Origin of the sequence: Bradyrhizobium genosp. SA-3 (assembly GCF_004212635.1) — a bacterium.
In the GTDB taxonomy this organism is placed as follows: domain Bacteria; phylum Pseudomonadota; class Alphaproteobacteria; order Rhizobiales; family Xanthobacteraceae; genus Bradyrhizobium.
On sequence record NZ_PSRT01000065.1, the window covers coordinates 1 to 47,815 of the forward strand.

The following is a 47,815-nucleotide window of genomic DNA, read 5'->3' on the forward strand; positions in this document are numbered from 1 at the left end:
TTGCGGGGGAGGGTTGGGGAGAGGGTGTCTCCACGGAGGGACTCCCCAAGAGGAAAGAGCCTCACCCGCCGCGCTCTTCGAGCGCGCCGACCTCTCCCGCACGCGGGAGAGGTGCAGCGAGTTCGTGGCGGGTTCGGTGCATCCATCACGCGCCTCAATCGAACAAATTGGCGAGGCGCTGCTTCATCTGGTCGGCGATGTAGAGCGCGAGGGCCTGGATGGTGGAGGTCGGGTTGACGCCACCCGAGGTGACGAAGATGCTGCCGTCGACGATGAAGAGGTTCTTGACGTCGTGCGAGCGGCCCCATTCGTTGACGACGGAGCGTTCGGGGTCGGTGCCCATGCGCGCGGTGCCGAGCAGGTGCCAGCCGCCCCACGGAATTGGCGAATTGATGCAGATGTCGGTCGCACCCGCCGTTTCGAGAACCTCGCGGCCGCGGGCGAGCGCATGCTCCATCATCTTCCGGCTGTTCTCGCTGATCGTATAGTCGATCTTCGGCGCGGGAATGCCGTGACTGTCCTTCAGCACAGGATCGAGCGTGACGCGATTGTGCTCTTCGGGCAGGTCCTCGCAGATCGCGGAGAAACCCAGCCGATGGCCGTTGAGCTTGCGGAAGACGCGATGGTGATCGGCGCCCCAGGGCAGAATGCCCTTCTGCTCGCTGACGACAGCCTCGAACACCGGCCCTGCCCCGCGCACGAACTGCACGCCGTAGCCGCGCACGAAGCCGCGCGACAGGTCCGTGTCATACCACTGCTTGCTCCACAAGCAGGTCGGCGGCGCGCGGTTGGAATCAGTCGGCTCCTTCACATAGCCGTAGATCTGCGCATAGGGGTGGAACATCAGGTTCTTGCCGACGAGGCCGGACGAATTGGCAAGTCCGTTCGGGAAGCGTCCCGAGGCCGAGTTCAGCAGCAGTCGCGGCGTGCCGACACCGTTGCAGGCGATGATGACGACGTGCGCGGGCTGAAACTGCTCGACGCCGTCCTTATCGTAATAGACCACGCCCGAGGCCATGCCGTTCTCGTCGGTGGTGATCTCACGCACCCGGCAATGGGTGCGGAGCTCAACGCCGGAGCGGATCGCATGCGGCCAATAGGTGATGTCGGTGGAAGACTTTGCGCCTTGCGCGCAGGCCGGCGTGCAATGGCCGAGATTGATGCAGCGCGCCCGGCCCTCATAGTCCATGGTCGCGACCGTCGTGTCCGACGGCCACCAGTGCCAGCGGCGCTTGTTCATGGCCTTGCCGATAATGGCGCCTGACAATCCGAGCGGCTGCTGCGGCATCGGCGGATGCGTCAGCGGCGAAAGCGGATCGCCTGACAGGCCCGACGTACCCATCATCCGGTCGTTCTCCTCGAAGAACGGGGTCAGTGCGTCGTAGTCGATCGGCCAGTCGTCGGCGACGCCGTCGAGCGTCTTCACCTTGAAATCGGAGGGATGCAGCCGCGGCCAGTGCGCCGTGTACATCACCGTCGAGCCGCCGACCGCGTTGTAGTTGACGACCTTGATCGGCGAATTGTTGTCGTTGATCGGGTAGTCCTCGGGCCGGCCGCGAACGTTGGGGCTCGATGACCATTCGCCGTAGAACTTGGCCTCCCAGTCCCGCCCGGTGCTGGGATATTCCGCCGGGTTCATCCAGCCGCCCTGCTCCAGGCAAAGAATGTGCATCTTGGTCTCGGCCAGCGACCACGCCACCGCCGCGCCCGAAGCGCCGGCACCGATGATCAGGACGTCCACGGGGTCTTTCATTGCAATCTTGTCCTCCCCCCTCGCCGCTTCCGGGCGATTCGGCCTTTCGCTATCCGCAAGGCCCGCGAACGATAGGATCAGAGCAATGGCTGAGTAAAGCCGCGAGGCCGGAATGTCGCACTTCGCAAGGCGCAGACCATTGGTATCGCCACATCCGGATGCTAGGAACAGGCCGCACGAGCCATCGATAGCGAGATCGTATGTCCTTCCGAAATTTCTTTGCCCCCGCCCGCGCTTTTGCGCTCGTTTCATTTTTTGCCCTGTCCGGATTTCTGGCCTCGTCCGGGCCGGTCTCCGCGCTGACCGCCGCCGCGACGGTGCGCGACGGCAACTCCATCCAGCTCGGCGACGTCACCTACCGGCTCGACGGCGTCGACGCACCCGAGCTGGACCAGGTCTGCATTGACGATCATGCCGATTCCTGGACCTGCGGCATCGAGGCTCGTGACCAACTGACGAAGCTGATCGGCAAACGGACGGTGCGCTGCGACGACGTCGGACCGGAAAAGAGTTTTGGCAAGCGGCACCGCGCCATCTGCACGGCCGAGGGCGACAAGGCCAGCTTGAACGAGCAGCTGATCAGGCTCGGCTTTGCCCTCGCGCGCGAGCCGATCAAGGCCAACGTCAAGCCCGCGGCCACGGAAGCCAAGACGGCGGCTGTCGGGATCTGGAAAGGCTGCTTTGTTGCACCGCAAGATTTTCGTAGCGGCAAGAAGGACGGCGCGCTCCTCGGCACCGCGTGCCGCCCAGACCGCGACAAGGAAATCCGCGCCGTGCTGTTCCCGGAAGAGCTGACGATGCCGCCGAGTTGCAGCATCAAGGGCAAGCTCGCGGTGCGCGCACGCGTCACCGGCAATATCGGCATCTATCATTTGCGGGGCTGCCCGAGCTATCCGGCGACCACCAAGCCCGACCGCTGGTTCTGCTCGGAGGACGACGCGCAGGCCGCCGGCTTCCGCAGGGCCTATAATTGCCGTCGGCCGAAGTGAAAAATTCCCTCACACATCCGTGAGTGGTAGTCCGAGACCGTATTGATCCGGAATTGAACTCCATCGGGGGTTGCGTCATTTGTATTGGTACGCAAGCGCCTTGCGCGAGCGTTTCCTTGGCAGCGATCCGGCTTCGGCCCGATTGCCTTGCTCGGGCGTTTCCTCCCTAGACTTGGGCCGCTTGTCATCACAAGCGGCTCTTCTTTTTTGGATGGGGTCCTAACTCCGCATCTGCATGATCTGGTCCATCGGCGGCATGTTGGCGTTCAGATGCGCCATGATCCAGACCGTGCCGCCGACCACGAGGAAGACGATCAGAAGGCCGAAGGCAAGAGCCAGCACGTTGTTGGTGTTGTCGGGGCCGGTGGTGATGTGCAGGAAGAACACGAGATGCACGCCCATCTGCGCGATCGCGAGCACGATCAGCGCCACCGGGATGGACGGCTGCCAGACCAGATCCGTGCCGGCGATGAAGAACGACGTCGCCGTGAGCAGCAGCGCCAGGACAAGACCGACGACGTAACCGAGGATGCGGACGCCGACACTGTGTTGCTCTTCCTCGCCGGGCGCGAGGTCGTGTTTGACCAACTCATGCGTCTGATCGCTCATGGCGCACTCCCAAGCAGGTAGACCACGGAAAACACGGCGACCCAGATGATGTCGAGCGCGTGCCAGAACAGCGCAAAGCACATCATCCGCCGCAAGATGTCGGCACGAAAGCCCTTGGCGAACACCTGGGCTATCATGGTGAGCAGCCACAACACGCCGGCCGAGACGTGGAGGCCATGGCATCCGACCAGCGAGAAGAACGCGGTCAGGAACGCGCTGCGCGAGGGGCCATAGCCACGGGCGACGAGGTTGGCGAATTCGCGGAACTCGATGGTGAGGAATATGAGGCCGAGCACACAGGTCACGGCCATGCCGAGATAGAACCAGAACCGGTTGCGCACGTCGGCGGCAATGCTGGCCATGCCGCAGGTGAAGCTCGACAGCAACAGGCAGACCGTCTCGATCGCGACGTTCTTCTGCTCGAAGATCTCCGAGCCTTTGGGGCCGCCAGCGGTCTGGCCGGCCAGCACGGCATAGGCCGCAAAGAAGCAGGAGAACATCACGATGTCGGAGAGCAGGAAGATCCAGAAGCCGTAGGCGGTCACGATCCGCTTCGGCGCGGGTCCGGTATGCTCGATGACGACACCGATGTGATGGGGATCGGCATGGGCGTGGCCAGCGGTCGCGGTCATCGACATCAGACTGCCCCCGCCATGCTGATGAGCCTGCGCCGTTCCTCCAGATTGACGCGGTCGATGCGGGCAACCTGATCGGCCGGGATGACGTATTCGTCGTGATCGCGCCAGGCGAACACGACGAAGGTCGCAAAGGCACCTAAGCCGCCCAAAATCACCATCCACCAGATGTGCCAGATCAGCGCGAAGCCCATGATGGTGGCGAAGAACGCGCAGACGAAGCCGGTCGGCGAATTCCGGGGCATCTCGATGTCCTGATATTCCGGCTCTTCGTGTTCGAGCAGTTGCTGCTTGGCATGAGCCTTCATCTCCCAATAGGCGTCCTCGCCGCGCACATCGGGATTGAACGCGAAGTTGAACACCGGCGGCGGCGAAGAGGTCGCCCATTCCAGCGAGCGGCCGTCCCAGGGATCGCCGGTGCGGTCACGCAGGGCCTCGCGGTCGCGGATGCTGACGACGAGCTGCATGATCTGGCAGATCACGCCGATCGTCAGCACCGCCATGCCGACCGCAGCTACCAGCATCCAGGGCCGCCACGCCGCGACATCGTAGTGCTGCATGCGGCGCGTCATGCCGAGCATGCCGGCGACATAGAGCGGCATGAAGGTGATGAAGAAGCCGAGAAAGGTGAACCAGAACGCAGCCTTGCCCCAGCGTTCGTCGAGGCGGAAACCGAACGCCTTCGGAAACCAATATTCGAAGCCGGCGAAAGCGCCGAACAGCACGCCGCCGATGATGACGTTGTGGAAGTGCGCTACCAGGAACATGCTGTTGTGAAGCATGAAATCGGCTGGGGGTACCGCGAGCAGGACGCCCGTCAATCCGCCGACGATGAACGTCACCATGAAGCCGACCGCCCACAGCATCGGCGTAGCGAAGCGAATGCGGCCGCCATACATCGTGAACAGCCAGTTGTAGATCTTCACCCCCGTCGGCACCGCGATGATCATGCTGGCGATGCCGAAGATGGCGTTGACGTCGGGCCCTGCTCCCATCGTGAAGAAATGATGCAGCCACACCATGAAGGAGATGACGCAGATCGCCATGGTGGCGAGCACCATCGAGCGATAGCCGAACAGCGCCTTGCCGGAGAATGTCGAGACCACCTCGGAGAAGATGCCGAAGGCCGGCAGCACCAGGATGTAAACCTCGGGATGTCCCCAGGCCCAGATCAAGTTCATGAACATCATGACGTTGCCGCCGGCCTCGTTGGTGAAGAAGTGGAAGCCGAGGTAGCGGTCGAGCAGCAGCATCGCCAGCGTGGCGGTGAGGATCGGGAAGGCCGCGACGATCAGCAGGTTCGAGGCCAGCGTGGTCCAGCAGAACATCGGCATGCGCAGATAGTTCATGCCCCTGGTGCGCAGCTTCAGCACCGTGGTGACGAGATTGATGCCGGCGACCAGCGTGCCGACGCCGGAGATCTCCAGCGACCAGGCGTAGTAGTCGACGCCGACGCCGGGCGAGTAGGACAATTCCGACAGCGGTGGAAAGGCGAGCCAGCCGGTGCGCGCGAATTCCCCGACCACGAGCGAGATATTGACCAGCAGCGCGCCGGTCGCGGTCAGCCAGAAGCCGACGGAATTGAGCGTCGGGAAGGCGACGTCGCGCACGCCGAGCTGGAGCGGCACGATCAGGTTCATCAGCCCGATCACGAACGGCATCGCCACGAAGAAGATCATGATGGTGCCGTGCGCCGAAAAGATCTGGTTGTAGTGCTCGGGCGGCAGATAACCCTGCGACTGGTAGGCGACGGCCTGCTGGATTCGCATCATGATGGCGTCGCTGCCGCCGCGCAGCAGCATCACCGAGGCCAGCAGCACATACATGACGCCGATGCGCTTGTGGTCGACGCTGGTGATCCATTCGCTCCAGAGATAGGGCAGATGCCCCTTGATCACGACCCAGGCCAGCACGCCCAGGATTGCGACCAGCACCACCGCGCCCGCGACGAGCGGAATCGGCTGATCGAACGGAATGGCGGACCAGTCGAGCTTACCGAGCATCGTGGCCTCCACTGTGCGACCGGCCCGCTTCGGATGCGAGCTCCGGTCCAGGACCCGGCGGAATGTGCTGGGTCGCGATCAGGTCGAACAGACGCGGATCTTCGAGCCGATAGGTCGGCCGCCCCGTCTCGATGCCTTGCTGCATCAGCTTTGTATAGCTGTCCGCATTCAGCACGGCATCGGTCTTCGCCGTGGTCGCCACCCACTCCGGAAAGGCGAGCGGCGAGATCACGTTGACGTCGAACATCATGTCGGGGAAGCCGTCGCCGGAGAAATGCGCCGACAGGCCCTGCAGCTTGCCTTCGTTGTCGGCGCGCAGGTTCAGCTTCGTCACCATGCCGTTCATGGTGTAGATCATGCTGCCGAGCTGCGGGATGAAGAACGTGTTCATCACGCTCGACGACGTCAGCTGGAAATTCAGCTCGGCGCCGGCCGGCACCGTCAGCGTGTTGACGGTGGCGATGCGCTGATCCGGATAGATGAACAGCCATTTCCAGTCGAGCGAGACGGCCTGGATCCGCACCGGGCTGCCGGTGCCCGGCACGGGCGTCGCGGGATCGAGCTGGTGCGAGCCGATCCAGGCGACGCCGCCGAGCAGGATGACGGTAAGCGCAGGGATCGCCCACACCACCATCTCGACGCGGCCGGAATAGACGAAATCGGGCTGGAAGCGCGCTTTCGGATTGGACGCGCGAAACCAGAACGCGAAGCCGAGGATCGCGACGATGGTCGGCACCACGATCACGAGCATGATGAAGACGGAATCGACCAGGATGGTGCTGTTGGCCGCAGCCACAGGCCCTTGCGGATCGAACAGATTCATCGGCAAGCCACTGGCGGTTGGGAAGCCCCGGGACAGAGCCTAGCGCGGGAAAGGCTCCGCAACAAACGCGATTGCCTGAAAACGGTTCCTGAACCGCGAGGGGTCAGCCATGCGCGATGGACCGGGCGCAACATGCAATTCCATGTGATCTCAATGACATGAACGCAGAGGCGCGCCCTTCTCTCCGATCGGGGCGATTGCTAATCTGCACGAAAATACTGAATGAACAGACCGAGCCCGGGAGTGAACCGAGATGCGCTTGAAGGACAAGGTTGCGATCGTCGTCGGCGCCGGCCAGAGCCCCGGCGAGGGCATGGGCAATGGCCGCGCCACCGCGCTCACCTTCGCGCGCGAGGGTGCCAAGGTCTTGTGCGTCGATCACCAGCTGGAGTCGGCGCAGGAAACGGTCGCGATGATCACGGCGAAGCAGGGCACGGCGGCAGCGTTCAAGGCCGACGTGACCAAGGCCGCCGACATCAAGGCGATGGTCATGGACGCGCAATCGCGCTGGGGCCGGATCGACGTGCTGCACAACAATGTCGGCGTCAGTCTCTCCGGCGGCGATGCCGAATTGCTGCAGCTGACCGAAGAGGCATTCGACCGCGTCGTCGCCATCAACCTGAAGAGCTGCATTCTCGCCGCGAAAGAGGTGATCCCGATCATGCGCGCGCAGAGAGGCGGCGCCATCATCAACATCTCCTCGATGGCCGCGATCACGACCTATCCTTATGTCGCCTACAAGGCGACGAAGTCGGCGATGATCGCCTTCACCGAACAGCTCGCCTACCAGAACGCCGAATACGGCATCCGCGCCAACGTCATCCTACCCGGCCTGATGAACACGCCGATGGCGGTCGATATCCGCGCCCGCGAATGGCACAAGACCCGCGCCGAAGTCGAAGCCGAACGCGACAGCAAGGTGCCGCTGCGCAGGAAGATGGGGACGGGTTGGGATGTCGCCAATGCCGCGCTGTTCCTGGCATCGGACGAAGCGAACTTCATCACCGGCGTGACGCTGCCCGTGGATGGCGGCGCGAGCGTGCGGCGGGGGTAGGTGCCACAGGGACGCTGCACTTACCCTGCCCCTCCAGGGGAGGGTAAGGTCAGTGCGTCACCCGCCAGATCGTGCCATTGCCGTCCTCCGACACCAGCAGCGATCCATCCTTCGCCACGGCCACTCCCACCGGCCTGCCCCACACCTCGGTGTCGCTCACGACAAACCCCGTGACGAAATCCTCGTACTCCCCGGTCGGCTTTCCGTCCTTCATCTTGATGCGGATCACCTTGTAGCCGGTACGCTTTGATCTGTTCCAGGAGCCATGCTGGGCGGCGAAGGCGTCGCCCTGGTACTCGGGCGGAAACTGCGTGCCCTGGTAGAAGGTCATGCCGAGCGAGGCCGAATGCGGCTGGATCAGCACATCCGGCACCGTCACCTTGTCCTTGAGGTCCGGCCGCGCGCCGGCGTGACGCGGGTCTTCGTTGCCGCCGATATAGAACCAGGGCCAGCCGTAGAAGCCGCCCTCCTTCACGCTGGTCACATAATCCGGCGCGAGATCGTCGCCGAGGCCGTCGCGTTCGTTGGTCGAGCACCAGGGCAGACCGGTCAGCGGCTGGATCGCGAGGCCGACGCAGTTGCGGAGGCCGGTGGCGTAGATCTTCCGGTCCTTGCCGTCAGGATTGAAGGCCAGCACGGCGGCGCGCTCGGTCTCGCTGGCCCAGGCCGCACCAAGCGGTTGCGCTTTTGACCACGCCTCCATCCCGCCCGGCGGCGTGCCCATGCCCTCTGCGACGTTGCTGAGCGAGCCGACCGACACCAGCATGCGCTTGTTGTCAGGCGTGAACACGATGTCGCGGGTGGAATGGCCGCCATCATGCGGCAGGCTCGCCACGATCGTTTCCGCCTTGCCGCGTGCCTTGAGATCGCCGGCCTGGTAGGGAAAGCGAACGACGCTGTCGGTATTGGCGACATAGACCCATTGCGGGTTGTCGCCGTTCGGAAAAAAGGCGATGCCGAACGGCTGCCTCAGTCCGCTGGCAAACACCTCGTTGGTCGCGACCTTGTCGCCATCGCCAGCGCGCAGCACGCGGATGTTGCCGGCCCGCGTCTCCGCGACGAAGACATCGCCATTCGGCGCGACCCGCACGACGCGTGGCGTGCGCAAGCCTTCGGCGAACAGCTCGATCTTGAATCCGGCCGGCACCTGGAGCGCAGCCTCCGGCGGACGCGGCACCACACGCGACGAGCTCGCGACCGACCGCGTCGCGCCGGGCCTGATCAGATCCTGTGGCCGGATCAACCTGACCGTGCCAGGCTTGTCGGCCCGCCAGTCGCCATAGGCGTCCTTACCTTGCAGCACCGGCTCACCTCGTGCGCCGGTCGCAGCCGCGACCAGCAATCCCGTGGACATCGCAACGGACCTTATCCTGTTCTTCACGTCTCCCTCCCGGCCTGCGCGTCTCAAACGTCAATATGCGACAACCCGCAGACGTTCTGCAGCAGGTCATGTGCCTGCCGAATCCCACGTCAGCTCATGCCCGAACGATGGGCATCAGTCGCGGCCCATCGTACTGGAAAATTCGGCTGATCGGTGCGACACATTGGCGGGGTGCGACCGGCGGTTGTTCAAAGCTGCGGCATTGGTGTCGCGACTGATGGGGTGATCATGTGGGGATCCGTCATATCGGAATGGGCGAGCCTGCTGCTGCGCTGGCTGCACGTGGTTGCCGCGATCGCCTGGATCGGCAGTTCCTTCTATTTCATTGCTCTCGATCTCAGCCTCAGGCCCAAGAGCGACCTACCGAGCGACCTACCGGGCGACCTGCCTGATGGCGTGCAGGGCGAGGCCTGGCAGGTCCATGGCGGCGGCTTCTACCGGATCATGAAATATCTGGTCGCGCCCAACCAGATGCCGGACGAGTTGACCTGGTTCAAATGGGAGGCCTACACCACCTGGCTGTCCGGCTTCGCATTGATGGTGGTGGTGTATTATCTCGAGGCCGATTTGTTCCTGGTCGACAAGTCCATCCTCGACCTCACGCCATTCCAGGCCGGCCTGTTCAGCTTCTTTAGCCTCGCTCTGGCATGGCTGCTTTATGAGGCCGCGTGCCGCTCTGGGCTTGCGCAGCGCGAGCTGCCCTTCGCTATCGGCGGCTATCTGTTCCTGGTCGCGCTGACCTACGCCTTCACCCATGTGCTGAGCGGTCGTGGCGCCTTCAATCAGATCGGGGCGATCATCGGCACCATCATGGTCGCCAACGTCTTTGCGCTGATCATCCCGAACCAGAAGAAGATCGTGGCCAGCCTGATCGCGGGACAGGCGCCCGACCCGAAGCTCGGCAAGGCTAGCAAGGAACGCTCGGTCCACAACAACTATCTGACGCTGCCGGTGATCGTTCTGATGATCAGCAACCACTATCCCCTGCTCTATGCCACGCGCTTCAACTGGATCATCGTGGCGATCATCCTGGCCCTCGGTCCCGTGATCCGCCACTTCTTCAACGCGCGGCATGCCGGGCGCAAATCGCCGTGGTGGGTGTGGGGCGTGGCGGCAATCGGCGTGATCGCGATCCTCTTCCTCTCCGCCGCCGGACCGCGCGACGTCAAGACCAGCGCCCTGCCGGCACAGCCGACGCTCGCCAATGTCGAGGAGATCGTGATGTCCCGCTGCAGCATGTGCCACGCGGCCGAGCCGGTCTGGGCCGGCATTGTCACCGCGCCGAAAGGCATATTGCTCGACGCGCCCGAGCACATCCATCGCAACATCCGCCTGATCTGCCGTGTCGCGGCTTGGTCCAATGCGATGCCGCCGGGCAACATCACCGAGATGACCAGCGAGGAGCGCGCCATCCTCGCCACCTATATCGAGCAGGCTCGCTAATGCCGTCGCGCGTCGACAGAGCATTTCGCGGAATGAAATTTCGCATCTCCCACCGAATTGAAAATGACTCGACCGCCTATCCGGCGTAGACAGGAGCCGTGGCCGCTGCCGCGGCCAAAGTCAGTTGCATGCGCGGGAAAGAACAGTGGCTCTCAAGAACGTCATCGGCATCGACCACGCCGTGGTCATGGTGAAGGACCTCGACCAGGCCGCCGAGAACTATCGGCAACTCGGCTTCACCGTCTCTCCGCGCGGCACCCACAGCGTCCATATGGGCACCGGCAACTACACCATCATGTTCGACTCCGACTATATGGAGCTGCTCGGCGTGCTGGCTGCGACCGAGCTCAATGCCCCGGCGCGCGCCTTCCTCGACAAGCACGGCGAAGGCATCGAGCGCATCGCCTTCACCGCAGTCGATTCCGCCGCCGGCGCCGAGGAGATCCGCGCACGCGGCCTGACGCCGATCGGCCCGACCGATTTCGAACGGCCGGTGACGCTGCCTGATGGCACGGTCTCGGCGGCAAAGTTCCGCACCTTCATGTGGCCGACCGCGGAAGCGCCCGGCGGCGTGCGCATCTTCGCTTGCCAGCACAAGACGCGCGAGACCGTGTGGATTCCCGAATTGATGAAACATGCCAATGCGGCCAGGCGGATCAAGCAGACACTGATCGCAACGCCCGAGCCCGCGAAGGAGGCCGCGCATCTCGGCCGGCTGATCGACCGCGAGCCGAAAACGGATACCGACGGCGCGGTCACCGTGCCCTCCGGCGGCGACCGTGCCGACTTCGTCTATCTGACGCTGGACCAGCTCGGCAAACGCTATCCCGGCGTGCCGCTCGCTGGCCTCTCCGAGCGCGGCGGCGCGGCGCTGGTGTTCATCAGTGGCGATCTCGCGGCAACCGAGAAGGCGCTGGGATCAGTCGCTGTGCGCAGCGGCGCTGCGATCTGCGTGCCGCCGGCCAAGGCCAACGGCACCCTGCTCGCCTTCATTGCCGGCTGATTTGAACTAATTCTTTAACAAGCGTTTACCCGGCAGCCCTAGGATTTTCGGGCTGTTCACGCCTTCAGGGTCCAAGCGCATGTTCAAAGAGGGATCGCCGATCGCCTATGACGCGCCGGCCGAGCTTAAGAAGTGGCCGTCGCTGAAGGGACAGAGGCAGAAGCACCGAGGCCCGCCCTATCTCGTCTACAATGGCACGCTCGCCGACTGTGTCCGCGAGCTGATGGGCAAGCCGATCAAAGGTATTTCGCTCTACGACATCATGACGAAGCCGCAACCGGCCTTCGACCAGACCGTGCTGTCGCCCGGCGATGCCGCCGAGATCGCGATGCGCAAGGATTTTCCCAAAGACTAGAGCATGATCCGGAAAAGTGTGTAGCGGTTTTCCGAAAAGATCATGCTCAAATAATAACCTAAAGCGCGATGACGATTCGTCCTGATCTCATCGCGCTTTAGTTCGAGGCGCGGCTGCCGGCCGTCTTGCCCTGCTGCTTCGAGGAGGTATCTGTCGGCGCATCGAGGAAGACGACGGGTGTGCCGCGCTTCACGTTCTCGCCGAGCACACGCGCGTCCCAATTGGTGAGCCTGATGCAGCCGTGAGACGCGGATTTGCTGACCCTGTCGGGCTCCGCCGTTCCATGAATGCCGTAGCCCTGCGCCGACAGTCCGATCCAGTACGAACCCACCGGATTGTTCGGCCCCGGCTTGATGTCGAACGGCCTTTTGGATTTGACACTCTTGAACTTGTACTCGGGATTGTAGTGATAGGTCGGCTGCTCGTGGGTGCCGGTCACCTTCAGCGTCCCCATCGGCGTCGGACGATCCGGACTGCCGATCGTCGCCGGGTAGAACGCGATGAGACGACCGGAGCTGTCGAACGCCTTCAACGTCGCGCGCGTCTTGTCGATCTCGACCCGCGCAATGCGCGGAAGCTCCCGTCGCGGCGGAACGTTGGCCACGACGATCGTCTCGCCGGATTTGTCGAAAGCCTTCCTTGGATTGAGCACCTTCAACAGCTCTTCGCTCATATGGAATTTTTCCGCGAGCCCTTCGAGCGGACTGGTGTAGCTCAGCGCCTGCAGTGACTTCATCTCGTCGAGCTTGGCTGGCAGCCTCTTGAGGAACGGCCCCTTCACGTCTGCGTCGGTGATCTTGTAGTCGACGACGACAGGACCTTCGCTCGCTGCGTTCAGCTTATCCCACAGTTCCGGGGCAATCGTCTTGTCGAAGGCGATCCCGTTCTGCTCGGCGAACGCCCGCAGCGCCTTCTGTGCGTTCTCGCCGAACTTGCCGTCGATCTGGCCGGGCGAGAATTGCGCACGATCGAGCAGGACTTGAAGCTTCATCACCGAAGCGTTGACCTTGTCGGTCGCCGGCTGCCTTTCGGAACGCGCAGCATCATTCACCGCCGTTGCGTCGAGATTGCCCGCGAATGCCGGACAGAAGAACCAGAGCGATATCACCGCGCCAAGCATCCATCGCATCATGATCGCTCGTCCCAGTTCGGCAAAGTGATCCGCAAAACCGCGGAGAGTTTCTCCTTGGGAACACCGTAGTAACACCGAGGAACCCATGAGACCGCAGCTTTGCCGCAATCGCGCGGTTAAGAACTCCTTATCGCCGGCGCATCGCTGGCCGTTCACCCCACAGTTCGAGGTTGCCCCAGCAAATGCGATTTGTCGTCGCGGCTTGCGCCGCGTTCATGATCTTGATGTGCGACCTCGATCTGTCGGCGTCCCGACAAACATCAACATTCGACACCACTACTCTTCACAACAATCATGCCTCGCCACTTGTTCCGGTGGTCGAACTCTTCCTCGCCAGCGTGCAGGCCATCGAGCTCGCCAATGCACGCGCGGCCTTTGAGGAGAAAAGCGAGCCGCCGCGCGCAGCAGAGACCGTCGCCGAGGGGCCGGTTTCACCGACAGACCGGTTCTGCCACGCGCTTCGCGAAGCCGCCGAAGCCAGCGGCATTCCGGTGCCGTTCTTCGCGCGCCTGATCTGGCAGGAGAGCCGCTTCAAGTCCAACGAGGTCAGCCACGCCGGCGCGCAGGGCGTTGCGCAGTTCATGCCGGAAACGGCCGCCGAGGTCGGGCTCGACGATCCCTTCGATCCCATGAAGGCGCTGCCGGCATCGGCAAAATTCCTGCGCAAGCTTCGCGACGATTTCGGCAATCTCGGCCTCGCCGCCGCGGCCTACAACGCCGGTCCCGGCCGCATCCAGAAATGGCTGGCCAAGGAGAGCGAGCTGCCGCGCGAGACGCGCGACTATGTCCGCATCATCACCGGCACTAAGGCCGAGGACTGGACCGAACGCGCGGGAGCGCTTGCGATCCGGATCGACTTGCCGCGCGAAGCCCCATGCGAAGGCATCGGCAGCCTCTCGAAAGCCAAGGATGTTGCCTGGGTTCCGGTCAACCTGACGCCTTCGGTCACGACCATCATCCGCAAGGCAGAACAGCTCGCCGCGCGACTGACGGCGAGCCGCGCCCGCAAGCGGTTCGCAACCTTGCTCCGGAAGAACACTTCGGCTCGCGGCAAAGCGCGCAGCATGATTGCAGCACGCGCGGCCGGAAAGAGCGCGAAGGCCCGGGCCGTTCGCTTTGCATCACGCGAACGGCCTTCCGGCTAGTTTTGGAGCCGCCCGAGCGCTAAAAAGCTCCGTTCCACTTTTCCCGACAGCGGGGATGGACCCTGTGTCAGCACGGATCCTGCGATGCCACTGAAGAGTGCCGGGATCATCGCCTATCGGAAGCGCCGCAGGCTCGAGGTTCTCCTCGTTCATCCCGGAGGGCCGTTCTGGCGCAACAAGGATCTCGGCGCATGGTCGATCCCGAAGGGCGAGTATGCGGACGAAGAAGATGCGGAAATCGCCGCGCGGCGGGAGTTCGCCGAAGAGCTTGGGCTTGAGCTGTCCGTGCCGCTGATCGCGCTTGGAGAGGCCAAGCAGCGCGGGGGCAAGCGCGTCACCGCGTTCGCAGCCGAACTAGATCTCGACGTGCGCAGCATTCGCAGCAACACGTTCGAGATCGAATGGCCGCCCCGCAGCGGCAAACGGCAGTCCTTTCCGGAGGTCGACCGTGCCGAATGGTTCACGCTGGAAGAGGCGCAGGAGAGGATCAATGCAGGGCAACGCCCGCTGCTTGATCGGCTAGAGCGACTGGCCAGCGGCGAATAGGCGCGTCGCGATGACGGCCATTTCGAGCAAAGCAGGCTTTCCTCACTCCGCCTTGATGTTCGCGGCGGCCACGACCTCGGCAAGCTCCTTCGTCTCCTTGGCGATCTTCGCGGCGTACTCAGTCGGGCTGAGCACGCTGACCACGCCCTGCGAGCCGAGCTTCGCCTCAACTGTCGGATCCTTGGCAGCAGTGACGATCTCCCGGTGCAGCGTTTCCAGGATCGGCGCGGGCGTGGTCTTCGGCATGAAGAAGCCGACCCAGAACGACATGTCGAAGCCGGGATAACCGGCTTCCGCGACGGTCGGCACATCGGGCAGCGCCGGCAACCGCTCGGCTGACGACACCGCGAGCGCGCGCAGCTTACCGGCCTTGACCAGCGGCACGGCGGAGAGCGGATCGAACACCGCCAGCACCTCCTGCGCGAGCAGGCCGACCTCGGACGCCGAACCGCCGCGATAGGGCACGTGGATCATCTTGATGCCGGCCCTCTGGCTGAGCAGCTCCATGGCGAGATGGGCGAGGTTGCCGTTGCCGCCCGAGCCGTAGGCGAGCACGCCGGGTGCGGCCTTCGCGGCGGCGACGAGGTCGGCAACAGTCTTGATGCCGGCGGTCTTGGGATTCTCCGGATTGACCACGAGCACCAGCGGCGCCGAGACCACGGTCGTGAGCGGCGCGAAGTCCTTCTCCGGATCGTAGCGGATATCTTTGAACAGCGTCTTGTTGAGCGTGATGGTGGACGAGTTGCAGGCGAGGATGGTGTAGCCGTCCGCGTCCGCACGCGCGACGCCTTCGGCGGCGATCATGCCATTGGCGCCGGCGCGGTTCTCGACCACGAAGGGCTGCCCGAGCTTGTTGCTTAAGCGATCGCCGATGATGCGCGCGACGACGTCGACCGGGCCGCCGGCGCTGAAGCCGACCATGATCTTGGCCGGTCGCGCCGGATATTTCTGCGCGAGCGCCTGTGTCGTGACGCACAATCCGGCGACAATCGCCAACAGCGAAGCGTTCGTTGCATTCGTTCCCTCCCCAGACCTCATCGCGCCGCTGTGCATGCTTGTTGGTGCGGGCGCATTCCAAGGTCATGATGAGCGGCGGCGCTGGAATTCGCAATCGCGTTTGCGCGCCGGCATTCCGCCGCGCGGCACGAGAGCGCAGCTCCGCAACAAAAAAATGCGAAAACAACCCCATGCACAGTAGCCGGCCGTTGTCGAAACAAGGACTTGGGCAGGACAAGCGGATTTCTGGTATTACGAAATAAAATTGACACGTCGGGCAAAACACCGGCATAATGGCATGATCGCAACGGCCGTGAGCGCCAAGGCCATTTCAGCCCTGCGCGGCTCGAGCTAGTTGCACGTAAGCCCTTCATCGACATCTGAAAATCGCAATCACCGCGCGGCACGCGCGCGACCGGCTTCGCGCCGCAAGCGCTCGCGCCAACGCCAGCAAAGGACCTTAGGACATGACGCCATTTCCCCATCGCACCAGCATGTCACCGATCGCGGCAACGGATCGCAGCAGACCCACGCCCCGGATCAAGCTCACCCGACGGCGCCTGGAGATCCAACATCCCGACGCGCAAACTGGCGAACGGCTGCTGGCCGAGGCGCTCGGCGCAGTCGATCGCGACGCGCTGCACGGCATCCTCAAGCAATTGCTCAAGGCGAGCGTGATCGAGCAGAAGCCCAATGAGGCCAACCTCGCCTTCATGATCTCGATGATGAAGAGCATCGCACCCAGGGATTCGGTCGAGGCCATGCTGGTGGCGCAGATGGTGTCCGTCCACGTCGCGGCGATGCGCTCCGCCTGCCGCCTCGCCTTCACCGACCATCTTCAGCAGCAGGAAGGCATCACCCGCGCATTGACCCGGCTCGCCCGCACTTTTGCAGCTCAGATCGAGGCGCTCAGCCGCCACCGCAGCAGCGGCGAGCGCGCCATCACGGTGCAGAATGTGTCGGTGCAGGACGGCGGCAGCGCGATCGTGGGCAACGTCACGCAACACGCGAGCGTGATCGTTGCGGAGGCGAGCGCGACGGATACGGCTGCCAAGGCAGAAACGGTCCCGGCGGAGAACGGCGCCAGCGCATGAGCCGCGATCACGTCCGTAACACAGATGCCATGCAGTCGAGCCCGCGCTGCGGCGCCGGGACGCGCAGCGGTACCGTCTGCCGCGCGCCGGCGATGCACGGCAAGGCCCGCTGCCGCATGCACGGCGGCGCGTGGGGATCGGGCGCGCCGAGGGGAAATCAGAATGCGCGGAAGCATGGCGCGTTCGCGCAAGACGGACTCGCGGAGCAGCGGGCGATCCGGGAGTTGCTGGGCGAGACAAGGAGGCTGCTGGCTGAGCTGAAGTCAGGCTAGCCCGCGGAGGCAGGGCAATCGCATATGGAAGCGGATTCCCTGCGGCCCATCCTTCGAGACGCCCGCTTTGGCGGGCTCCTCAGGATGAGGGCGGAGTATGCGGCAGCAGTGTCAACGGGTCCGATGCCAATTAGCCTCATCCTGAGGAGACCGCTGGAAGCGGTCGTCTCGAAGGACGAGGCGCTTGCTCAGACCGCACCAACAGATCATATGCGATTGCCCCGCCCCACGGAGGTGTAGCGGTTACGGAAATTCGCCAGCTCAATGATCCATTGACGGTCGATATATTCCCATACGGTCCGTTTATGAGCCATTGTATCGCGGCGTCGGAACTTCCCGCGGTGGCATCGCTTTGAATTCGACAAATGGAAGAATTCGCCATGACCTCCGAAACGGAACTGAAATTCCGCATTGCGCCGCGAAAATTGCCGTCGGTGCTGCGGAAGGGCGGTTTGAGCGGGCGGCGCGGCGACCAGTGCGAGCAATCCCTCGTGTCGACCTACTACGATACGACCAAGCATAAGCTCCGGCGCCATGGCGTGACGTTGCGGGTCCGCAAGATCGAGGGCCGCTACGTGCAGACCGTGAAAGCCGGCGGCGCGGGCAGCGTGACGCGGGGCGAATGGGAGGACGAGGTTTCCGGTGCAAATCCCGACCTGAACAAGACGAGGCATACGCCGCTCCAAGACCTTGCGACCCGAAACCTTCCTCGCAAGCTGAGGCCGGTGTTCCAGACCGACATTCATCGCATGGCGCAGGCCCGGCGCGTCCGGAAGAGCCAGATCGAACTTGCGGTCGATCGTGGCAGCATCAGCGCCGGCCGCCGGTCACGGCCCGTTGCCGAGCTGGAGCTGGAACTGAAGTCCGGACATGTCGCGGACCTGTTCCGCCTCGCCCGCGATCTCGAGCGCAGAACCGGTGCAGAGCTCGATCTGCGCTCGAAGGCCGAGCGAGGTTATCTGCTCATCGCGGGCGGTGGCGGCGGCGCGCAACGCGCCGAGCCGATCGCGCTGAAGGCTGGGCTGTCGCCGCGCGAGGCCTTCCGGATCATCGCGCATTCGACGCTGCGTCACGTCACGGCGAATGCCGATCCGGTGCGTGACATGGACGCCGAAGGGATCCATCAGATGCGCGTCGGCCTGCGGCGCCTGCGTGCGGCCATCTCGCTGTTCGCCGATATCTTGCCGCGCGCGAGCACTGCGCGGATCAAGGCCGAGCTGAAATGGCTCACGGGCGAACTGGCGCCTGCGCGTGAAATCGACGTGTTCCTGAACGAGAGCATCCAGCCGATCACCGAGCAGGACGTGCCGCGACGCGGCGCCCGCGCGATCCGCAAAAGGTTCTCCGGGCAACGACAGGCGGCATTCGAGCGCGCACGCGAGGCGGTCATGTCGGCGCGTTACCGCCGCCTGTTGATCGACGCGATCGAGTGGATCGAAGGCGGACGGCCTTACGCCGATGACGACCGCGCGATCGCCGCCTACGCCGCGGAGATGCTCGATCGGCGCATCCGGAAGGCGCGCAAGCAGGGCAATCGCCTGAACGATCTCGATCCGATGCAGCGTCACAAGCTGCGGATCAACATCAAGAAGATTCGCTACGCCGTGGATTTCTTCGAGAACCTCTACAGCGATGGCGACCAGAACGAGCTCGCAGCCCTGTCCGATCGGTTGAAGCAGATTCAATCCGCGCTGGGATCGCTGAACGACTTCATGGCGCATCGCGAGCTGGCGACGGAGGCTGCATTGACGGCGCCGCCTGCGCACCGCCGCGCCCAGGCCTTCGTAGCGGGCATCATCGTCGGTGCGGAACGCAAGGCCGCAGACGGCCTGATGAAGGACGCAGCAAAGGAGCTGCATCGGTTGCGCCGGCTGCGCGCGGCGCCGAATGGACGAGCGTAGGCGAACCGACATGGGATCCGATATGGCTTGGGTCGGCAATTGGCAAAATCAATTCGGCTCCATCTTGCGCATCACTGACGATGCGAACGGCCGCATCGCGGGGAATTTCGAGACCGCGCTCGAAGACAGCGGCTTTTACGGACAAGCGGTGCCGGTCACCGGGTTTCACAAGGGCAATTGCATCGCCTTTGTCGCGGTGGGCTCGTCTGCGACGGGCGACCGGGCCGTCTCCTATACCGGACTGCTGCGTCACGGAAGGATGGAGACCGCCTGGTTCGTGATCGCAGACCAAGCGCTGAGCGCGTCCATGGAGGGCGAGCCGGCGAAGCTGAAACCGGTGAATTGGTGGCGCGCCGTGACAACGAATGTCGATACGTTCGAACGGAGCTAGGGAGCGTACTCATAAATCGTGTCCGCTTCGCTCTGCTTACGACGCAGCGGACCTTTCTGGTGAATTCCAACCGCGTTGCGCGAAAACTCCCGCCTACTGTCCGTCCACGGAGAAGGCGAGCAGCACGTTGCCGGGCGCGGTACCATAATTGGTGTAGCCCGAGTTGACGTAGAGGATGCCCCCGGCGATCACCGGTCCCGGCCCATCGAGCGAGCCGCCATGCGCCGACACGCCGTTTACGGTCGCATAGTCCCGCATGGTGTCGACGTCCCAGATGATCTCGCCGCTCTTGGCGGCATAGGCCCGCAGGTGGCCGTCCAGTCCGCCGGAGAACACCACACCAGGAATGGCGGTTACCGCAGCCGACTGCGCGGGGCTGCATCCCGGCCGATCACCGCAGCCCGGATGTGCCGCGTGCCAGACGATCTCGCCCGTCGCCTGGTTCATCGCATACAGCCCGCCGCCCTGACTTGGATCGAGCTTCATGGGTATCCCGAAGACCGATTTCTGCGCGCCAGCGGCGGTCGGCGGCACGGCCTTCATGCCGACATCCGACACCGCGACATAGACGTTCGCATCATCCGCAGCCGAGCCCCATTGCACGCCGCCGAGCGTGCTGCCGAGTCCCACCCGGCGCTGCCAGATGATGGCACCATCGCGGTCCGGATCGAGCGCGTACACCATGCCGGATTTCTGGCCGGCAATGAGCGCACGACGTCCGTCAGGTAGATCGACCAGCATCGGAGAGGAGCCGAAATCGAAATCGGGACCCTTGGTGCCGGGGCAGTTAGCGCGATACTGGCTGCTGCACGCGATGTTGTAGGCATCACCCTCGGTCAGCTGCCGCGACCAGGCAAGCCGTCCGGTGCCCAGATCGAAGGCCACAAATGCGTCGGAGGTCGTGGAAGCCGGGTCCAGATAACTGTCGCCCGTCGTCGCATAGATCCGACTTGTCTTGAGGTCGATGGTCGGCGACGACCAGATCGCGCCGCCAGAGGGTCCGAAGAGTTGGACACCGATCTCGTTGAGGCGGATTGGCTGGGCCGGCGGGCTGACATAGCCGCGCCACAGCACCTCGCCGGTCCTGGCGTCGAGCGCGGCGATCAGACCGCGGAAGGTGCAGCAAGAATAGCGTGGATCGATCGCCAATACCTCTTCGACGGAGGAGACTGGCACATAAAGGACATTATTGGCCAATGTCGGCGCGCCCGTGATCACGGCCCCCGCATGCGCATCGAAACGTCGCCTCCACAGCAGCTTTCCGCTCTCGGCATCGAGCGCATAAGTCTCACCGCGTTGATCGCCGAAATAGGCGGTCGTGCCCCGCTCATCCTCGCCGATGGTGATCGCGGTGCGTACGCCGAAGCCGGCGTCGAACACCCAGCGCTGGCAGCCAAGTCTGGCATCCAACGCATAGACCTTGCCCCCCGCACTGCCCACGAAGACCCGGCCGCCCCAAACCATCGGCTGCGCGTAGGCTCTGGTATCGCCGGGAAAGCCGAACGCCCATTTGAGCTTCAGGCGCGGAACATCGTCCGGCGAAAGCTGGGCCATGGCAGCGGATTGAAACCGGTGTTGAGCGATGTCGACGCCCCAGCCGTTCCAGCGCGGCAACGAAGCGTCTGCTAGCGCGGGGCCCCGCTCACCGCACGTGGAATCCGGCAGTGGCTGCTGCTGCTCCGGCGCTGTCCCGACGAGATAGCGAACGATGGCCTGAATTTCGCGTTGGCTCAGGTCACGCCCCTGCTGGCTCATCATGCCGAACATCAAGGCAAAGCTCATGCGCTCAGGTCTGAATTGCCGGAGCGCGTTGGCGTCAGGCGCGCGTGCCACGCCACCCTCGTGGCACGATGCGCAGCGCGTGCGGTAGAGCACCTCGCCACGCGAGTTTAGCGCCTCCTCCGCATGATCCGGAGGCACGCCAGTGAGCAATATGCCCACTCCAAGCAGGAGGCGTGCGGAGAGCGTGCATCCAGAGCGGCGCCTGGCCGTACTCGTCATTCTCGCCTCCCTCGCATAACTGAAGCGTGCTTCGGCAACAGAAGATCAGCGCGCGCGGTCGTCAACGCGTACCACGAATAAACAACCAAAGCGAGCTTGAGGGATCCAGGATTACCGGAGGCGGTCATCTCCCGATACGGTCCTGTCACGGGCCGCCCGCGCCGCGGCTTATCCGCTTGCCGCGGCGTCTGCCTCGTAGGCGCTTCGGGAAGTACCCGAAACGGCAGTTCTCGGGCGCAAACGGGACGTTGGCAGGAAGGTGAGGGTCCGCGGAGAGTTAATTTCGGCGGATTGGATTCATTGGGACCTTAGGCGGATTGATGTCCGCGCTAGCGCGGCGTGATCTCATTGACGGCAGCAATCTGCAGCCCAGCCTCGTTCAGCGCTTCAGTGATCTGCTTGGCCAGCAGCTTGGCTTCTTCAGTTCCGATTTGGGCGTCAGGATGTCCCTTGAAGAACGCGCAAACCGTCGTGGCGATGATGGTATTCACCTGGTGCGGATCATCCATTTTCTGCACGCGAAATTGCGAATGACTTCACCGGATCGCCAGTGCGTCAGCCTGCAGGACCGAGATGGTCATCGCAAGCCAAAGAACGAAAGAATGGCCGCGATCACAACGACTAGCCCTATGAGGTAAATCAGGCCGTTCATCGCAATTCTCCTTTTCGACTTGATGACTTGAATTTATTCGAGGGTCGTGGGCGTATCCTTGGCATTACACCGCTGAACGGTCAGCTTCTCGATCTCCACTTCCTTCTCTATGGCCGTTAGAGAGTTGCCGATCTTGTCGACGATCCTGACCAGATCGGTATTGGAGATGCGAAGCCGCCTGCGTACGGACTTGACCTGCACTGCGTTCGCAAGATCGAGCCTTGTGCGGATGGGCCGTGGCGGTCTTGAGGACAGCATGAGTAGATCTCCTGACCGAAGTAAGAGCGACGACGTCTTTTTTGTTCCTATCGTCCGCCGACCGAAGGCCCCGAACGGAGATGGCGAGGCGGCTGGCAGCCGTCGCGGGCACCGCGGAGCCAGCTACGACAGGTTGAGATGGCCGCCCTTATCCGCGCGGCGTAGCGCCATGGCCCGCTACCGCGCCGCGAACGGTTTCGAGGGTGGCGCGTTGCAACGCGGCTCGCCTCTCGGCAATGGCATTGCTCAAGAGGTCGAGCACCAGCCCAAATGCCGCCAGCTCCTCCCCCTCGATAGCGCCGTCATCGTAGCACTCCAGCGTTTCAGCGATGATGGCGTCGGCCTCACGCTGCAGGGCCAGAAGTTCCTGATTGGATTCCACGGTCCGCGCGCTGGACACCATGGCCAGGATTCTCTTGCGATGGCTGGTGTTGTCCTCCCTTTCGTCGCGGTTCAAATAGCGACGCAACCAGGCGCCGGCCGAGCCGATTCCGGAGAGAAGCAGGAGCCCGAACCAGAAGTAATCGCCATAACGGTCGAGGAAGGTGCGTTCATTGCCGTCAATGACGGCCGCCGCTCCCCGATGTACCTGCAGCTCGGTGTCCTTCTCGAGGTCCGGCTTGGTGATGTGTGCAGCGCCGGGGGCCAGCCGCGCAATCGTCTGGCGAACGGCAAAGAGCTGCCGGAAAAAGGCGGCGACCGTCGTTTCGGACAAGGTCTTTCTCGCCACGATGAGATGGCTGACGCTGACCGTCTCAACTTTGTCATCCGGCCAAGCTGGATCCGCATTGAAGACGCTGGGCGGAATCTCCTCGGATTCATAGCGGGGATGCTTCAGGGCGATCGCTTCCGATGTCTCGATGGCGAGAAACTTCGGCGCGCCGCGTGCCCGCGCCGTTGCGACAACGGCCTCCGATGTAATCTTGCTGTCGAGCGGCCCGACCGCCATGAATGCATCGAGGGTGCGATCGCGCGCCAGCTCCTGGATCTGTTCAGTGCCAAAGTGCGTCACCGCGACCTTGTCCGCCTGCACTCCGGCGGCGCTCAGGATGACGCGCAGCAACGCGGCGTTCGCCGGGGTCCGCCCGATCACACCGACACGGCGCCCTGCGAGATCGGCGACCTCCTTGATTTTCGGCGGGTTCTTTCTTTTCGAGCCCTTGCCGGCAAGTCCAGACGGCGCCCACAGCACAACGAAGTTCTTGCGCAAGACAGCGACGGTCTGCGCCGCGGCGGGCATTTCCAGATCGCCGCGGCCGACGGCAAGGTCCGCCTTGCCAGCCCCAAGCAGGGCGAGAGACTCCACCGCCCCTTCGGTTTTGATCGGAGCCAGCCTGATTGTTCGGCTTTCGCTGCCGAAGGCATCGGCCATCGCCTGAATGACTTTGTAGTCGTCGCTGCCCGGCGGTCCAACGGCGATCCGGAGAATGTCCGGCCGCAACGCATAATAGAGTGCACCCGCTGCGGCGCCGAAAACAAGAAATCCAACGGCGAGGACCAACAGTAAGGAATTGCTCCTTCTCCGCTCTCGGCGGGCCGCGTCACTGGTCGTCTGACTTGGGCTCTCGGACGAGGACATTGCCGCTGCCGCCGCAGATCAAGGCGCCTCCCGCTTGGCAGGATACCACGTTTTCCCGGGCATAACGTCCTGGCGGCCGTCCTGGTTCACAAACCGTCCGAGGCCTGAACGCCTGCCAAGCGCATCGTCGTGACGGCCGGCACCCGGCAAGCGCCATGCTGATTGGCGGGTGCCTGCACCCGGTCTTTCGCGCGGTGAGCCAGAGAAGCCACATTCCGGAATGAGGGGGTCGCGCTGTCGCCATTGGCGCCCGCCCCACGATCATGTACGCCGATCCGAAACCTTCTCGGGACGGGACGCTCATGACGACCGCTGCCACGAAAGACGCGGGAGATGGCACCCGCGCGCTGATCTTCGCGCTGCTCGCGCTGGCCTGCGGCCACATGCTCTCGACCCTGCTGCGCACCATCCCGGCCGTCAGCCTCGACCTGATGGCGGCGGATTTCCATATCGAGCCGCAGGCGCTGGCCAGCCTCACCTCGGTCTATCCCTTCGCCTTTGCCGCGGCGCAGATCCCGGTCGGCGCGGCGATGGATCGCTTCGGCGTGCGGCCGGTGGCGCTCAGCCTGCTCGCGGGAACCGTGATCGGCGCCATCGCATCGGGGTTTGCGACCGGCCCTGCGAGCTTTGCGGTCGGGCAGGTGCTGCTCGGCGTTGCCACATCGGGCATGCTGATGTGCCCGATGACTCTGGCGGCCAAGCAATTGTCGCCGGCCGCTTCGGGCTGTGGTCGGGCGCGATCCTCTCGATCGGCAATATCGGCATGCTGCTGTCATCGAGCCCGCTCGCCTTCGTGGTCGACACTTGGGGCTGGCGCGCCGGGTTCTGGATCTCCGCGGCTGGCGGCGTCGCGGTGGCGCTCGCGGTGTTCGCGCTGGTGCCGCACCAGCCGGCCGAGCACAAGGACGATTCCTCGCCGCTGGCGCAGATGATCGAGGTGCTCCGGCTCGGACTGTCGCGGCCTCTGCGCGGCCTGATCGCGCTGGCGCTGGTGTCGCTCGCGAGCTCGCTGGTGCTGCGCGGCCTGTGGGGCGGGCCGTGGCTGATGCAGGTCAAGGACCTGTCGCGGGTCGAGGCCGGCAACCAGCTCGGCGCGTTCACGCTGGCGATGATTGCCGGTCCGCTGTGCATCGGCATGATCGACCGCAGGCTGGGCCGCCGCCGCGCGCTGGTGGCGGCCTCGCATATGGTCGGGGCGCTACTCCTGGCGCTGATGGCGTTGGGGGCGCCGCATTACGCGGTCTCCGTGCTGTTCGGCCTGCCGTCGATGCCGCCACAATACGACCTCGTGCTGTTCGTGCTCATTGGCCTTGCGACCTCCGCGCAGCCGCTGCTGTTCGGCATGTCCCGGCAGCTGGTCGATGCACAAACCGCGGGCAAGGCGCTCGCGGCCGTGAACCTCGCGTTCTTTCTCGGCGCGGCCTTGATGCAGTCGGTCACCGGTGCGGTGGCGGCGCTCGCCGGTCTGCCGGCGGTGCTGCTGTTCATGGCTGCCATGCTGGCATTCGGCGTGCTGATCTTTTTGACTTATACATCGCCGCGTTCGTAGGATGAGTTGAGCTCTTCGCGAAACCCATCATGATCGCGCCTGGCTTGATGGGTTTCGCTTCGCTCTACCCATCCTACGAAATCTACGAAATCGTGCACCGAAGGAATGCTTCATGCCCGTCGACACCAAGGCCGCCACCGACCGCCTCATGCGCTTCCTCGCCGTCGAGGGAGTGACGGGACAGGAGGCTGCGATCGGGCGTGAGCTCACGGCAGCGCTGAAGGAGAGTGGCGTGCCGGCGAAGGCGATCCGGCTCGACGATGCCAACACGCGCATTCCCGTGCCGACCGAGACTGGCAACCTCATCGTCGACCTGCCCGGCCGCGGCGCGCTGCACAACCAGCCGCGCATCATGTTCATGACCCACATGGACACCGTGCCGCTCTGCGCCGGCGCGAAGCCGAAGCTTTCAGGCCGCAAGATCGTCAACGCGGCCAAGACCGCGCTCGGCGGCGACAACCGCTGCGGCTGCGGCGTGCTGGTGACGCTGGCCGCGGAGCTTGCGAAGCAGAAGCTCGATCATCCGCCGATCACGCTGTTGTTCTGCGTGCGCGAGGAGAGCGGGCTCTATGGCGCACGCCACGTCAAGCTCGACGAGCTCGGCGCGCCGGTGATGGCGTTCAACTATGACGGCGGCCCGGCCTCCAACGTCGTCATCGGCGCCGTGGGCGCCGATCGCTGGACCGTCGAGATCTTCGGCCGCGCCTCGCATGCCGGCGTGGCGCCGGAGCGCGGCATCTCCTCGACCATGATCATGGCGCTGGCGCTCGCCGAGGTGAAGGCGGGCGGCTGGTTCGGCAAGGTGGTGAAGGGCAAGCAGCAAGGCACCAGCAATGTCGGCCCCGTCACCGGCGGCGCGGGCCGCCCCGCGGGCGATGCCACCAATGTCGTCACCGACTACGTGCATGTGCGCGGCGAATGCCGCAGCCATGACGGAAAGTTCTTCAAGGAGATCACCAAGGCCTACAAGGCCGCGTTCGAGAACGCCGCCAAGAAGGTGACCAACGCGCAAGGCAAATCCGGCAAGGTCAAGTTCAAGGCGCAGACCGACTATTATCCGTTCCGCATGAAGGAGAGCCTGCCCGTGGTCAAGCGCGCGATCGCGGCGGTGTCCGTGGTCGGCGGAACTCCGAACGTCCGCGCCGCCAATGGCGGCCTCGATGCCAACTGGATGGTCCGCCACGGCATCCCGACCGTGACCTTCGGCGCCGGGCAGAACGAGGCGCACACGATCGACGAGTGGATCAATCTCGACGAATACGATCGCGCCTGCGCGCTGGCGCTGCAGCTCGCGACGATGCGGTGAGATAGCCTGTAGGGTGGGTTAGCGCAGCGTAACCCGCCAACGCCTCTCGCCGCGGATGCAGAAACGGTGGGTTACGCCAGCGGACTGCGCTTCGCGCAGCCGCGTGCTAACCCACCCTACGAAACAAAAAACAGGGAGGCCGCATGCCGCGCATCGCAACGACCGAGACCGGGCTCTACCGGATCCCCCTCCCCATCACGCTCTCCGACTCCACCCATGGCGAGATCGCCGCGTTCGAGCTGATCACCTGCCGCATCCGTGATGCCGACGGCGCCGAGGGCGTCGGCTACACCTACACTGTCGGGCGCAACGGCGGCGCCGTGGCCGACATCCTCACGCGCGAGATCCCCGCACTGATCGAGGGACGCGAGGCCGATGACACCGAAGCGATCTGGCATCACCTCTGGTGGGCGCTGCATTATGGCGGCCGCGGCGGGCCGGTGGTGCTGGCGCTCTCCGCGCTCGACATCGCGCTGTGGGACCTGAAGGCGCGGCGTGCGAAGCTGCCACTGTTCCGCCTGCTCGGCGGTTTCGACGCGGCCGTGCCGTGCTATGCCGGCGGCATCGACCTCGATCTGTCCGTCGATGCGCTGCTCAAGCAGACCGACGGCAATCTCGCCAAGGGATTTCGCGCCATCAAGATGAAGGTCGGCCGGCCCGACCTGAAATCCGACGTCGCGCGTGTCTCCGCGATGCGGCAGCATGTCGGCGACGGTTTTCCGCTGATGGCGGATGCCAACATGAAATGGACCGTCGAGGAGGCCATCCGCGCCGCGCGTGCTTTCGTTCCCTACGATCTCACCTGGCTAGAGGAGCCGATCATCCCCGATGACGTCGCAGGCCACGCGCGGATCATGCAGGCCGGCGGCGTGCCGATCGCGGCCGGCGAGAATCTGCACTCGCTGTGGGAGTTCAAGAACTACATCGCTTCAGGCGCGGTGTCCTATCCCGAGCCCGACGTCACCAATTGCGGCGGCGTGAGTGCGTTCATGAAGATCGCGCGGCTGGCCGAGGCCTTCAACCTGCCCGTCACCAGCCACGGTGCGCACGACATCACCGTGCACCTGCTCGCGGCCTGCCCGAACCGCTCCTATCTGGAGGCGCATGGTTTCGGGCTGGACAAATATATCGAGCATCCGCTGTTGCTGAAGGACGGGCTTGCGCTGGCGCCGGACCGGCCCGGCCACGGCATCGGTTTTGACTGGAAGGGGCTGGCGAAGCTGGCGGGGTAGCCTTGCTGCACGCGAGGCATTCCGAGACGCTGGATGCGGCGGGCGCATATTCGGCTATGGTTTCGGCAACCGACACCCTGCGAAAGACACCCATCTTGACACCCGAGCTGCACCAGAAACTGACCGCGTGGCGCCAGCACCTGCATGCGCATCCCGAATTGTCCCTCCAGGAGAAGGCCACCTCCGCCTTCGTGCAGGACAGGCTCACCGAGCTCGGCATTCCCTTCGTGGCAGGCATCGGCGGGCACGGCATCGTCGCGACCTTGATGCGCGGGCATGCGCAGAGGCGCGTCGGCCTGCGCGCCGACATGGATGCGCTGCCGATCACCGAGGACACCGGCCTGCCCTACGCCTCGACGACGCCTGGCGTGATGCATGCCTGCGGCCATGACGGGCACACCGCCTCGCTGCTCGGCGCAGCAGCACTGCTCGCCGCCGACACCGATTGGAGCGGCACGGTCGATTTCATCTTCCAGCCGGCCGAGGAAGGCTTTGGCGGCTCGCGCGCGATGGTCGCGGCCGGGCTGTTCGACCGCTTTCCGATGGAACGGGTGTTCGGCTTTCACAACTGGCCGGGCCTTGCCGCCGGCACCATCGCGGTCCATGACGGCGTCGTCATGGCCTCCGGCGGGCGCATCACCATCACCATCGAGGGCCATGCCGGGCATGCCGGCATGCCGCATCTGACGCGCGATCCGGTGATGGCGGCCGGCCATTTGATCGTGGCGCTGCAATCGATCGTCTCGCGCGGCGTCGATCCGCTCGACACCGCCGTGCTCTCGCTGTGCACGATCGAAGGCGGCACCGCGCCGAACCAGATCGCCGGACGCGTCGTGATCCGCGGCACGCTGCGGTACCACCGCGACGCGATCAAGGACACCATCCTCGACGGGATCGAGCGCACATGCGCCGGGATTGCGACGAGCTTCGGTGTCAAGGTCACGCCCGAGATCGTCTGGGGTGTCGGCGTGGTCATCAACACGCCGGCGGAAGCGGGCCTCGCCCGCATCGCCGCGGAGAAGGTGCAGGCTCCCGTGCGACGCGACCTCGCGCCCAGCATGGCCGGCGAGGATTTTGCGTTCTACCTCCAGCAGCGGCCGGGCGCCTTCGTCTGGATCGGCAATGGGGACTTGCGCGACGGCGCGGAGCTGCACGGCCCGCGCTATGATTTCAACGACGCGATCCTCCCGGTCGCGTCCAGCTGGATGGCCGAGGTCGCCAAGACCGCGCTGGCGTCGAACTAGGCCTGCTCAGGATATCTCGCGCGGCAGCTTCCAATCCGGCCGCGGCTCGCAAACCTCGTCCACCCGCTTGACGTGATAGCCGGCAGGCAGAATCCGGCCGCCCTCCTCGTCCGCGACGGGAACGTCGGTCACCAGTCCCTCGATCAAGGCGGCTTCCCACACCTCTTTCTCGGTCGGAAAGGGACTGCCGATCTGCTTGTTGCCTTCGAACAGCGCGTACATCGGTTCCGGTCCTGCGTTGGCTAGAGCATTATCGAAAACGCTCTAAGTTCACGAGCAACGTATCGGCCGCACGGACGTTCCCTTCCGGCAAATGGCAACGGATGGCACGTAAAAGATGGCGCGCGTTCTGGTCGGCACCTCCGGCTGGCATTACGCCTCCTGGCGAGGCCCGTTCTTTCCCGAGGGTGTGACGCTGAAAGAGCAGCTGCGCTACTACGCCGGACAGTTCGACACCACCGAGCTGAATGGCGTGTTCTACCGCACGCCGACGCCGGAAGCGGTGAAAGGGTGGCGGGAGCAGACCGGCCGCGATTTCGTCTTCGCCTGGAAGGCGTCGAAATTCATCACGCACTGGAAGCGCCTTTCGGGCCGCTCCGTCAACAGCCTCGAGCTGCTGGAGGATCGCATCTCACGGCTGGGCGGCAAGGCCGGCCCGATCCTGTTCCAGCTCCCGCCGCAATTCGAGGCGGACGCCGACCGCCTCGCCACCTTCTTCAAGCTGTTGTCCAGGAAGCGGCGTTACAGCTTCGAATTCCGTCATCCAAGCTGGTATCAGCCGCGCATTCTGCGAATGCTGGCCGACGAGAACATCTCGCTGTGCCTGTCCGATCATCACGATGCGCCGGCACCATGGAAGCGCACCGCGGATTTCGTCTATGTACGCGGACACGGGCCGAGTGGGCGCTATCACGGGCACTATACCAAAGCCACGCTCGCGCAATGGGCGCGGCGTATCATGTCGTGGAAGCGGCAGGGCTGCGACGTCTATGTCTATTTCGACAACGACCAGAAGAGCGCGGCGCCGGCCGATGCGCGGGCGTTGAAACAGCTGCTGTAACGCGCGGTTCCCCGCCCTACGTGCCTCGCCCGTTCATCCCACGGTTGACGAAGATTGCTGGCGCTGCCGACGCTTGACGCAGGGCGCGCGCAAAGGTCTAACAACAATTGTTCGCATTCCGAACAATAGGGCGGGCTTACAACACCGCGTCCGCATCACCAGAGGAAACGTCAACGATGCAAGCCATCCTCAACGGCGAGAGCACGCTCATCATCACGATGATCGTCGCCTATATCGCCTTCACGTCCTGGCTCACGCTGAAACTGCGCAGCCGAACCAGCGACCAGTTCATGACCGGCGCGCGCGCAATGCCGGCCGTCGTCGTCGGCGTGCTGATGATGTCCGAATTCGTTGGGGCCAAGTCGACCGTCGGCACGGCGCAGGAGGCGTTCCAATCGGGCATCGCGGCAGGCTGGGCCGTGCTCGGCGCCTCGATCGGCTTCTTGCTGTTCGGGCTGTTGATGGTGAAGAAGCTCTACAATTCCGGCGAATACACCATCTCGGCCGCGATCGCGCAGAAATACGGCAAGTCGACCATGCTCACGGTATCGGTGATCATGATCTACGCCCTGCTGCTGGTGAATGTCGGCAATTACGTCAGCGGGGCAGCCGCGATCGCCACGGCGCTACATGTCAGCCTGCCCGTTGCGATGTGCGTCATCGCCGTCGTCAGCACCTTCTATTACGTGTTCGGCGGGCTGAAGGGTGTCGCCTGGGTGACGATCCTGCACAGCGCCTTCAAGGTCGTCGGCATCCTCATCATCTTCGCGGTGGCGATGTCGCTGACCGGCGGGATTGCGCCGATGCAGGCCAAACTGCCCGCCCACTATTTCAGCTGGGACGGCAAGATCGGCTTTGCGACCATCTTCGCTTGGACCTTCGGCACGGTCGGCGCGATCTTTTCGACGCAGTTCATTGTCCAGGCGATCTCCTCGACGCCAAGCGCCGACGACGCCCGCAAGGCGACCTTCTATGCCGCCGCGTTCTGCCTGCCGCTCGGCATCCTCCTCGCACTGATCGGTGTCGCCGCGAAATTCCTCTACCCTGATATGAACAGCCTCTACGCTCTGCCGGTGTTCCTCGAGAAGATGCCGCCGCTGGCCTCGGCCTTCGTGACCACCTCGCTCGTCGCCTCGATCTTCGTCAGCGTCTGCACGGTGGCGCTCGCGATCGCCTCGCTCGTGGTGCGCGACTTCTACGTTCCATACTGGAAGCCGACGCCGGAGCGCGAGCTGAAGATGACCCGCGTGTTCTCGGTGCTGATCGGCATCGTGCCGCTGGTCTTCGTCTTCTTCGTTCCGGAGATCCTCAAGCTGTCGTTCTTCACGCGCGCACTGCGCCTGTCGATCACGATGGTGGCGATGATGGGCTTCTATCTGCCGCTGTTTGCCAGCAACCGCGGCGCCACGGCCGGGCTGATCGGCGCGGCGGTGTCGACCACGGTCTGGTACCTGCTGGGCAACCCGTTCGGCATCGACAACATGTACGTCGCCGCCGTGACGCCGTTGGTCGTGATGGCGATCGAGCGCTTGGTGCTGAGCCGCTCGCCCACCGCCCCGGCGACGTCCCAGGCGGCGCAATCAAACGCCCTGATGGAAAGGACCTCGACATGATCGCCGACATGGAGATCGTCGCCGACGGCGTCGTCCGCCCGGTGGCCGATGATCCCGAGCGGTTCGACGCCTTCATTCCCTCGCCTTGCGTGCAGAACCACGCCGCCAATCTCATGCCGCTCGCGGGCGGCGATCTGGCTTGCGTCTGGTTCGGCGGCACGCAGGAGGGCATGTCGGATATCTCCATCTACTTTTCACGCCTACCCCGTGGCGCGACACAGTGGTCGCCGGCCGAAAAGCTCTCCGATGACAAGGGACGTTCGGAGCAGAACCCGGTGCTGTTTCCCGCTCCCGACGGCACGCTGTGGCTGATGTGGACGGCTCAGCTCGCCGGAAACCAGGACACCGCGCTGATCCGCCGCCGTCTCTCGCGTGACAATGGCAAGAGCTGGGGCCCGATCGAGACGCTGTTCCCGGAGCAGCGCGGCCGCGGCACCTTCATTCGCCAGCCGGTCGTCGTGCTCGACAATGGCGACTGGCTGCTGCCCGTGTTCTATTGCCACAGCACGCCGGGCCGGAAATGGAACGGCGACGAGGACACCAGCGCGGTGAAGATCTCGTCGGATGCCGGCGCGACCTGGCGGGACGTCGACGTCCCCGGCAGCCGCGGCTGCGTGCATATGTGCATCGCGCGCCTCGACGACGGCCCGCTGCTCGCGCTGTATCGCAGCCGCTGGGCCGACAACATCTATCAGAGCAGGTCCGCGGATCACGGCCGCACCTGGTCGGCGCCGGTTGCGACCGCGCTTCCCAACAACAATTCATCTATCCAGTTTACGCGGCTCGTGAACGGCCATCTCGCACTCGTGTTCAACGACTCGAGCGCCAGTGACGCAACCGGGCGTCGGCTCTCGCTCTATGACGAAATCGAAGATGATCTGCCACCGGTTCTCGCCGCCGACGGCAGCACGGCGAACGGACGCACCGCATTCTGGGGCGCGCCGCGGGCACCGATGACGCTGGCGGTCTCGGCCGACGGTGGACGGAGCTGGACCAGGCGCAACGTCGAGACCGGCGACGGCTATTGCATGACCAACAATTCGCGCGAGCAAAGCAATCGCGAGCTGTCCTACCCGTCCGTCAAGCAGACCGCCGATGGCGCGCTCCACATGGCGTTCACCTTCCACCGCCGCGCCATCAAATATGTACGCGTGACCGAACCATGGGTGACGCGCGCCGCCCGGGGCTGAGATGATGCACATGAGGCCTCACGCCCTCGTCACCGGTGCCAGTTCGGGGATCGGCGCTGCGATCGTCGAGCGGCTGCTGCGCGACGGCTGGCGCGTCACCGGGATCAGCCGGCGACCCGGACCGTGCGAGCATCCGGCCTTCGATCATGTGTCGCTCGACCTTGCCGACGTCGAGGCCATCGCGGACGCCGTCGCGGGCATCGCGCCGACCGCACTGGTTCATGCCGCCGGCATGCTGAGGGTCGGTCAGCTCGGATCGCTCGACCACGAGGAGGGAGCGGCGATGTGGCGGCTGCATGTCGAGGTTGCCGAGCGTCTCGCCGACGCGCTGGCACCGCGCCTTCCACTGGGCGGGCGCATCGTCTTCATCGGCAGCCGCACCGCATCGGGTGCGTCCGGCCGCGGGCAATATGCCGCAACGAAGGCGGCGCTGATCGCGCTGGCCCGGTCCTGGGCAATCGAGCTCGCACCTCGCGGTATCACCGTCAATGTCGTTGCGCCGGCTGCGACCGAGACGCCGATGTTGAAGGATCCCTCGCGCGCCGATGTCGCGCCAAAACTGCCGCCAATCGGCCGTTACATCCGCCCCGAGGAAGTTGCCGGCGCAGTCGCCTTCCTGCTCTCGGCGGAAGCCGCCGCCATCACCGGACAGCAGCTGGTCATCTGCGGCGGCAGCTCGCTTTGAATGCTCGCCATCCCGGAGCTTGCAGCATGATAGCTAGATGATGCCGCCTTGCCGGAGCGCCGCGATCGCGGCCTCGTCGTAGCCGAGCTCAGTCAGGACGAGATCGGTGTGCTCGCCAAGGGTCGGCGGGCGCGTTGCGATGTCACCCGGCGTCTCCGACAGCCGCACGGCGGCGCGGGCGACCGGCGCCGGTTTCGGCAGGCCGGGATAGTCGACGTCCTGCATGAAGCCGGCGGCACGGATGTGCGGATGGTCCAGCGCCTGCTGCGGGCTGAGGACAGGTCCGGTCGGAATCATCGCTCGTCCCAGCGTGTCGACCGCCTCCTGCGTGGTGCGCTCGGCGCACCAGCGCGCCATCCGCTCGCTGATGATGGGGCCGTTGTTGCCGCGGCTGATGTCGTCGGCAAAGCGCGGATCGTTCAGCCACTGCTCTTCCTCGCCCATCAGCCTCGCCCAGCGCTTGAACAGCGGATGACCGGTGACCTGGCACAGCACCCAGCCGTCTTTGGTGCGGTAGATGTCGGCTGGAGCCGCGGTCTGGCCGAGATTGCCCGTCGGCACGCGGTTGACGTTGATGACCGCCTGCTCGATCAGCGTGGCGTTGGTGAAGGACAAGGCGGTTGCGAGCAGCGCGCCCTCGACGACCTGCCCGCGCCCGGATTTGCCGCGCTCGATCAGCGCGGCGAGCGTTCCGAACGCACAGTGCAGCGCCGTGCCGAAATCGACCCAGTTCACCGCGGCCCGGTACGGCGGATCGCCCGCGCCCGTCATGTACACCGAGCCCGACATCACCTGCCCGACGCCGTCGAAGCCGACGCGGTCGGACCAGGGCCCCGGCCCGCCGAACGCGGTTGCCGTCGTCAGGATGATGTCGGGCTTGATCGCCTTCAAGGACTCGTAATCGAGCTTCATCGCGCGCAGCGTCTGCGGCGGCAGATTGGCGACGACCACGTCCGCGGTGGCAACCAGGCGGCGCATCACCTCCTGCCCCTCCGCCTTCATCGGATCGAGCGTGATGCACTTCTTGTTGCGGTTGACCTGGAGAAACAGCGCGCCTTCGCCATCTTCGCCCACCGGCGCCACGAAGCGATCCTCGCTGCCGTCGCGCTTTTCGACGCGAATGACCTCGGCGCCGAATTCGGCCAGCAAGGTCGCGCAATAGGGACCTGCGATATAGCGCCCGAAATCGAGAACGCGGACGCCGTCCAGAACTCCTCCCATCGATCCCTTCCCCAATGTTTTCGCCAGATTACAGGGACTGCACGCTGCAGCAAGGCGGCAATGGACATGATGCCCAGCCAGCGAGATGTGAACGGCGACCAGTTTCGGCGGACGGAAATTCTGCTCTAGAGCTTCGGTTTCTGATTGAATCAGAACCGAAGCTCTAGATTCCTGTTTTGACGCGTTTTCTTCACGCGAACCGGTCTCCACTTCGCTCGAAAACGCTCTAATATGAGCCCCATCGGTCCCCCAGCCAGAAGCCCACATCCATGCCGCAGCCATTCGATCGATCAGCCGAAGATCTCGGGAATGCGATCCATTTCGAGCACGTCAATGTCCAGGTCCCGGATCAGCGCCTGGCGACCCTGTTCTACGTCACGGGGCTCGGGCTGACCCGCGATCCCTATCTGATGGTGTCCGACACCAACATGTGGATCAACGCCGGACGGAGCCAGTTTCATTTGCCGAGCGGCAGGCCGCAGGTGCTGCGCGGCCATATCGGGCTGGTCATTGCGGGCCGCGAGGCGCTGCTGACGCGGTTGGCATCGGTCGCGAAGAAGCTCGAGGGCACGGCCTTCACATTCGCCGAGCACAACGACCATGTCGAGGCGACCTGCCCCTGGGGCAACCGCTTGCGCTGCTACGAGCCGGACGCTGCGCGCTTCGGGCGCATCGCGCTCGGCATTCCCTATGTCGAGTTCGACGTGCCGGTGGGCTGCGCAGCCGGCATCTGCGCGTTCTATCCCGAAATCATGGGCATGCCCGCCGACTTGCGGAATGGCGACGGCAAGGTTGCCGCGGTGCAGACGGGCCGCGACCAGCATTTGTTGTTCCGGGAGACCGACCGGCCGCAGGGCGACTATGACGGCCACCATGTGCAGATGTACATCACCGACTTCTCCGGCCCGTACCGCAAGCTCCTGGCGCGTGGCCTGATCTCCCGCGAGGACAATCAATACCAGTACCGGTTCTGCGACATCGTCGACCTCGACAGCGGCAAGCACCTCTTCACCGTCGAGCACGAGGTGCGCAGCGCCACCCATCCGATGTTCATGCGTCCGATGGTCAATCGCAATCCGGCGCTGACCAACCGGAATTATGCGTACGGGCACGACGAGGCGGCCTGGGCAATGGGGCCGGATCAGTATGAGGGATAGCGAGCGCTGGCTGAACGTTTGAGCATGATCTCCGCGCACGCGTTCGGCGTTTGTCGCGAGGAAAACCGCTGCACACTTTGCGCTAACGCGGCCCTTCGGGTTCAGGCTCTAGCGTCAGTCGGCAGGATCAAATCCGACAGCATCCAATAAGGGCCGGCCGATCAATTCAGCTGGCACTCACGACTGGAAATTTCCGACGCGCCGCCTGGCGTTATAGGCCACCCCGCCCTTCCCAATAGGTGGGCATCCCATAATAGCGGTGAGTTCGCGTTTCCCAGTCTCGATCCTGCCAGGAGTCATCGCTGAACTCAGGCGAGTCCCTTAGCTGTTGCTCGGTGATGTTGGTTCGAAAACCGTCAAGCGACGTATCATATGTCAGAGCGCCCCAGGGAATGGGGTAGTGGCTATGACCCAAGCCAACAAATCCGCCGAAGCTCAAGACGGCATAAGCCACGCGGCCTGACACCTTGTCGATGATGAGGTGATCAATCTCACCGATATTCTTTCCATCTGCACCGTACACCTCGGTGCCCTGAATATCTTCGCTCGAGATGCATTGATGATTCGGATGTACTGTTGCGCGAGCCATGACCTTGTCTCCTTCACAAGTGGGTTTTGTCGGCCTAACTCGGCCGCTCCGAGGGCGTTCCTGTCTGGGGAGAACATGTCGCAGCGCCGATCATCAACCTGGCGTCGCTGACACCGACTGTAACAACCCAGCCCTGGTCGCTCCAAGGAGGCGCGCACATCTGGCGACAAGAGCCGGCCGACAAAGACGCTATGAAAGAACGCTCAACGAGGACGGAGCAAGCACACTGCGCGTCGCAGGCTTCGCTGGTCTGCCACGACACTTTCGAGCGACAGCGCGCATCGCGCTGAGACCCGGCCGACCGGTCGCGCTCCGATGCCACTTCACTGCGTGACGAGGCCGCGCCAGACCCGGCAGCTCCCCAGCCAGGCCGGTTTCGTGAGTGGTCTCAGGCGGAGCGGGCGATCTGGCTGGGGCGGGAATTCAGTGATTTTAATGCGCATTTGGAAGAAACGTCAAAAATGCGCTCTAGCTATTTCAATAGCTTACTCGTCATTTCCAAATAAGACGCAGCCCGCAGATGCGCGTTTTCGTTCAGGTCATCGCTCGGTCCCGGAACAGCGTTTCGATCAGCGGGCATTCCGGCTGGGTGCCGTCCGCGCATCGCGCGACCACGTCCTTGAGCACACGCTCCATGCGCCTCAGGTCTGCGATCTTCGCCCTTATGTCGTCGAGGTGTGCGGCAGCGACCGCGCGCACATCAGTGCAAGGCTGGTCGCGCTCATCGACGAGGTGTAATAGCTCACGGATTTCGTGAAGCGAGAAGCCGAGTTCGCGCGCCCGCAAAATGAAGCGAATACGCCGTTCGTGCGTCGCGTCGTAACTCCGATAGCCGCCCGGCGTACGCGGCGGTTCGGGCAGAAGACCTACCTTCTCGTAATAACGCACCGTCTCCAGGTTGCAGCCCGTCCGCTGGGCGAGCTCGGCCCGCTGCATGCTCTTCACCCCGGTGTGACCGCGCATTGGAGAATCTCCTTGACCCTGTAGTCGCTACAGACCGGATGCTACGGCGCGGCTGAAATTCGAGCAAGGAAAGAGACAAGACGTGACTGCCCGGCGACCTGGAACAACAGAAATCGTGCCTTCCGCGGCCGGCATGCCGGAACGAGGCATGGTCGGACAGCAGCACGTGGTTGCCGTTGGCGGCATCCTTGGCGCCCTTGCGGCTTCCTCCTGCTGCATCGTGCCGCTCATCCTGTTCAGTCTGGGCGTCGGCGGAGCTTGGATCGGCAATCTCACCGCACTCGCACCCTACCAGCCGCTGTTCGTGGCAGGGACGGTCGGGGTGCTGGGCTATGGGCTTTATCTCGTTTATTGGAAGCCTGGACAGACCTGCGCCGACGGCGCGATCTGTGCCCGTCCGATATCCAATCGTCTCGTTAAGGTAGCGCTCTGGCTTGCGACGCTGCTCGTGCTGGCAGGCTTTGCCTTCGGCTATGTCGCTCCGCTGCTGCTCGATGCCTGAGAACCAAGAGGAGAGCTGTCCCATGAACAAGAGCTTTAGCATCTTGGCCCTGATCGTTCTCGCAATATCGGGCACGGCGGCCGTTGCCGGCGAGCGGACGGTCACGTTCGCCGTCGACAACATGACCTGCGCCTCATGCCCCTACATTGTGAAGAGTTCGATGGCGGCAGTCCACGGCGTCGCCAAGGTCGCTGTCTCATTTGCGGCCAAGACCGCGACCGTGACTTTCGATGACGCAAAGACGAATCCGGACGCGATTGCAGCGGCGAGCTTGAACGCAGGCTACCCGGCGCATGCAAAGCCGCAAGGCAGCTGAGATGGATGACTGCGGCCCGGGAAGTGCGGCGCATATCGCTATGCGGTCGGATTGTCGGCGCCGATCGAGCAACGGCCCCTATGACCTCGTCGTCATCGGCGCGGGCTCGGCCGGATTTTCGGCGGCGATCACGGCCGCCGATCAAGGCGCGCGCGTGGCTGTCGTCGGCAGCGGCACCATCGGTGGCACTTGCGTCAACGTCGGCTGCGTCCCATCGAAGACATTGATCCGCGCCGCGGAGCAGCTTCACAATGCGCGCGTCGCCGCGCGCTTCGCCGGGATCACGGCCGAAGCCGCGGTAACCGATTGGCGGGCAACCGTCCGCCAGAAGAACGCGCTCGTCGCCGAACTCCGCCAAGCCAAATACACCGAGCTGCTGCCGGGTTGTGGCGACATCGCGTATCGCGAAGGACCGGCACGGCTCGCGAACGGTGGGGTCGAGGTGGATGGTGCTCATATTGCCGCCAGGAAGATCATCATCGCGACCGGCGCGCGTCCGGCGATTCCCGCGATACCCGGTCTCGGAACCGTGCCTTATCTGACGAGCACGACGGCGCTCGATCTCGAGACTCTGCCGCGGTCGCTGCTCGTGATCGGCGGCGGCTATGTCGGGGCGGAGCTTGCCCAGATGTTCGCCCGCGCCGGCGTAACCGTGACGCTGGTGTGCCGGTCCCGTCTGCTCCCAGAGGCCGAGCCTGAAATCAGCGCGGCGCTCACGCAGTATTTCGTGGATGAGGGCATCCGCGTGGTCGCCGGTGTTATTTACCGCGAGATCCGGAAGACAGGAGAAGGCATCGCGATCACCGTCGCGCGCGGCGAACAGAATCTAGTAATCGAAGCCGACCAGGCGCTCATTGCCACCGGGCGCACACCCAACATCGAAGGCCTTGGGCTGGCCGAACACGGGATTGCCGTATCGCCAAGGGGCGGCATCGTCGTCGATGAGCATATGCGAACCACCCGGACTGGCATCTACGCCGCCGGAGACGTGACGGGTCGCGACCAGTTCGTCTACATGGCGGCCTATGGCGCCAAGCTCGCGGCGATCAATGCCTTGAATGGCGATAGCCGGCGCTACGACAACCGCGCCATGCCGGTCGTCGTGTTCACCGACCCGCAAGTGGCAAGCGTCGGCCTCACGGAAGCCGCGGCACGCAACGCGGGGCACGACGTGCGCGTTTCCACGATCGGTCTCGACCAGGTGCCGCGGGCGATGGCCGCTCGCGATACCCGTGGGCTGATCAAGCTGGTGTCGGATGCACGGAGTGACCGGCTGCTTGGCGCGCACATCCTCGCACCGGAAGGTGCTGACAGCATTCAGACGGCTACGCTCGCAATCCGACAGGGCCTGACTGTCGCTGATCTCGTCGAGACGATCTTTCCCTATCTGACCACCGTCGAAGGCCTCAGGCTCGCAGCGCTGTCGTTTGGCAAAGAGATTTCCAGATTGTCGTGCTGCGCTGGGTGATAGTCGTCGAGGCCCGAACACGGCGGCGAAAGAGAATTCGCTCTTGCCACCTGCTCAGATGCTCCAGGCACTTCGCCAGAGAGCCCGTGCACGGGCGGCGGACGATCACTCCATCAACGCAGGCCGGGCGGGATGCACCCTCGGGTCCCAACACGGCAGTGCCAACCGACCTTCCTTCCATGACTCCAGCCGGGCGGCCTGAACGCAGGACCATGCATTTGCGCTCTCGCCATCATGGGTCTGTGCGTGGCCGTCGGAGACATTCGGCTGGCACTGAAGCCAGTGTGCGCACCGGCCATGCCCTGGCCACTCATACCCATGCCAGATCGCTGCGCATCAGCAGGACCGGCTATCGCAACGCAAAATCCAACGGCTGCAGTCATAGCGAGCAAGTTTCTCCACATAGAGCGTCTCCTTTTCGGCCATGCCCTGCACCTCAACTCTCAGAAGCGAACGCCGGGCATGAAGACGCGTTCCGATGGACGGAGGGGAGCGCGAATGACTAATGATTCAGTTTCTGACGCAGAGGTCAGTCTTCACGCGATCGAGGACGTACACTCGACATCGCTCAGCATGCTGATCAGACGTCGCGCATTCCGATCGCTCCCGGAACAGTGCTGCGCTTCGCAATCGTGGTGAACACCGGAAGCACCGTTTGGCTGTTTGGCATTCAAATCATTTCGAAAACGGTTCAACCACGCTACCGGCGACCGCCGGGCCCCCCTTGGGAAGCCTGTTCCGAGATTCGAACTTCGACCGGTGTAACCTTTCGCCCTCCCGGGGCGAACTTGCTTATTGGCGGGCCGGTTCGGCGCGCCGCAACAGCAACTCGCGTACCGTCGCGCAGCAACCCGCATTCGGAGGAATGGACATGTCCAATCGCAGCCTATCCGCACTGGTCGCGGGCGCCTTCGTCACAGCCGTCGCATCGCTCGCCGTCGCCCCGGCCGCCGCACAGATGAAAGGCGGCATGGAACACATGGGGAAGGGCGACATGGAAAAGATGATGAAGGAAAAGCAGGCCGAGACTGCAAAAGCGCTGAAATGAGAAGTGCTTCGGCGTGGCGCTGAAGGGACAGAACGACTGCTATGCGGGGCCGGGCACGACCTGCGCCGGGACCAGCACGGTCGACTACCAGGGTAATGCATTCAAGCTCGAGGCCAAGGGCACCTGCACGACCATGCAGACGCCGAAGGGACCGGGAAGCCTGACCGAAAAGAAGGCCTGATGAAGTGGGTTGGCGGGCATCCGCTGCCCGCTTACCCCTTCTTTGATTGGAGGTTGCCGTGCCGCTTGCGTTGTCTTGCACGCGAAACTGCATTCCTGCGCGCGGGGGCGTTGGCCTCAAGGCCGCACACTACCGCACGATTGTCGAGACGCAGCCCGACATCGGCTTCTTCGAGGTTCATGCGGAAAACTACATGGGCGCGGGCGGGCCGCCGCACCGCTATTTGTCAGCCGTTCGCGAGCGATACCCGCTCTCGCTCCACGGCGTTGGCCTCTCGATCGGCGCCGACCGGCCGCTGGATAAGGAGCATCTGAAGCGCCTCAACCAGCTGATCATTCGCTACCGACCGGGCCTGTTTTCGGAGCATTTAGCCTGGTCGTCCCACGACACCGGGTTCCTCAATGACCTACTGCCCGTGCCCTATATCGGCGAGACGCTCGCCCGCGTCGTCGAGCATGTGGATGAGGTGCAGAGCACCCTCGGACGGCAGATGTTGCTGGAGAATCCCTCGACCTACGTCGCGTTCGCCGAAAGCACCTATTCGGAAATCGACTTCATCGCCGAGGTGGTCCGGCGCACCGGCTGCGGCCTCTTGCTCGACGTCAACAACGTCTACGTCGCCTCGACCAATCAGCAATGGAATCCGGTCGTGTATATCGAGGCCTACCCGCTCGGACACGTTCAGGAAATTCATCTTGCCGGCCATACAATGGATCTCGACGGCAAGGGCCGGCCACTGCTGATCGACACCCATAATCGTCCGGTCGACGAGATCGTCTGGGATCTCTACGCCCATACAGTCGGACTCACGGGACCGCTTCCCACCTTGATCGAATGGGACGCCGATGTGCCTGCCTGGGCCACGCTCCAGTACGAGGCCGAGCGCGCCGAGGCCATCATGCTTGCAACCAGATCGGAGGCCACACGTCGTGCAGCAGCTGGCTGAAAGGCAGCGCGATTTCGCGGCGGCTCTGCTGGATCCAGGCCTGCCGATGCCGCATGGTCTTGTCGGTCCGGACGGTGAACCAGACCCGAGGCGGTTCGCCGTATATCGCAACAACGTCGCGGTCAGCCTCATTGAGGCCTTGGACGATGCGTTCCCGGCGGTGCAGCGCATTGTAGGCGCCGACTTCTTTCGTGCCATGGCGCGCGCTTACGTCATGGTCCAGCCGCCGCGCTCGCCAATCATGCTGGATTACGGCGCCGGCTTCCCGGAGTTCATCCGGCGCTTCGAGCCGGCTGCCGGGCTGCCCTACCTGGAAGACGTTGCACGGATCGAGCGCGCCTGGACAGAGGCCTATCACGCACCCGAGGCGTCGCCGATCGATCCAGGCACGTTCAGCGCGGTCGCTCCGGACCAGCTGCCCGCGATGCAGCTCGAGCTTCACCCGTCGCTGCGTCTGGTCCGATCGCACTTCCCGGCGCTGACGATCTGGCAAATGAACCTTGCCGACGGCATCCCGGCTCCGGTCGATCTGGCCGCCGGTGGCGAGGATGCCCTGGTCGTCCGCCCCGTCGCCGACGTTGAGGTTCGTTTGATCCCCAGGGGCAGCTTCGAGTTCATCCAGGCGCTGAGCGACGGAAAGCCGGTACTCGCCGCACTGGAGGACGCTTTAACCGCGAATTCCCGGTTCGATCTTTCGGCCAACCTTGCCGATCTTATGCGCGCGGGTGCCTTTGCTGGTTACAGCCTGGCGCCGGAGTTGATGCGGACATGAGCCTGCATCTGAACATCGCGACGATCGATAGTGCCGCTCGGCGGCTTGCGGATTGGCTCGCCCGCGTCGCTCAGGTGGTGGCTCCGCCGGTGCTAAGAATCGCGCTCGCCGTGCCCTTTTTCAAATCCGGCTTGACCAAATGGGACGGCCTTCTCTCGCTGTCGCCGGCAGCCGAGTTCCTGTTCGAGGACGAGTTCAAGCTGCATATTTGGGGCCAAGCTTACAATTTCCCCTTCCCGACCGCAGTCGCGTACCTCGACGGCGTCGCCGAAATCGTGCTGCCTGTTCTGCTCGTTGTTGGTCTTGCGACCCGCTTCAGCGCTCTGGTTCTTCTCGTGATGACTGGCGTCATTCAGGTCGTGGTGCCGGAGGGTTGGGCGAACTTTCACCTGCCATGGGCGGGCCTGGCACTCGCCATTATCGCGCTCGGTCCCGGGCTGCTGTCGCTCGATCATTGGCTTGAACAGCTGCCGTGGCCCTGGAAGCGGGAAGCCGCGCAACCCGGCGGACGGACCGCACGCCCATGACGCACGACCCGCGCAACCGCGGACCATCGCTCAGGCTCGTCGGGAAGAACGAGAGCGGCGCGGCTCAGGCCGCGCCACTCGTCAGAGACATCGACTGGTCCATCCTGATGGCCCGTGCGCAGGAGGGGGATCGAGCCGCCTATCACCGGCTGCTTCAGGAAATCACGCCGTACTTGCGTGCCCTGGCGGCACGGCGGCACCGTGACCTCGGCGATGTCGAGGATTCAGTTCAGGACGTCCTTCTGACCGTCCATTCGATCCGGCAGACCTACGATCCGGCCCGGCCCTTTGCGCCCTGGCTCGTCGCAATCGCCAACCGGCGCTTCATTGATAGGCTGCGCCGTCAGGGCCGCACCAGAAACCGTGAAATCCCTTTGACAATCGAGCATGAAACCTTTTGCGAACCTGCAGCGAACCTAGGGGAGAGACCGAACGAACGAGAGCTCGAGACGACGGTCAGCAACCTCCCTCCTGCCCAACAGAATGCAGTCCGCTTGCTCAAACTCAAGGAGTTGTCACTAAAAGAGGCGGCAGCAGTGAGCGGCATGTCGGTTACATCTCTGAAGGTGAACGCTCATCGTGCGCTGAAGAGCTTACGGAAAATGCTGCTCGACCGGAGCGAACCGTGATCAAGACATCCGATCTCATTGCCTCCCTCGCGGCAAACGCCACGCCGGTGCGGCGGTTGCGACCGCCGGTGATGCGGGCGGCGTGCTGGCTCCTGCTTGCAGCGGTCGTCCTGACGCTGCTGGCCGTCAGTCAGGGGATTCGCCCCGACCTGATGCAGCGGCTGCAGGAGCCAGCCTTTGTCGTCAGCATGGCGGCCGCAGCTCTGACAGGCATGCTCGCGGCCATCGCGGCCTTCCTGGTCAGCCTCCCCGACCGGTCGCGTCTGTGGCTTCTGCTGCCGATGCCCGCGCTCATCCTTTGGCTTTCGAATGTCGGCTATCAGTGCCTCACGCAATGGGTTGCCATCGGTCCTGACGGCATGAGCCTTGGCGAGGCCGCGCGTTGCTTCGCCACGCTCGTGCTCACCAGCCTGCCATTGTCGCTCGCAATGCTGGTGACGCTGCGCTACGCAGCGCCGCTGCGTCCGACCGCCGTCACCTTCATGGGAAGCGTGGCCGTCGCCGCGATCACGGCAACCGCGCTATCGCTCTTCCACATCATCGATGCGACCGTGATGATCCTGATGTGGAACTTCGGCACGGCGGTGCTGTTTATCGGTCTCGCAGGCGCTTTCGGCCGGAAGATGTTCCGATGGGTGGCGCCGCGAACGCTTTATGCGAAGGACTAAGCTCGTTGGCATCTCGGGCGAAGTTTGCGGCTGCATCCCTTCGGCGCGTAGAGCATGAAAGAGATCGGGTGGGCTCACAAGTCCTGGAGCCTCAGCTTCGCAGCCATGAAGCACCTTTTAGAGGATGATCTACATGACAAATCTGGAACCACTGCTTCCACGGCAGCCCGTGCCACCACTCCACGTCGATCTTGCTTCGGGCGGCGCCTTCGATCCTGCAAGCGAGAAGCCGGAGCAGTTCACGCTTCTCGTGTTCTATCGCGGCCTTCACTGTCCGATTTGCAAGACCCAGCTCAGGGAATTGGAATCGAAGCTCGAGGAGTTCGAGAAGCGCGGCGTAGCCGTGGTGGCAATATCATCCGATACGAGGGAACGGGCACTGCAGACCAGGGAAGCCTGGGGACTGACGCGGCTACGTATCGGCTATGGACTCGATCTCGCTGTCGCGCGCCGATGGGGCTTGTTCATTTCATCAGGGCGCGGCATGACGTCCGCCGGCGTGGAAGAGCCCGCGCGCTTCTCCGAACCGGCGCTGTATCTGATCCGACCGGACGGCACGCTGTACTTCGGCAGCGTCCAGACCATGCCGTTCGCGCGGCCGCACTTCTCCGACATTCTTGCTGCGATCGATTATGTCCTGAAGAATAACTATCCGGCGCGCGGTGAAGCAACGGACGTGTAGAGATGTTGATTGCGTGCCGGGCCGTCAAGGCGGCCGCGTCCGATGAAGCAACGAAAGGGCGATTTAGACGAACAATATCAACTGGCTGGGGCGGGAGGGATCGAACCTCCGAATGGCGGAATCAAAATCCGCTGCCTTACCGCTTGGCTACGCCCCAACAGGTGACTGAGGGAACGGCGGAAGATCGGGCTACCGCGGATTCCCCTCAGGTGCTGCCGGTCTATAGGGAGCGGCGCGGCATTTCAACCGCCTGGAGGGGCAAAATACCACACGGGCGGGCGACCCTCCCCTCCTCACTCTATACTATAGGCGCGGCGATGGCCCCGCTCCCGGCCGGCGCCGTCCCCCTTCCCGGCCATTGAGACCGCCTCCGTTTCATGGGAATACGGCGCCAATATTTGTCCACGGGAGTGAGCCATGACCTACCGCGCGCCGATCTCTGACATGCTGCTATCGCTCAACCACGGCGCGGGCCTGAAGGCCGCCGTGGCGGCCGGCCATTATGGCGATTTCGACGCCGATATTGCCGCGGCCGTGCTGGAGGAAGCCGGCAAGTTCGCATCCGACATGCTGGCGCCGCTCAACAAGGTTGGCGACGAGCACGGCATCAAGCTGAGCGAGGGCAAGGTCACGACCGCGCCGGGCTGGCCGGACGCCTACAAGCGTTGGACCGAGGGCGGCTGGAACGCCGTCTCCGGCCCGGAAGGTTTTGGCGGCCAGGGCCTGCCCCTCGCGATCAACGCCGCCTGCACCGAGATCTGGAGCGCCGCCAACCTCGCCTTCGGCCTCTGCCCGCTGCTGACCGCCTCCGCGATCGAGGCGCTGGAGGCGCATGGCAGCGACGAGCTGAAAAAGATCTATCTCGAGAAGCTCGTCTCCGGCGAATGGACCGGCACGATGCAGCTCACCGAGGCGCAGGCCGGCTCCGACGTCGGCGCGCTGCGCACCCGCGCCGAGCGGCACGCCGACGGCACCTATCGCATCAAAGGGACGAAGATCTTCATCACCTATGGCGAGCACGACATGACCGACAACATCGTGCATTTCGTGCTGGCGCGCCTGCCTGACGCGCCCGCCGGCACCAAGGGGATCTCGCTGTTCCTCGTGCCGAAATTCATGGTCAATGCCGACGGCTCGCTGGGGCAGCGCAACGACATCTATGCGAGCGGCGTCGAGCACAAGCTCGGCATGCATGCTTCGCCGACCTGCACCATGACCATGGGCGATCACGGCGGCGCCATCGGCTTCCTGATCGGCGAAGAGAACCAGGGCATGCGCTGCATGTTCACGATGATGAACCAGGCCCGCCTCGGCGTCGGCCTCGAGGGCGTCGGCGTCGCCGATCGCGCCTATCAGCAGGCGCTGTCCTACGCCCAAGAGCGCAAGCAGGGCCGCGCGGTCGGCAACAAGAGCGACGGCTCGGATGCGATCTTCGTCCATCCCGACGTCAAGCGCATGCTGATGCGGATGCGGGCGCAGACCGCCGCGGCGCGCACCATCTGCTATGCGACCGCGGTCGCGATCGACGTTTCCACCCGCGCCAAGGACGCGAAGGTGCGTGCCGATGCGGCCGCACGCGCGGCGCTGCTCACGCCGATCGCAAAGGGCTATTCCACCGACATCGGCAACGAGGTCGCCTATCTCGGCGTGCAGGTGCATGGCGGCATGGGCTTCATCGAGGAGACCGGCGCTGCGCAGCACTCTCGCGATGCCCGCATCACCGCGATCTACGAAGGCACCAACGGCATCCAGGCGATCGACCTCGTCACGCGCAAGCTCGCAGCCAATGGCGGCGCGGCGGTGTGGGCGCTGCTCGACGAGCTCTCGGCCACCGTCAGCCAAGTCGAGGCCTCCAACGATCCCGCCTTCGGCACCACGGCCACCAAGCTGCGCGAGGCGGTGGAAGCGCTCGCGCGCACCAGCAAATGGCTGTTGGAGCGCGTTGCGTCCGCGCCGAACGAGGCGCTTGCGGGAGCTACGCCCTATCTGCAGCAGTTCGGCGCCACGCTCGGCGGCTGCATGCTGGCCTCTGAGGCGCTCGCCGCCAAGGCCGACGGCACCACGGACGCCGCGCGCTACGTCTCGCTCGCCCGCTTCTTCGCCGAGAACATCACGGTGCAGGCATCTTCGCTCGCGCGCACCGTGACGGAGAGTGCGGAGTCGGTCGCGGCGGCGGATGCGGTGCTGCTGGGGTAAGGCGGACCTGCCTGCCACACAACCGGTGTCGTCCCGGCCTAGCGCGCAATTGCGCG

46 protein-coding genes, 1 tRNA gene and 2 pseudogenes are annotated in these 47,815 nt (G+C 64.2%); 32 read left to right on the forward strand and 17 right to left on the reverse strand.

From position 1 onward, the window contains the following. Positions 1-154: 154 nt before the first annotated feature. Complete coding sequence (locus tag CWO91_RS22715; protein ID WP_130216436.1) at positions 155-1,753, reverse strand: GMC family oxidoreductase; 1,599 nt, start codon at positions 1,751-1,753, stop codon at positions 155-157. Between the two features lie 200 nt (positions 1,754-1,953). Between CWO91_RS22715 and CWO91_RS22720 the strand changes: the two genes are divergently transcribed. After that, a complete protein-coding gene (locus CWO91_RS22720; protein ID WP_130216438.1) occupies positions 1,954-2,742 on the forward strand; it encodes a thermonuclease family protein in 789 nt (262 codons plus the stop codon). A 219-nt stretch (positions 2,743-2,961) separates the two neighbouring features. Here the strand turns inward: CWO91_RS22720 and cyoD are convergent, their stop codons facing one another. From cyoD to CWO91_RS22740, 4 genes are read right to left on the reverse strand one after another with little or no spacing between them, the layout of a single operon-like run. After that, positions 2,962-3,351, reverse strand: a complete 390-nt coding sequence (cyoD, locus tag CWO91_RS22725) for a cytochrome o ubiquinol oxidase subunit IV (RefSeq protein ID WP_128944014.1) — start codon at positions 3,349-3,351, stop codon at positions 2,962-2,964. Beyond that, on the reverse strand, positions 3,348-3,989 hold the full coding sequence (locus tag CWO91_RS22730; protein ID WP_130216440.1) for a cytochrome (ubi)quinol oxidase subunit III: 642 nt from the start codon (positions 3,987-3,989) through the stop codon (positions 3,348-3,350). Before CWO91_RS22730 ends, cyoD begins: the two co-directional genes overlap by 4 nt. Continuing rightward, a complete protein-coding gene (gene cyoB / locus CWO91_RS22735; RefSeq protein ID WP_130216442.1) occupies positions 3,989-5,989 on the reverse strand; it encodes a cytochrome o ubiquinol oxidase subunit I in 2,001 nt (666 codons plus the stop codon). Before cyoB ends, CWO91_RS22730 begins: the two co-directional genes overlap by 1 nt. After that, positions 5,979-6,812 (reverse strand): cytochrome ubiquinol oxidase subunit II, encoded by an 834-nt coding sequence (locus CWO91_RS22740; protein WP_130216444.1) that lies wholly within the window; start codon positions 6,810-6,812, stop codon positions 5,979-5,981. Before CWO91_RS22740 ends, cyoB begins: the two co-directional genes overlap by 11 nt. A gap of 253 nt (positions 6,813-7,065) precedes the next feature. Between CWO91_RS22740 and CWO91_RS22745 the strand changes: the two genes are divergently transcribed. Continuing rightward, positions 7,066-7,866 carry an SDR family NAD(P)-dependent oxidoreductase gene (locus CWO91_RS22745; RefSeq protein ID WP_130216446.1) on the forward strand — a complete coding sequence of 267 codons (801 nt, stop codon included), beginning with the start codon at positions 7,066-7,068 and terminating at the stop codon, positions 7,864-7,866. Positions 7,867-7,915: 49 nt separating this feature from the next. On the opposite strand, the gene CWO91_RS22750 is transcribed toward CWO91_RS22745, so the two are convergent. Beyond that, on the reverse strand, positions 7,916-9,247 hold the full coding sequence (locus CWO91_RS22750) for a PQQ-dependent sugar dehydrogenase (protein WP_130216448.1): 1,332 nt from the start codon (positions 9,245-9,247) through the stop codon (positions 7,916-7,918). A gap of 228 nt (positions 9,248-9,475) precedes the next feature. Between CWO91_RS22750 and CWO91_RS22755 the strand changes: the two genes are divergently transcribed. The 3 genes from CWO91_RS22755 to CWO91_RS22765 all read left to right on the forward strand — a co-directional run bounded on the left by CWO91_RS22755 (position 9,476) and on the right by CWO91_RS22765 (position 12,048). Further along, entirely contained in the window at positions 9,476-10,690 is a 1,215-nt protein-coding gene (locus tag CWO91_RS22755) for a urate hydroxylase PuuD (protein WP_130216450.1), read from the forward strand. A gap of 145 nt (positions 10,691-10,835) precedes the next feature. Next, the gene (locus CWO91_RS22760; RefSeq protein ID WP_130216452.1) at positions 10,836-11,693 is read left to right on the forward strand and encodes a VOC family protein; all 858 of its coding nucleotides are present in this window, start codon (positions 10,836-10,838) and stop codon (positions 11,691-11,693) included. 79 nt (positions 11,694-11,772) lie between these two features. Beyond that, positions 11,773-12,048, forward strand: a complete 276-nt coding sequence (locus CWO91_RS22765) for a hypothetical protein (protein WP_130216454.1) — start codon at positions 11,773-11,775, stop codon at positions 12,046-12,048. Positions 12,049-12,145: 97 nt separating this feature from the next. On the opposite strand, the gene CWO91_RS22770 is transcribed toward CWO91_RS22765, so the two are convergent. Beyond that, positions 12,146-13,180 carry a L,D-transpeptidase family protein gene (locus CWO91_RS22770; RefSeq protein WP_130216456.1) on the reverse strand — a complete coding sequence of 345 codons (1,035 nt, stop codon included), beginning with the start codon at positions 13,178-13,180 and terminating at the stop codon, positions 12,146-12,148. A gap of 182 nt (positions 13,181-13,362) precedes the next feature. Here CWO91_RS22770 and CWO91_RS22775 point away from each other — a divergent pair, with 182 nt between their 5' ends. Both CWO91_RS22775 and CWO91_RS22780 read left to right on the forward strand, forming a co-directional pair. Continuing rightward, positions 13,363-14,325, forward strand: coding sequence for a transglycosylase SLT domain-containing protein (locus tag CWO91_RS22775; RefSeq protein ID WP_130216458.1), 963 nt, complete (start codon positions 13,363-13,365; stop codon positions 14,323-14,325). 84 nt (positions 14,326-14,409) lie between these two features. Beyond that, a complete protein-coding gene (locus tag CWO91_RS22780) occupies positions 14,410-14,871 on the forward strand; it encodes an NUDIX domain-containing protein (protein WP_130216460.1) in 462 nt (153 codons plus the stop codon). Between the two features lie 42 nt (positions 14,872-14,913). On the opposite strand, the gene CWO91_RS22785 is transcribed toward CWO91_RS22780, so the two are convergent. After that, positions 14,914-15,792, reverse strand: a complete 879-nt coding sequence (locus CWO91_RS22785) for a Bug family tripartite tricarboxylate transporter substrate binding protein (RefSeq protein ID WP_245471334.1) — start codon at positions 15,790-15,792, stop codon at positions 14,914-14,916. On the opposite strand from CWO91_RS22785, the gene CWO91_RS43145 reads away from it, so the two are divergent. From CWO91_RS43145 to CWO91_RS22805, 5 genes are all read left to right on the forward strand, one after another. Beyond that, the gene (locus tag CWO91_RS43145; RefSeq protein WP_165405642.1) at positions 15,791-16,069 is read left to right on the forward strand and encodes a hypothetical protein; all 279 of its coding nucleotides are present in this window, start codon (positions 15,791-15,793) and stop codon (positions 16,067-16,069) included. The two genes, CWO91_RS22785 and CWO91_RS43145, sit on opposite strands and share 2 nt — an antisense overlap. Positions 16,070-16,334: 265 nt before the next feature. Beyond that, positions 16,335-16,961: a hypothetical protein gene (locus CWO91_RS22790; protein ID WP_130216462.1), complete on the forward strand. Its 627-nt coding sequence runs from the start codon at positions 16,335-16,337 to the stop codon at positions 16,959-16,961. Beyond that, positions 16,958-17,233 (forward strand): HGGxSTG domain-containing protein, encoded by a 276-nt coding sequence (locus tag CWO91_RS22795; protein WP_130216464.1) that lies wholly within the window; start codon positions 16,958-16,960, stop codon positions 17,231-17,233. The genes CWO91_RS22790 and CWO91_RS22795 overlap by 4 nt, the downstream gene beginning before the upstream one ends. Before the next feature lie 380 nt (positions 17,234-17,613). After that, positions 17,614-19,134, forward strand: coding sequence for a CYTH and CHAD domain-containing protein (locus CWO91_RS22800; RefSeq protein ID WP_130216466.1), 1,521 nt, complete (start codon positions 17,614-17,616; stop codon positions 19,132-19,134). A gap of 10 nt (positions 19,135-19,144) precedes the next feature. Further along, positions 19,145-19,525, forward strand: coding sequence for an avidin/streptavidin family protein (locus CWO91_RS22805; RefSeq protein WP_245471335.1), 381 nt, complete (start codon positions 19,145-19,147; stop codon positions 19,523-19,525). A gap of 93 nt (positions 19,526-19,618) precedes the next feature. On the opposite strand, the gene CWO91_RS22810 is transcribed toward CWO91_RS22805, so the two are convergent. The 4 genes from CWO91_RS22810 to CWO91_RS22825 form a co-directional block, all read right to left on the reverse strand. Next, positions 19,619-21,526: a PQQ-binding-like beta-propeller repeat protein gene (locus tag CWO91_RS22810; RefSeq protein WP_130216468.1), complete on the reverse strand. Its 1,908-nt coding sequence runs from the start codon at positions 21,524-21,526 to the stop codon at positions 19,619-19,621. A gap of 329 nt (positions 21,527-21,855) precedes the next feature. Beyond that, positions 21,856-22,035, reverse strand: coding sequence for a hypothetical protein (locus tag CWO91_RS22815; protein WP_130216470.1), 180 nt, complete (start codon positions 22,033-22,035; stop codon positions 21,856-21,858). A 176-nt stretch (positions 22,036-22,211) separates the two neighbouring features. Next, complete coding sequence (locus CWO91_RS22820) at positions 22,212-22,436, reverse strand: DUF3606 domain-containing protein (RefSeq protein ID WP_130216472.1); 225 nt, start codon at positions 22,434-22,436, stop codon at positions 22,212-22,214. 148 nt (positions 22,437-22,584) lie between these two features. Continuing rightward, positions 22,585-24,015 carry a TAXI family TRAP transporter solute-binding subunit gene (locus tag CWO91_RS22825; protein WP_130216474.1) on the reverse strand — a complete coding sequence of 477 codons (1,431 nt, stop codon included), beginning with the start codon at positions 24,013-24,015 and terminating at the stop codon, positions 22,585-22,587. 302 nt (positions 24,016-24,317) lie between these two features. Here CWO91_RS22825 and CWO91_RS22830 point away from each other — a divergent pair. The 4 genes and pseudogenes from CWO91_RS22830 (at position 24,318) to CWO91_RS22845 (ending at position 29,346) form a co-directional block, all read left to right on the forward strand. Next, positions 24,318-25,564 (forward strand): annotated as a pseudogene (locus tag CWO91_RS22830) (MFS transporter). 112 nt (positions 25,565-25,676) lie between these two features. After that, positions 25,677-26,870, forward strand: a complete 1,194-nt coding sequence (locus tag CWO91_RS22835) for a M20/M25/M40 family metallo-hydrolase (RefSeq protein WP_130216476.1) — start codon at positions 25,677-25,679, stop codon at positions 26,868-26,870. A 143-nt stretch (positions 26,871-27,013) separates the two neighbouring features. After that, positions 27,014-28,102: a mandelate racemase/muconate lactonizing enzyme family protein gene (locus tag CWO91_RS22840; protein WP_130216478.1), complete on the forward strand. Its 1,089-nt coding sequence runs from the start codon at positions 27,014-27,016 to the stop codon at positions 28,100-28,102. Between the two features lie 95 nt (positions 28,103-28,197). Next, on the forward strand, positions 28,198-29,346 hold the full coding sequence (locus tag CWO91_RS22845) for an amidohydrolase (protein ID WP_130216480.1): 1,149 nt from the start codon (positions 28,198-28,200) through the stop codon (positions 29,344-29,346). Between the two features lie 6 nt (positions 29,347-29,352). On the opposite strand, the gene CWO91_RS22850 is transcribed toward CWO91_RS22845, so the two are convergent. After that, the gene (locus CWO91_RS22850) at positions 29,353-29,568 is read right to left on the reverse strand and encodes a hypothetical protein (protein ID WP_128935272.1); all 216 of its coding nucleotides are present in this window, start codon (positions 29,566-29,568) and stop codon (positions 29,353-29,355) included. A 115-nt stretch (positions 29,569-29,683) separates the two neighbouring features. Between CWO91_RS22850 and CWO91_RS22855 the strand changes: the two genes are divergently transcribed. From CWO91_RS22855 to CWO91_RS22870, 4 genes are all read left to right on the forward strand, one after another. Next, positions 29,684-30,406 carry a DUF72 domain-containing protein gene (locus CWO91_RS22855; protein ID WP_130216482.1) on the forward strand — a complete coding sequence of 241 codons (723 nt, stop codon included), beginning with the start codon at positions 29,684-29,686 and terminating at the stop codon, positions 30,404-30,406. 176 nt (positions 30,407-30,582) lie between these two features. Next, on the forward strand, positions 30,583-32,019 hold the full coding sequence (locus CWO91_RS22860; protein ID WP_130216484.1) for a sodium:solute symporter family protein: 1,437 nt from the start codon (positions 30,583-30,585) through the stop codon (positions 32,017-32,019). Beyond that, the gene (locus tag CWO91_RS22865) at positions 32,016-33,209 is read left to right on the forward strand and encodes a sialidase family protein (RefSeq protein WP_130216486.1); all 1,194 of its coding nucleotides are present in this window, start codon (positions 32,016-32,018) and stop codon (positions 33,207-33,209) included. The genes CWO91_RS22860 and CWO91_RS22865 overlap by 4 nt, the downstream gene beginning before the upstream one ends. 1 nt (position 33,210) lies before the next feature. Next, positions 33,211-33,894, forward strand: coding sequence for an SDR family NAD(P)-dependent oxidoreductase (locus CWO91_RS22870; RefSeq protein ID WP_130216488.1), 684 nt, complete (start codon positions 33,211-33,213; stop codon positions 33,892-33,894). A 33-nt stretch (positions 33,895-33,927) separates the two neighbouring features. On the opposite strand, the gene CWO91_RS22875 is transcribed toward CWO91_RS22870, so the two are convergent. Next, positions 33,928-35,115 (reverse strand): CaiB/BaiF CoA transferase family protein, encoded by a 1,188-nt coding sequence (locus CWO91_RS22875; protein ID WP_130216490.1) that lies wholly within the window; start codon positions 35,113-35,115, stop codon positions 33,928-33,930. Between the two features lie 269 nt (positions 35,116-35,384). Between CWO91_RS22875 and CWO91_RS22880 the strand changes: the two genes are divergently transcribed. Next, positions 35,385-36,272: a hypothetical protein gene (locus tag CWO91_RS22880; RefSeq protein WP_130216492.1), complete on the forward strand. Its 888-nt coding sequence runs from the start codon at positions 35,385-35,387 to the stop codon at positions 36,270-36,272. Positions 36,273-36,483: 211 nt separating this feature from the next. Here CWO91_RS22880 and CWO91_RS22885 read toward each other — a convergent pair whose 3' ends face one another. Both CWO91_RS22885 and CWO91_RS22890 read right to left on the reverse strand, forming a co-directional pair. Beyond that, positions 36,484-36,861, reverse strand: a complete 378-nt coding sequence (locus tag CWO91_RS22885) for a PRC-barrel domain-containing protein (RefSeq protein WP_130216494.1) — start codon at positions 36,859-36,861, stop codon at positions 36,484-36,486. Positions 36,862-37,395: 534 nt separating this feature from the next. After that, the gene (locus CWO91_RS22890) at positions 37,396-37,824 is read right to left on the reverse strand and encodes a MerR family transcriptional regulator (protein WP_130216496.1); all 429 of its coding nucleotides are present in this window, start codon (positions 37,822-37,824) and stop codon (positions 37,396-37,398) included. Between the two features lie 148 nt (positions 37,825-37,972). Here CWO91_RS22890 and CWO91_RS22895 point away from each other — a divergent pair, with 148 nt between their 5' ends. The 10 genes and pseudogenes from CWO91_RS22895 (at position 37,973) to CWO91_RS22940 (ending at position 45,563) form a co-directional block, all read left to right on the forward strand. Further along, positions 37,973-38,326, forward strand: a complete 354-nt coding sequence (locus tag CWO91_RS22895; RefSeq protein WP_349643586.1) for a mercuric transporter MerT family protein — start codon at positions 37,973-37,975, stop codon at positions 38,324-38,326. 22 nt (positions 38,327-38,348) lie between these two features. Next, complete coding sequence (locus CWO91_RS22900; RefSeq protein WP_130216498.1) at positions 38,349-38,642, forward strand: heavy-metal-associated domain-containing protein; 294 nt, start codon at positions 38,349-38,351, stop codon at positions 38,640-38,642. Position 38,643: 1 nt separating this feature from the next. Then, positions 38,644-40,110, forward strand: a complete 1,467-nt coding sequence (merA, locus tag CWO91_RS22905) for a mercury(II) reductase (RefSeq protein WP_433995573.1) — start codon at positions 38,644-38,646, stop codon at positions 40,108-40,110. 871 nt (positions 40,111-40,981) lie between these two features. Further along, positions 40,982-41,339: pseudogene (locus CWO91_RS44405) on the forward strand (BufA1 family periplasmic bufferin-type metallophore). A 58-nt stretch (positions 41,340-41,397) separates the two neighbouring features. Further along, on the forward strand, positions 41,398-42,285 hold the full coding sequence (gene bufB, locus CWO91_RS22915; RefSeq protein ID WP_130216502.1) for an MNIO family bufferin maturase: 888 nt from the start codon (positions 41,398-41,400) through the stop codon (positions 42,283-42,285). Beyond that, positions 42,269-43,057, forward strand: coding sequence for an HvfC/BufC N-terminal domain-containing protein (locus CWO91_RS22920; protein WP_130216504.1), 789 nt, complete (start codon positions 42,269-42,271; stop codon positions 43,055-43,057). The genes bufB and CWO91_RS22920 overlap by 17 nt, the downstream gene beginning before the upstream one ends. Further along, positions 43,054-43,584, forward strand: coding sequence for a DoxX family protein (locus tag CWO91_RS22925; protein WP_130216505.1), 531 nt, complete (start codon positions 43,054-43,056; stop codon positions 43,582-43,584). The genes CWO91_RS22920 and CWO91_RS22925 overlap by 4 nt, the downstream gene beginning before the upstream one ends. Then, positions 43,581-44,213, forward strand: a complete 633-nt coding sequence (locus tag CWO91_RS22930) for a sigma-70 family RNA polymerase sigma factor (RefSeq protein WP_130216507.1) — start codon at positions 43,581-43,583, stop codon at positions 44,211-44,213. Before CWO91_RS22925 ends, CWO91_RS22930 begins: the two co-directional genes overlap by 4 nt. Beyond that, positions 44,210-44,881 carry an NrsF family protein gene (locus tag CWO91_RS22935; RefSeq protein WP_130216509.1) on the forward strand — a complete coding sequence of 224 codons (672 nt, stop codon included), beginning with the start codon at positions 44,210-44,212 and terminating at the stop codon, positions 44,879-44,881. The genes CWO91_RS22930 and CWO91_RS22935 overlap by 4 nt, the downstream gene beginning before the upstream one ends. Positions 44,882-45,014: 133 nt before the next feature. Beyond that, entirely contained in the window at positions 45,015-45,563 is a 549-nt protein-coding gene (locus CWO91_RS22940; protein WP_130216511.1) for a peroxiredoxin-like family protein, read from the forward strand. A gap of 82 nt (positions 45,564-45,645) precedes the next feature. Here CWO91_RS22940 and CWO91_RS22945 read toward each other — a convergent pair. Then, positions 45,646-45,720: transfer RNA gene (locus CWO91_RS22945), tRNA-Gln, on the reverse strand. A gap of 260 nt (positions 45,721-45,980) precedes the next feature. On the opposite strand from CWO91_RS22945, the gene CWO91_RS22950 reads away from it, so the two are divergent. Further along, positions 45,981-47,759, forward strand: a complete 1,779-nt coding sequence (locus tag CWO91_RS22950; RefSeq protein ID WP_130216513.1) for an acyl-CoA dehydrogenase — start codon at positions 45,981-45,983, stop codon at positions 47,757-47,759. Positions 47,760-47,815 lie beyond the last annotated feature (56 nt).

Coding starts and splice junctions, on each gene's coding strand:
- CWO91_RS22885 (WP_130216494.1), bottom strand. CDS start 36,861: ATGGCTCGCGCAACAGTACATCCGAATCATCAATGCATCTCGAGCGAA.
- CWO91_RS22950 (WP_130216513.1), top strand. CDS start 45,981: ATGACCTACCGCGCGCCGATCTCTGACATGCTGCTATCGCTCAACCAC.
- CWO91_RS22870 (WP_130216488.1), top strand. CDS start 33,211: ATGATGCACATGAGGCCTCACGCCCTCGTCACCGGTGCCAGTTCGGGG.
- CWO91_RS22860 (WP_130216484.1), top strand. CDS start 30,583: ATGCAAGCCATCCTCAACGGCGAGAGCACGCTCATCATCACGATGATC.
- CWO91_RS22770 (WP_130216456.1), bottom strand. CDS start 13,180: ATGATGCGATGGATGCTTGGCGCGGTGATATCGCTCTGGTTCTTCTGT.
- CWO91_RS22820 (WP_130216472.1), bottom strand. CDS start 22,436: ATGCTGTCCTCAAGACCGCCACGGCCCATCCGCACAAGGCTCGATCTT.
- CWO91_RS22875 (WP_130216490.1), bottom strand. CDS start 35,115: ATGGGAGGAGTTCTGGACGGCGTCCGCGTTCTCGATTTCGGGCGCTAT.
- cyoD (WP_128944014.1), bottom strand. CDS start 3,351: ATGAGCGATCAGACGCATGAGTTGGTCAAACACGACCTCGCGCCCGGC.
- CWO91_RS22810 (WP_130216468.1), bottom strand. CDS start 21,526: ATGACGAGTACGGCCAGGCGCCGCTCTGGATGCACGCTCTCCGCACGC.
- CWO91_RS22890 (WP_130216496.1), bottom strand. CDS start 37,824: ATGCGCGGTCACACCGGGGTGAAGAGCATGCAGCGGGCCGAGCTCGCC.
- CWO91_RS22780 (WP_130216460.1), top strand. CDS start 14,410: ATGCCACTGAAGAGTGCCGGGATCATCGCCTATCGGAAGCGCCGCAGG.
- CWO91_RS22855 (WP_130216482.1), top strand. CDS start 29,684: ATGGCGCGCGTTCTGGTCGGCACCTCCGGCTGGCATTACGCCTCCTGG.
- CWO91_RS22865 (WP_130216486.1), top strand. CDS start 32,016: ATGATCGCCGACATGGAGATCGTCGCCGACGGCGTCGTCCGCCCGGTG.
- merA (WP_433995573.1), top strand. CDS start 38,644: ATGGATGACTGCGGCCCGGGAAGTGCGGCGCATATCGCTATGCGGTCG.
- CWO91_RS22755 (WP_130216450.1), top strand. CDS start 9,476: ATGTGGGGATCCGTCATATCGGAATGGGCGAGCCTGCTGCTGCGCTGG.
- CWO91_RS22900 (WP_130216498.1), top strand. CDS start 38,349: ATGAACAAGAGCTTTAGCATCTTGGCCCTGATCGTTCTCGCAATATCG.
- CWO91_RS22800 (WP_130216466.1), top strand. CDS start 17,614: ATGACCTCCGAAACGGAACTGAAATTCCGCATTGCGCCGCGAAAATTG.
- CWO91_RS22840 (WP_130216478.1), top strand. CDS start 27,014: ATGCCGCGCATCGCAACGACCGAGACCGGGCTCTACCGGATCCCCCTC.
- CWO91_RS22835 (WP_130216476.1), top strand. CDS start 25,677: ATGCCCGTCGACACCAAGGCCGCCACCGACCGCCTCATGCGCTTCCTC.
- CWO91_RS22850 (WP_128935272.1), bottom strand. CDS start 29,568: ATGTACGCGCTGTTCGAAGGCAACAAGCAGATCGGCAGTCCCTTTCCG.
- CWO91_RS22765 (WP_130216454.1), top strand. CDS start 11,773: ATGTTCAAAGAGGGATCGCCGATCGCCTATGACGCGCCGGCCGAGCTT.
- CWO91_RS22940 (WP_130216511.1), top strand. CDS start 45,015: ATGACAAATCTGGAACCACTGCTTCCACGGCAGCCCGTGCCACCACTC.
- CWO91_RS22730 (WP_130216440.1), bottom strand. CDS start 3,989: ATGTCGATGACCGCGACCGCTGGCCACGCCCATGCCGATCCCCATCAC.
- cyoB (WP_130216442.1), bottom strand. CDS start 5,989: ATGCTCGGTAAGCTCGACTGGTCCGCCATTCCGTTCGATCAGCCGATT.
- CWO91_RS22805 (WP_245471335.1), top strand. CDS start 19,145: ATGGGATCCGATATGGCTTGGGTCGGCAATTGGCAAAATCAATTCGGC.
- CWO91_RS22795 (WP_130216464.1), top strand. CDS start 16,958: ATGAGCCGCGATCACGTCCGTAACACAGATGCCATGCAGTCGAGCCCG.
- CWO91_RS22880 (WP_130216492.1), top strand. CDS start 35,385: ATGCCGCAGCCATTCGATCGATCAGCCGAAGATCTCGGGAATGCGATC.
- CWO91_RS22895 (WP_349643586.1), top strand. CDS start 37,973: ATGGTCGGACAGCAGCACGTGGTTGCCGTTGGCGGCATCCTTGGCGCC.
- CWO91_RS22720 (WP_130216438.1), top strand. CDS start 1,954: ATGTCCTTCCGAAATTTCTTTGCCCCCGCCCGCGCTTTTGCGCTCGTT.
- CWO91_RS22775 (WP_130216458.1), top strand. CDS start 13,363: ATGCGATTTGTCGTCGCGGCTTGCGCCGCGTTCATGATCTTGATGTGC.
- CWO91_RS22930 (WP_130216507.1), top strand. CDS start 43,581: ATGACGCACGACCCGCGCAACCGCGGACCATCGCTCAGGCTCGTCGGG.
- CWO91_RS22925 (WP_130216505.1), top strand. CDS start 43,054: ATGAGCCTGCATCTGAACATCGCGACGATCGATAGTGCCGCTCGGCGG.
- CWO91_RS22740 (WP_130216444.1), bottom strand. CDS start 6,812: ATGAATCTGTTCGATCCGCAAGGGCCTGTGGCTGCGGCCAACAGCACC.
- CWO91_RS22745 (WP_130216446.1), top strand. CDS start 7,066: ATGCGCTTGAAGGACAAGGTTGCGATCGTCGTCGGCGCCGGCCAGAGC.
- CWO91_RS22825 (WP_130216474.1), bottom strand. CDS start 24,015: ATGTCCTCGTCCGAGAGCCCAAGTCAGACGACCAGTGACGCGGCCCGC.
- CWO91_RS22815 (WP_130216470.1), bottom strand. CDS start 22,035: ATGGATGATCCGCACCAGGTGAATACCATCATCGCCACGACGGTTTGC.
- CWO91_RS43145 (WP_165405642.1), top strand. CDS start 15,791: ATGATCTTGGCCGGTCGCGCCGGATATTTCTGCGCGAGCGCCTGTGTC.
- CWO91_RS22715 (WP_130216436.1), bottom strand. CDS start 1,753: ATGAAAGACCCCGTGGACGTCCTGATCATCGGTGCCGGCGCTTCGGGC.
- CWO91_RS22785 (WP_245471334.1), bottom strand. CDS start 15,792: ATGGTCGGCTTCAGCGCCGGCGGCCCGGTCGACGTCGTCGCGCGCATC.
- CWO91_RS22790 (WP_130216462.1), top strand. CDS start 16,335: ATGACGCCATTTCCCCATCGCACCAGCATGTCACCGATCGCGGCAACG.